General features: G+C 66.7%; 52 protein-coding genes and 1 pseudogene (1 of these 53 cut by a window edge). 25 read left to right on the forward strand and 28 right to left on the reverse strand.

The genetic code is table 11. The features are described 5' to 3' along the window. Positions 1–5,102, forward strand: partial view of a DUF11 domain-containing protein gene (locus tag C8C99_RS17220; RefSeq protein ID WP_158274176.1) — the 3' portion only. The gene continues 1,477 nt to the left of window position 1, outside the view; the window shows 5,102 of its 6,579 coding nt (coding positions 1,478–6,579); its start codon lies beyond the left edge, outside the window; it ends in the stop codon at positions 5,100–5,102. Between the two features lie 76 nt (positions 5,103–5,178). Here C8C99_RS17220 and argE read toward each other — a convergent pair whose 3' ends face one another. Beyond that, entirely contained in the window at positions 5,179–6,336 is a 1,158-nt protein-coding gene (gene argE / locus C8C99_RS17225) for an acetylornithine deacetylase (RefSeq protein WP_108626404.1), read from the reverse strand. Positions 6,337–6,412: 76 nt separating this feature from the next. On the opposite strand from argE, the gene C8C99_RS17230 reads away from it, so the two are divergent. The 4 genes from C8C99_RS17230 (at position 6,413) to C8C99_RS17245 (ending at position 11,860) form a co-directional block, all read left to right on the forward strand. Further along, entirely contained in the window at positions 6,413–7,624 is a 1,212-nt protein-coding gene (locus C8C99_RS17230) for a M20 aminoacylase family protein (protein ID WP_108626405.1), read from the forward strand. Between the two features lie 89 nt (positions 7,625–7,713). Next, on the forward strand, positions 7,714–8,811 hold the full coding sequence (locus tag C8C99_RS17235; RefSeq protein WP_108626406.1) for a M14 family metallopeptidase: 1,098 nt from the start codon (positions 7,714–7,716) through the stop codon (positions 8,809–8,811). Between the two features lie 201 nt (positions 8,812–9,012). Continuing rightward, positions 9,013–10,038, forward strand: coding sequence for a LuxR C-terminal-related transcriptional regulator (locus C8C99_RS17240; RefSeq protein ID WP_108626407.1), 1,026 nt, complete (start codon positions 9,013–9,015; stop codon positions 10,036–10,038). A gap of 187 nt (positions 10,039–10,225) precedes the next feature. Next, positions 10,226–11,860 (forward strand): tannase/feruloyl esterase family alpha/beta hydrolase, encoded by a 1,635-nt coding sequence (locus C8C99_RS17245; protein ID WP_233247253.1) that lies wholly within the window; start codon positions 10,226–10,228, stop codon positions 11,858–11,860. 63 nt (positions 11,861–11,923) lie between these two features. Here the strand turns inward: C8C99_RS17245 and C8C99_RS17250 are convergent, their stop codons facing one another. From C8C99_RS17250 to C8C99_RS17265, 4 genes are all read right to left on the reverse strand, one after another. Then, a complete protein-coding gene (locus C8C99_RS17250; protein ID WP_056647565.1) occupies positions 11,924–13,090 on the reverse strand; it encodes a mandelate racemase/muconate lactonizing enzyme family protein in 1,167 nt (388 codons plus the stop codon). Between the two features lie 52 nt (positions 13,091–13,142). Beyond that, positions 13,143–13,841, reverse strand: a complete 699-nt coding sequence (locus C8C99_RS17255) for an SDR family NAD(P)-dependent oxidoreductase (protein ID WP_108626408.1) — start codon at positions 13,839–13,841, stop codon at positions 13,143–13,145. Continuing rightward, positions 13,831–14,793, reverse strand: a complete 963-nt coding sequence (locus C8C99_RS17260; RefSeq protein WP_108626409.1) for a tripartite tricarboxylate transporter substrate binding protein — start codon at positions 14,791–14,793, stop codon at positions 13,831–13,833. Before C8C99_RS17260 ends, C8C99_RS17255 begins: the two co-directional genes overlap by 11 nt. 80 nt (positions 14,794–14,873) lie before the next feature. Next, entirely contained in the window at positions 14,874–15,812 is a 939-nt protein-coding gene (locus tag C8C99_RS17265) for a dihydrodipicolinate synthase family protein (RefSeq protein WP_108626410.1), read from the reverse strand. A 119-nt stretch (positions 15,813–15,931) separates the two neighbouring features. On the opposite strand from C8C99_RS17265, the gene C8C99_RS17270 reads away from it, so the two are divergent. Further along, complete coding sequence (locus C8C99_RS17270) at positions 15,932–16,879, forward strand: LysR family transcriptional regulator (protein ID WP_108626411.1); 948 nt, start codon at positions 15,932–15,934, stop codon at positions 16,877–16,879. 33 nt (positions 16,880–16,912) lie between these two features. Here C8C99_RS17270 and C8C99_RS17275 read toward each other — a convergent pair whose 3' ends face one another. After that, positions 16,913–17,380: a nuclear transport factor 2 family protein gene (locus tag C8C99_RS17275; RefSeq protein WP_108626412.1), complete on the reverse strand. Its 468-nt coding sequence runs from the start codon at positions 17,378–17,380 to the stop codon at positions 16,913–16,915. A gap of 89 nt (positions 17,381–17,469) precedes the next feature. On the opposite strand from C8C99_RS17275, the gene C8C99_RS17280 reads away from it, so the two are divergent. Continuing rightward, positions 17,470–18,078: a TetR/AcrR family transcriptional regulator gene (locus C8C99_RS17280; RefSeq protein ID WP_056647545.1), complete on the forward strand. Its 609-nt coding sequence runs from the start codon at positions 17,470–17,472 to the stop codon at positions 18,076–18,078. Between the two features lie 27 nt (positions 18,079–18,105). Here C8C99_RS17280 and C8C99_RS17285 read toward each other — a convergent pair whose 3' ends face one another. Together C8C99_RS17285 and C8C99_RS17290 are read right to left on the reverse strand one after the other, a co-directional pair. Next, a complete protein-coding gene (locus tag C8C99_RS17285) occupies positions 18,106–18,639 on the reverse strand; it encodes a DUF922 domain-containing Zn-dependent protease (protein WP_233247254.1) in 534 nt (177 codons plus the stop codon). 56 nt (positions 18,640–18,695) lie between these two features. Next, positions 18,696–20,330: a wax ester/triacylglycerol synthase family O-acyltransferase gene (locus C8C99_RS17290; protein ID WP_108626414.1), complete on the reverse strand. Its 1,635-nt coding sequence runs from the start codon at positions 20,328–20,330 to the stop codon at positions 18,696–18,698. Between the two features lie 149 nt (positions 20,331–20,479). Between C8C99_RS17290 and C8C99_RS17295 the strand changes: the two genes are divergently transcribed. Beyond that, positions 20,480–20,734 (forward strand): acyl-CoA-binding protein, encoded by a 255-nt coding sequence (locus C8C99_RS17295; RefSeq protein WP_055397012.1) that lies wholly within the window; start codon positions 20,480–20,482, stop codon positions 20,732–20,734. 65 nt (positions 20,735–20,799) lie between these two features. On the opposite strand, the gene C8C99_RS17300 is transcribed toward C8C99_RS17295, so the two are convergent. Continuing rightward, complete coding sequence (locus C8C99_RS17300) at positions 20,800–21,720, reverse strand: hydroxymethylglutaryl-CoA lyase (RefSeq protein ID WP_108626415.1); 921 nt, start codon at positions 21,718–21,720, stop codon at positions 20,800–20,802. A gap of 201 nt (positions 21,721–21,921) precedes the next feature. On the opposite strand from C8C99_RS17300, the gene C8C99_RS17305 reads away from it, so the two are divergent. Continuing rightward, a complete protein-coding gene (locus C8C99_RS17305; protein WP_108626416.1) occupies positions 21,922–22,986 on the forward strand; it encodes an ornithine cyclodeaminase in 1,065 nt (354 codons plus the stop codon). 20 nt (positions 22,987–23,006) lie between these two features. Here C8C99_RS17305 and C8C99_RS17310 read toward each other — a convergent pair whose 3' ends face one another. The 3 genes from C8C99_RS17310 to C8C99_RS17320 are packed head-to-tail and all read right to left on the reverse strand — an operon-like array spanning position 23,007 to position 25,302. Further along, a complete protein-coding gene (locus tag C8C99_RS17310; protein WP_108626417.1) occupies positions 23,007–23,711 on the reverse strand; it encodes a nitroreductase in 705 nt (234 codons plus the stop codon). 17 nt (positions 23,712–23,728) lie between these two features. Continuing rightward, positions 23,729–24,136 carry a polyhydroxyalkanoic acid system family protein gene (locus tag C8C99_RS17315; protein WP_108626418.1) on the reverse strand — a complete coding sequence of 136 codons (408 nt, stop codon included), beginning with the start codon at positions 24,134–24,136 and terminating at the stop codon, positions 23,729–23,731. Positions 24,137–24,147: 11 nt separating this feature from the next. After that, positions 24,148–25,302, reverse strand: coding sequence for an aminopeptidase (locus tag C8C99_RS17320; protein ID WP_108626419.1), 1,155 nt, complete (start codon positions 25,300–25,302; stop codon positions 24,148–24,150). A gap of 82 nt (positions 25,303–25,384) precedes the next feature. On the opposite strand from C8C99_RS17320, the gene C8C99_RS17325 reads away from it, so the two are divergent. After that, complete coding sequence (locus C8C99_RS17325) at positions 25,385–26,059, forward strand: DNA-3-methyladenine glycosylase I (RefSeq protein WP_108626420.1); 675 nt, start codon at positions 25,385–25,387, stop codon at positions 26,057–26,059. 4 nt (positions 26,060–26,063) lie between these two features. Here C8C99_RS17325 and C8C99_RS17330 read toward each other — a convergent pair whose 3' ends face one another. From C8C99_RS17330 to phnF, 5 genes are read right to left on the reverse strand one after another with little or no spacing between them, the layout of a single operon-like run. Further along, the gene (locus C8C99_RS17330) at positions 26,064–27,263 is read right to left on the reverse strand and encodes an MFS transporter (RefSeq protein ID WP_108626421.1); all 1,200 of its coding nucleotides are present in this window, start codon (positions 27,261–27,263) and stop codon (positions 26,064–26,066) included. 39 nt (positions 27,264–27,302) lie between these two features. Beyond that, the gene (arsC, locus tag C8C99_RS17335) at positions 27,303–27,725 is read right to left on the reverse strand and encodes an arsenate reductase (glutaredoxin) (RefSeq protein WP_056647522.1); all 423 of its coding nucleotides are present in this window, start codon (positions 27,723–27,725) and stop codon (positions 27,303–27,305) included. After that, positions 27,722–28,336 (reverse strand): phosphonate metabolism protein/1,5-bisphosphokinase (PRPP-forming) PhnN, encoded by a 615-nt coding sequence (gene phnN / locus C8C99_RS17340; protein WP_108626422.1) that lies wholly within the window; start codon positions 28,334–28,336, stop codon positions 27,722–27,724. The genes arsC and phnN overlap by 4 nt, the downstream gene beginning before the upstream one ends. Continuing rightward, positions 28,333–29,061, reverse strand: a complete 729-nt coding sequence (locus C8C99_RS17345) for a DUF1045 domain-containing protein (RefSeq protein ID WP_056647517.1) — start codon at positions 29,059–29,061, stop codon at positions 28,333–28,335. Before C8C99_RS17345 ends, phnN begins: the two co-directional genes overlap by 4 nt. Next, positions 29,048–29,827, reverse strand: coding sequence for a phosphonate metabolism transcriptional regulator PhnF (phnF, locus tag C8C99_RS17350; RefSeq protein WP_056647514.1), 780 nt, complete (start codon positions 29,825–29,827; stop codon positions 29,048–29,050). Before phnF ends, C8C99_RS17345 begins: the two co-directional genes overlap by 14 nt. Before the next feature lie 75 nt (positions 29,828–29,902). Between phnF and phnG the strand changes: the two genes are divergently transcribed. The 12 genes from phnG to C8C99_RS17410 all read left to right on the forward strand — a co-directional run bounded on the left by phnG (position 29,903) and on the right by C8C99_RS17410 (position 39,751). After that, entirely contained in the window at positions 29,903–30,415 is a 513-nt protein-coding gene (gene phnG / locus C8C99_RS17355) for a phosphonate C-P lyase system protein PhnG (RefSeq protein ID WP_056647511.1), read from the forward strand. Next, a complete protein-coding gene (gene phnH / locus C8C99_RS17360; RefSeq protein WP_233247255.1) occupies positions 30,412–31,071 on the forward strand; it encodes a phosphonate C-P lyase system protein PhnH in 660 nt (219 codons plus the stop codon). The genes phnG and phnH overlap by 4 nt, the downstream gene beginning before the upstream one ends. Positions 31,072–31,073: 2 nt before the next feature. Then, positions 31,074–32,186 (forward strand): carbon-phosphorus lyase complex subunit PhnI, encoded by a 1,113-nt coding sequence (locus tag C8C99_RS17365; RefSeq protein ID WP_056647505.1) that lies wholly within the window; start codon positions 31,074–31,076, stop codon positions 32,184–32,186. Next, the gene (locus C8C99_RS17370; RefSeq protein WP_056647502.1) at positions 32,183–33,103 is read left to right on the forward strand and encodes an alpha-D-ribose 1-methylphosphonate 5-phosphate C-P-lyase PhnJ; all 921 of its coding nucleotides are present in this window, start codon (positions 32,183–32,185) and stop codon (positions 33,101–33,103) included. Before C8C99_RS17365 ends, C8C99_RS17370 begins: the two co-directional genes overlap by 4 nt. Then, on the forward strand, positions 33,100–33,561 hold the full coding sequence (locus C8C99_RS17375; protein WP_056647498.1) for a GNAT family N-acetyltransferase: 462 nt from the start codon (positions 33,100–33,102) through the stop codon (positions 33,559–33,561). Before C8C99_RS17370 ends, C8C99_RS17375 begins: the two co-directional genes overlap by 4 nt. Continuing rightward, positions 33,558–34,346, forward strand: coding sequence for a phosphonate C-P lyase system protein PhnK (gene phnK / locus C8C99_RS17380; RefSeq protein WP_108626423.1), 789 nt, complete (start codon positions 33,558–33,560; stop codon positions 34,344–34,346). The genes C8C99_RS17375 and phnK overlap by 4 nt, the downstream gene beginning before the upstream one ends. Further along, positions 34,343–35,074 (forward strand): phosphonate C-P lyase system protein PhnL, encoded by a 732-nt coding sequence (phnL, locus tag C8C99_RS17385; RefSeq protein WP_108626424.1) that lies wholly within the window; start codon positions 34,343–34,345, stop codon positions 35,072–35,074. The genes phnK and phnL overlap by 4 nt, the downstream gene beginning before the upstream one ends. After that, positions 35,071–36,225: an alpha-D-ribose 1-methylphosphonate 5-triphosphate diphosphatase gene (locus C8C99_RS17390; protein WP_108626425.1), complete on the forward strand. Its 1,155-nt coding sequence runs from the start codon at positions 35,071–35,073 to the stop codon at positions 36,223–36,225. The genes phnL and C8C99_RS17390 overlap by 4 nt, the downstream gene beginning before the upstream one ends. A 111-nt stretch (positions 36,226–36,336) precedes the next feature. Then, positions 36,337–37,197: a phosphonate ABC transporter ATP-binding protein gene (gene phnC, locus C8C99_RS17395; protein WP_056647485.1), complete on the forward strand. Its 861-nt coding sequence runs from the start codon at positions 36,337–36,339 to the stop codon at positions 37,195–37,197. Between the two features lie 45 nt (positions 37,198–37,242). Then, positions 37,243–38,190: a phosphonate ABC transporter substrate-binding protein gene (gene phnD, locus C8C99_RS17400; RefSeq protein ID WP_056647482.1), complete on the forward strand. Its 948-nt coding sequence runs from the start codon at positions 37,243–37,245 to the stop codon at positions 38,188–38,190. 37 nt (positions 38,191–38,227) lie between these two features. Further along, the gene (gene phnE / locus C8C99_RS17405; RefSeq protein WP_056647480.1) at positions 38,228–39,034 is read left to right on the forward strand and encodes a phosphonate ABC transporter, permease protein PhnE; all 807 of its coding nucleotides are present in this window, start codon (positions 38,228–38,230) and stop codon (positions 39,032–39,034) included. Between the two features lie 132 nt (positions 39,035–39,166). Continuing rightward, positions 39,167–39,751, forward strand: coding sequence for a phosphonate degradation HD-domain oxygenase (locus tag C8C99_RS17410; RefSeq protein WP_108626426.1), 585 nt, complete (start codon positions 39,167–39,169; stop codon positions 39,749–39,751). Between the two features lie 36 nt (positions 39,752–39,787). Here the strand turns inward: C8C99_RS17410 and C8C99_RS17415 are convergent, their stop codons facing one another. Beyond that, the gene (locus tag C8C99_RS17415) at positions 39,788–40,249 is read right to left on the reverse strand and encodes an Lrp/AsnC family transcriptional regulator (RefSeq protein ID WP_056647474.1); all 462 of its coding nucleotides are present in this window, start codon (positions 40,247–40,249) and stop codon (positions 39,788–39,790) included. Between the two features lie 97 nt (positions 40,250–40,346). On the opposite strand from C8C99_RS17415, the gene C8C99_RS17420 reads away from it, so the two are divergent. Then, positions 40,347–41,315: an EamA family transporter gene (locus tag C8C99_RS17420; RefSeq protein WP_056647472.1), complete on the forward strand. Its 969-nt coding sequence runs from the start codon at positions 40,347–40,349 to the stop codon at positions 41,313–41,315. On the opposite strand, the gene C8C99_RS17425 is transcribed toward C8C99_RS17420, so the two are convergent. From C8C99_RS17425 to C8C99_RS17450, 6 genes are read right to left on the reverse strand one after another with little or no spacing between them, the layout of a single operon-like run. Next, positions 41,260–41,658, reverse strand: coding sequence for a RidA family protein (locus C8C99_RS17425; protein WP_015012337.1), 399 nt, complete (start codon positions 41,656–41,658; stop codon positions 41,260–41,262). The two genes, C8C99_RS17420 and C8C99_RS17425, sit on opposite strands and share 56 nt — an antisense overlap. Before the next feature lie 2 nt (positions 41,659–41,660). After that, complete coding sequence (locus tag C8C99_RS17430) at positions 41,661–43,331, reverse strand: AMP-binding protein (protein ID WP_056647468.1); 1,671 nt, start codon at positions 43,329–43,331, stop codon at positions 41,661–41,663. Positions 43,332–43,335: 4 nt separating this feature from the next. Next, positions 43,336–44,532, reverse strand: a complete 1,197-nt coding sequence (locus tag C8C99_RS17435; protein ID WP_056647465.1) for an acyl-CoA dehydrogenase family protein — start codon at positions 44,530–44,532, stop codon at positions 43,336–43,338. A gap of 4 nt (positions 44,533–44,536) precedes the next feature. Further along, positions 44,537–45,391, reverse strand: a complete 855-nt coding sequence (locus C8C99_RS17440) for an enoyl-CoA hydratase family protein (protein WP_056647462.1) — start codon at positions 45,389–45,391, stop codon at positions 44,537–44,539. After that, a complete protein-coding gene (locus tag C8C99_RS17445; protein WP_056647459.1) occupies positions 45,388–45,879 on the reverse strand; it encodes a MarR family winged helix-turn-helix transcriptional regulator in 492 nt (163 codons plus the stop codon). The genes C8C99_RS17440 and C8C99_RS17445 overlap by 4 nt, the downstream gene beginning before the upstream one ends. 6 nt (positions 45,880–45,885) lie before the next feature. Next, positions 45,886–48,237, reverse strand: a complete 2,352-nt coding sequence (locus C8C99_RS17450; protein WP_108626427.1) for a bifunctional salicylyl-CoA 5-hydroxylase/oxidoreductase — start codon at positions 48,235–48,237, stop codon at positions 45,886–45,888. 139 nt (positions 48,238–48,376) lie between these two features. Here C8C99_RS17450 and C8C99_RS17455 point away from each other — a divergent pair. Both C8C99_RS17455 and C8C99_RS24235 read left to right on the forward strand, forming a co-directional pair. Continuing rightward, positions 48,377–49,712, forward strand: a pseudogene (locus C8C99_RS17455) (class I SAM-dependent methyltransferase). A gap of 2 nt (positions 49,713–49,714) precedes the next feature. Continuing rightward, a complete protein-coding gene (locus C8C99_RS24235) occupies positions 49,715–49,987 on the forward strand; it encodes a DUF1840 family protein (protein ID WP_233247390.1) in 273 nt (90 codons plus the stop codon). Between the two features lie 135 nt (positions 49,988–50,122). On the opposite strand, the gene C8C99_RS17460 is transcribed toward C8C99_RS24235, so the two are convergent. From C8C99_RS17460 to C8C99_RS17475, 4 genes are all read right to left on the reverse strand, one after another. After that, complete coding sequence (locus C8C99_RS17460) at positions 50,123–51,118, reverse strand: tripartite tricarboxylate transporter substrate binding protein (RefSeq protein ID WP_199226529.1); 996 nt, start codon at positions 51,116–51,118, stop codon at positions 50,123–50,125. Positions 51,119–51,466: 348 nt separating this feature from the next. Continuing rightward, positions 51,467–52,450: a tripartite tricarboxylate transporter substrate-binding protein gene (locus C8C99_RS17465; RefSeq protein ID WP_056647447.1), complete on the reverse strand. Its 984-nt coding sequence runs from the start codon at positions 52,448–52,450 to the stop codon at positions 51,467–51,469. A gap of 365 nt (positions 52,451–52,815) precedes the next feature. Next, complete coding sequence (locus C8C99_RS17470) at positions 52,816–54,063, reverse strand: phenylacetate--CoA ligase family protein (protein ID WP_056647444.1); 1,248 nt, start codon at positions 54,061–54,063, stop codon at positions 52,816–52,818. A gap of 223 nt (positions 54,064–54,286) precedes the next feature. Then, positions 54,287–55,099, reverse strand: coding sequence for an ABC transporter ATP-binding protein (locus C8C99_RS17475; RefSeq protein ID WP_015012347.1), 813 nt, complete (start codon positions 55,097–55,099; stop codon positions 54,287–54,289). Positions 55,100–55,223: the final 124 nt, after the last annotated feature.

The following is a 55,223-nucleotide window of genomic DNA, read 5'->3' on the forward strand; positions in this document are numbered from 1 at the left end:
ACCAGTCCACGGCCACGTTCACCAACGGTGGGACGACGGTGACGGGCTATGCCGCGCCGGCGGTCAATGCCACGGGCACGGTGTCTTGGGTTCCGGCGGCCCCGCTCACGGTGGCGCCCAACACGGCCGTGGTCTTGAGCTTCGTGGCCCAGGCCGGGGCGGTGGCGGGCAACTACAACAACACGGCCAGCGCCGCCACCAGCTACGGTAGCCTGACCAGCAACCCGGTGGCCTTGCAAGTGGATGCCGCCCGCCTGTCCATTACCAAGACGCCCAGCCAGTACAGCATCAACCCCGACGGCAGCACCCAGCTGACCTACACGCTGCGCTATTCCAACGATTCGGCCGTCGCGGTGACAGGTGCCACGTTGAGCGACCCACTGCCTGCCGGGGTGACCTATGTGGGTTGCAGCGGAGGCACGGCTTGCAGCAACGTGGGCGGCACGGTGGGCTGGACGCTGGGGGCGTTGGCAGGCGGGGCTTCCGGCACGGCAACCGTTGCGGTGACGGTCAACACCAGCTACGCCAGCAGCGCGCTGCTCAACAACGCCACGGTGGCAGCCACAGCACCAGATGGCTCCACAGTTTCGGCCAGCGGTTCGACCACGGTGGCGGTCAACGTGCCGACGCCTGCGTTCACCCTTAGCAAGACGGCCAACAATGTGCGCGTTGCGCCGGGCGGCTCCATCGTCTGGACGCTGAGCTATCGCAACTACGGGACCGGCCAAGCCACGGGCGTGGTGATCAGCGACACGCTTCCGGCGGGCGCCACCTTCACGTCCTGTACCGGTGGCTGCGCCCAATCTGGCGGCGCTGTGACGTGGAATCTTGGCACGGTGGCTGCAGGTGCCACGGCCTCGGTCACGCTGACCACAGGAGTGGCTTCGGCGACCCCGTTCACCTTCCCCAACCCCTTGTCTAACACCGCCCGGCTGACTTGGACGGGCAACGCCACCGGCGTGACGGCCACGGCGGATGTGGGGGTGACCGGGGCCTCTTGCAGCGCGGTGTACTACTTCCATGGGCCCACGACCAGCCGCACGGCTACCTTGATTTCACCCGCCGCAGGCGATGTCGCCATCAACGAACAGCCGGGAACCACCACCTTGGTGTTTCCGGGCGTGGCCCCCGCCGGCGGCATCAATGCCGCCGGGAAGACGCTCACCATCAGCTTCTATATGGCGTCCAGTAACGGCAACGCGACCTTCCAAGTCACGCTGTTCAACGTGACGCGCAACCAGACCATTGCCAGCAGTAGCGCCCAAGGGGTCAGCAACAGCCAGGGCGCAGCAATACTGCAGAACTTCACCACTACAGTGGGGGCGGGGGTCACTATCAACGCGGGCGACCAGCTGGAGTGGCGGTTCACGCTGGGCGGATCGGGACAGTCGCCGACCTTTTGGTACAACAGCACGACCTACAACTCGCGTTCGTCCTTCTGCGATCCAGCCGCCCCCGCCAACCTCACGCTGACCAAGACAGTGAACCAGGCCCAGGTGAACAGCGTGCCGGCCAATTTGCAGTACACCCTGACGTTCAGCAACACGGGCGGTGCCGATGCCGCCAGCGTGACGCTGCAGGACACGTTGCCCGCCAATGTGACCATGACGAGCGCCACACTGAACGGCAATGCGGTGAACCTGGGGGCGACGCCCTATGCCAACCCCTACACATTCGCCGTGAACTCGACCGGTGGTGGAGCGGGCGTGGTGCGAGCCGGTGAATCCGGCACCTTGGTCATCCAGACCACGGCGAATGCCTCGGCCAGTGGCACGCTGACCAACAACGCCTCGCTGGCTGTGGCGGGTACGCCCGTGACTACCGCCTCCGTGGCCACCACGGTGGGCAGTCTCGCGGGAGGGGGGGCGCCGGCGCTCACCATCAGCAAGTCGGCCGACCGCAATACGCTGTCGGCTGGCGGCGCCGTGGTGTACACGCTCACGGTGGTCAACACTGGCCAGGCCAGTGCCTCCAGTGTGGTGGTGCGCGACGTTCTGCCGGTGCAGGGATATTTCAGCTATGGCGCGTGCGGCGCATCCGCAGGCTCTTGCGCGCAGGCCTCAGGCACGCTGACTTGGACCATTGGCACGCTCGCCAGCGGCGCCTCCGCCACCGCCACTGTGACGATGAATGCCTCGGCGTCGAGCGTGCCTGTGGGCGTGACCCTGCTGGACAACACGGCGACCGTGGCAGATTCCAGCTTCTGCACGGGGGGCTCGCCCCCGGCCAGTTGCACCAGCAACACGGTGACCGTGGCCCTGAGCGGCAATCCGAACCTGACGCTGTCCAAGGCCGCCACCCCGCTCACGGCCCAACCGGGCGACACCGTGACCTACACACTGACCGTGGGCAACACGGGCTCGTCGCCTGCCACCGCAGTGGTCGTGAGCGACCCCATTCCATCGGGCGTGCGTTACGCCGGCAGCTACAGCTACAGCGCCAGCGTGGGCACGGGCAGCTTTGATGCCCTCAACAACCGCATGGTGTTCCAGGTGGGCACCTTGGCCTCGGGCGCCACGGCGGCGCTTAGCTTCCAGACCACGGTGCAGGCGCTGGCTGCGGGCAGCACGCCCATCGTGAACACGGCCAGCGCCTCAGCTCAGAACGCACCTGCACGCACAGCATCCGCTACCGTAACGGCATCGGCCCAGCCACAGCTCACGTTGAGCAAGCAGGCGCCCGCCCAAGTCGGCTACCCTGCAGCCACGCTCACCCAGTCAGCCTCCAACACCACGCAGCTGCGGGTGAACGACAGCAGCCAGATTGCGCTCGATCAGTACGTGGCAGTGGGGGGCTCGGTGGCGCGCGTGGTCGCGCTGTCGCCCACTACGCTCACCCTGGCGTCGCCCGTGACGGCGGCCACGGGCAGCTTGGTCCAGGCAGCCATCACCTATACGCTGACTTACCAGAACACCGGCACCGCCACGGCCGCTGGCGTGACGTTGACCGACACCTTGCCGGCTGGCATGGCGTGGGTTGCGTCCGAGCCGAGTGCCTCTGTCACAGGCAACACGGTGACCTGGAGTCTGGGCAGTCTGGAGCCCCAGGCAGGGGGCTCCGTGCGTCTGGTGACTTTGCCATCGGCAGCAGGCACGTACCTCAATCAAGCCAGCGTCCAGTGCGGCACCTGCGGGCCGGCGGTGCAGGCGAGTGCGTCCACCTCGGTGGGCGGGCTGGTGGTTGCCAAACGCACCAACACACCTACCGTGGCAGCGGGCGGGCTGGCGGACTATGTGATTGAGGTGCGCAACACCGCCAGCACGGCCATCGCCAACGTGTCCGTGACGGACGTGCTGCCGTCCGGCTTCCAGTATGAATCGACCACGGAAGTGAGCAACAACGGCGCACCCGTCACGCCGGGCTCGGCGCCTGCACCGGGGAGCACGGAATTGGCCTGGGGAACGTTCACCGTGCAGCCTGGTCAGGTGATTGCCGTGCGATTTGCGGCCCGGGTGTCGGCCAATGCGGGCACCGCCACCTACCAGAATGACGCCGGGGCCACGCCGCAGAACCGCACGGTGGCGTACGATTTTCTGGCCTCCACCACGGAAGACGTGGTGGTGCTGGGCGCAGACGCAGGCCTGATCTCGGGCGTGGTGTTCCACGATACCGACAACAGCGGCAGCTATGACGCAGCGCAGGACTTACCCTTGTCCGGCGTGTCCGTGCAGTTCTTTGACGCCGGCAACACCCTGGTCTATGAAGAAGTCACGGACGCGGGTGGGCGCTACGCACGCGTGGTACCACTGGGTACTTGGTCGGTGCGAGCAGTCGCCACCGGCATCCCCGCAGGGCTTACGCTGGGATCAGGCTTCAACAACCCGGCATCGGTCAATGTTGCGTCAGCGCAGAGCGTGCAAACCGACATGGGCTTCGTCAACCCGACTGCCTTGCCCGACCTCTCCATCGCCAAGTCGCACTCCGGCAACTTCGCCCAAGGGCAGGTGGGGGCACAGTACCAACTGGTTGTGACGAACAGGGGCACCGGACCTTCGAGCGGTACCGTCACGGTGACGGACACTCTGCCGGCAGGCCTCACGGCCACGAACATCGGCGGCGCCGGATGGTCTTCTTGCACGTTGGCGACCTTGGCCTGCACGCGCAGCGATCCTCTGGCGGCTGGCGCGTCATACCCTGCGATCACCCTCACGGTGAATGTGGCCGCCAATGCCGCTCCGCTGATCACCAATCAGGCTGCGGTCAGTGGCGGTGGCGAGACAAACACCAGCAACAACACCGCCACCGATGCCACCACCGTCACTTCCACGGCCCTGGCGCCGGACCTGACGCTGGCTAAAACCCATGCGGGCAATTTCAGCCAGGGCCAGGTGGGCGCGGTTTACACGCTGACAGTTCGCAACACCGGCGCAGGCCCCACATCAGGTACCGTGACTGTCGTGGATACGCTGCCTTCTGGCCTCACCGCCACGGCCCTCGGAGGGAGTGGTTGGAGCTGTGTGCTCCCCGCCTTGAGCTGCACGCGCAGCGACACGCTTGCTGCCGGGGCCTCCTGGCCGGCTATCACGGTGACGGTTGCGGTGAGCGTCAATGCCGCCGCGTCGTTAACGAACACGGCCACCGTGTCGGGAGGGGGAGACTCCACACCGGGCAACAACACCGCCAGCGACGTAACCACGATTGCCGCCTGTAATTGCACGCTCACGGGGCATGTGTTCCAGGATCTGAACCGCAACGGCGTCAAGGACGCGGGCGAGCCGCCTTTTGCGAACGTGCAGATCACGTTGCAACAAGTGACGCAAGGCACGTCCTCCGCGCTGCAATTGCGCAGTGCGATGCAGGTCAAGGCGGGCACCTGGGCAGCGGTCACCGACATCAATGGGAACTTCAGTGTTCAGCTTCCGGGTGTAACCACGGTGCAGCTGTTTGTGACGCCGCCCACAGGCTATGCCGAAACCACAGGCACCAGCGGACAGACAGTGACGGTGGGCCAGGTGCTGGCCGCGGCGTTGCCCGTGGGCCTTGTGCCTGCCGCGCCCACCTCCGCAACTGCCATTCCGATGTGGAGCCCCTGGATGTGGGCTTTGATGTCGCTGTTGTTGGGCGGCCTCGGGTGGCGCGCCCAGCGCGGTCGCCAGCGTTGAATCGCGGCGCCTTGCGGGGCGCCTCCCGTATTGGCGGATGAGCGCCGTGCGAAAAGGGCCTGCAGTCCGGCGCCGCTCAGCCGAATGCGTTGGTGGCAGCCAGCCCCTGCATGAACGCCTCGCAGCGTCCCAGCTGCTCCAGACTCACGTACTCGTCGGGCTGGTGGGCCTGCTGGATGCTGCCAGGGCCACACACGACGGTGGAGATGCCCGCGTTTTTGAACAGGCCCGCCTCGGTGCCAAAGGCCACCAGGGTGGTGCCTTTTTCGCCCGACAGTTCCTGCGCCAGGCGCGTCACCGGGTCGTCCTTGCTGCCCAGAAAGCTCGGGATCTCGCAGATGGTTTCGAACTCGAAGCCCGCTGCGGGCGCCACTTTCTTCATGCCCGGCTCCAGCGATTGGGCGTAGGCCACCACTTCAGACTGCATCTGCGCGGCGTTGGCCGTGGGCAGGTCGCGGAACTCGTAGCGGAACTCGGCGTCGCGCGGCACCACGTTGTCGGCAATGCCGCCGTGGAACTGGCCCACGCTGCTGGTGGAGAACGGCACGTCAAAGCCCTCGAAACGGAGCTCATTCTTTTCAAAGTCTTCCGCCATGTCGCGCACCCGGCCCACCACGCGGGCGGCCATCTCGATGGCGTTGACCGAATGGGGGGTGAGGGATGAATGCGCCTCCTTGCCGCGCACGCAGCACTTGTAGCGGTACACACCCTTGTGCGCGATGGCGGGGATCATGCTGGTGGGCTCGCCCACGATGCAGGCCAGGGGCTTGATGTTGGCATCGCGCAGGTCAGCGATGAGTTCCTTCACGCCAAAGCAGCCAACCTCTTCCTCGTAGCTGAACGCGTAGTGGAGGGCGAACGGCGCATCGCTGTTCAAAAACTGCTCGGCCTGCGACACGGCCACGCCGATGAAGGCCTTCATGTCGGCACTGCCGCGCCCGTACAGATTGCCGTCCTTGACCAGCGCGCTCAGCGGGTCCATGGTCCAGTCCTGCCCGTCCCACGGCACCGTGTCGGTGTGGCCCGAGAGGATGATGCCCGCGGGCTTGCCTTCGCCCAGCGTGGCGAACAGGTTGGCCTTGGTCTTGTCCTCGTTGAAGGTCAGGCGGCTTTTTACGCCCAGCTTGGCCAGGTGGTCGCGGATGAAATGGATCAGCTCCAGATTGGAGTTGTGGCTGACGGTGTTCATGCGCACCAGGGTTTGCGCAAGTTCGAGGGCGTGGGCAGAAATCATGGGTGGCTAGCGAATAACCCGGGTTGGCACGTGTGTTGCTCCCGGGCTAGACTGTGAGATCGTAAGGACACATATCATGAACGTTATTGACTCCATCGTCACCCAGGCGGCCAGTATTGCAGCGGTGCGCCGGGACATTCACGCCCACCCCGAGCTGTGCTTCGAAGAAGTGCGCACCGCCGACGTGGTGGCGCAAAAGCTCACCGAGTGGGGCATTCCCATCCACCGGGGCCTGGGCAAGACGGGCGTGGTGGGCATCGTCAAGGGGCGTGACGGCGGCGCCAACGGCCGTGCGATTGGCCTGCGCGCCGACATGGATGCCCTGCCCATGCAGGAGTTCAACACCTTCGCCCACGCCAGCAAACACCAGGGCAAGATGCACGCGTGCGGCCACGACGGCCACGTGGCCATGCTGCTGGCAGCGGCGCAGCACTTTGCCAAGCACCGCAACTTTGACGGCACCGTGTACCTGATCTTCCAGCCCGCGGAAGAGGGCGGCGGTGGTGCCCGCGTAATGATCGAGGACGGCCTGTTCGAGCAGTTTCCCATGGAGGCCGTGTACGGCATGCACAACTGGCCCGGCATGCCTGTGGGCACCTTTGCGGTGAGCCCCGGCCCGGTGATGGCATCGACCAGCGAATTCAAGATCACCATCCGGGGCAAGGGCGGCCATGCGGCGCTGCCGCACACCGGCATCGACCCGGTACCGATTGCCTGCGGCATGGTGCAGACCTTCCAGACCATCATCAGCCGCAACAAGAAGCCGGTGGACGCGGGCGTGATCTCGGTCACCATGATCCACGCGGGCGAGGCCACCAACGTGGTGCCCGACAGCGTCGAGCTGCAGGGCACGGTGCGCACCTTCACCACCGAAGTTACGGACCTCATCGAAAAGCGCATGCGCCAGATCGCCGAGAACCATTGCGCTGCGCACGACGCCACCTGTGAGTTCGAGTTCGTGCGCAACTACCCGCCCACCGTCAACTCCCCCGCCGAGGCCGAATTTGCCCGCAAGGTCATGACCGGCATCGTGGGCGAAGAGCGGGTGGTGGTCCAGGAGCCCACCATGGGCGCCGAAGACTTTGCCTACATGCTGCAGGCCAAGCCCGGTGCGTACTGCTTCATCGCCAACGGCGACGGCGCCCACCGCGAGATGGGCCACGGCGGCGGCCCCTGCATGCTGCACAACCCGAGCTACGACTTCAACGACGACCTGATCCCGCTGGGCGCGACCTACTGGGTCAAGCTGGCCGAGGAATGGCTGGCCCAGCCTGCCAAAGCGGCCTGAGGCGGCGCTACCCCAACCACCCGGGCGCGCGCAGCGCGCGTGCCCGGGTTTTCTTTTTGTCTCCCCACTGACTCCTGAAAGCCCTGCCCATGACCGGAATCGTTGAAGCCTTCTCGCCCAGCTATGCCCAGGCGCGCACAAAGTTTCTGGAGGCCGCCGCAGCCGCCGGCCTGCCCATCGAATCGCACGCCCACCCGCTCAAGGGCCGCGACGGCGAAGACCTGGCCATGGACGTGGTGCGCGACGGTCCGGCCGATGCGAAGAAGCTGCTCATCGTGAGCAGCGCCTGCCACGGCGTCGAGGGCTACTGCGGCAGCGGCGTGCAGGTGTTTGCGCTGCACGACGCCGAATGGCGCGCCAAGGCGCGCGATGCCGGTGTGGCCACGCTCTACATCCATGCGCTCAACCCGTATGGCTTCTCGCACGTGCGCCGCTTCACGCACGAGAACGTGGACCTGAACCGCAACTTCCAGGACTTCAGCAAGCCCCTGCCGGTGAATACTGCCTACCGCGAGGTGCAGCCCCTGCTTCTGCCTGAGCAATGGCCTCCTGGCCCCGAGAACCTGGCCGCCGTGCAGCAGTACATCGCCACCAAGGGCGAGGCCGCATGGCAGGCCGCCATCTCGCAGGGCCAGCACGAGTTTCCGCAGGGTGTGTTCTTTGGGGGCACCGAGCCCACCTGGAGCAACCGCACGCTGCGCCAGGTGCTGCGCCAGCACGGTGCTGCTGCATCCAAGATCGCCTGGATTGACCTGCACACGGGCCTGGGCCCCGGCGGCCATGGCGAACGCATTTATGCAGGCAACGACGATGCTGTGGCCGTAGCCCGCGCGCGCGCCTGGTGGGACGGCGACGGCGCCACGCCGGTCACGTCGATCTACGACGGCTCGTCCACCTCCGCTTTCCTCACCGGCCTGATGTGGACATCGATCTACGACGAGTGCCCCCATGCGGAGTACACCGGTATTGCCATGGAGTACGGCACGGTGCCCGTGCTCGACGTGATGAACGCCATCCGTGCCGAGCAATGGCTTAACCTGCACCCTGAGACCCCCGCTGACAAAGCCGCGCAGATCAAGGCGCAAATGCTGGCAGCCTTCTACACCGACACGGACACGTGGAAGGGCCAGATCATCAGCCAGGCACGGCAGTCGATGTTCCAGGCAGTGAACGGGTTGGCAGCCTGATTTTATGCCCCAGCGACCCCAGGCGCTAGTGCCATATGCCTGAGTTGCTATCAATATAGTAGCTTCCGCGCCGAGTCGACGCGGGTGATCCGGGTTTACGGGGGGTGGGGGTGCCACCGTGTGGCGGCTACCATCGCCCCAAAAACCAGGAGACACCATGGCCTCTGACCCTGTGCGCGATGCGGGGCGACGCGCATGCCGATGAGCCCGCCTTCTGCCCGGCAGGCAGGGCCGGCATGGCAGCCCTTCGTTCCGCCGACCGACCCGCTGCGCGCGTTGAGCCGCAGCCTGCTCCAGCTGTCCGAGCATGCCCAGCAGGTGGCCCCACAGGACTTGTTGCACCAGGCCATGCAGACCTTGCAAAGCCTGGTGCCTTTTGACTCCGCCTGGTGGGGCGAGGTCTCGGCGGGCGACGTGCAGGTGGCGCCGCGCAACTGGCTGCACGGCAGCATGGGCCTGAGCCGCAGCTTTGCCGAGGAGTGGAATGCGCTGGCGGCCGTCGATGAGTTTGGGTTGCAGTCCATGCGCCAGCTCGGGGTGGTGATCCGCGAGCGCGATGTGATCGGCGAGGCTCCAGAGCACCCGCAGGTGCTGGCCTTCAGCCAGCGCCACGGCCTGCACCACTGCATGGCCCTCACGGCCGAACTGCCTGACAGCGGACTGATGTTTTTTGTCTCCATCTACCGCCCGCCGACGCGGCCTGAGTTTTCGGACGGCGAGACCGTGCTGTTCGGCGAATTCGTTCTGCACCTGTTGCAGCAGTGGCACCACCGGCTGCAGCGTCTGCAGAGCGACACCCCCGGCCGTCCATGGGACCGCTTTGCCCTGGCCCGGCCGTCGGGCGAGCTGCTGTTTGCCGGGCTGCGCATCAGCCGGGCGCTGGGGGAGGCCAGCCCCGGCTGGAACGGCACCCACCTGCCTCCGGCGGTGGCACAGGCGCTGGCGGGCGCGCCCTGCACCCTGTCAGTGGGCAAGGCCTGCCGCCTGCGGCTGGAGCCCTGCGGGCCCCTGGTGGCAGTGAGCCTGGCGTCGCGCCAGCACAAGCAGGCGCTGGCGCCGCGCGAGCTGAGTGCCGCCATGCTCTACGCCCAGGGCCGCTCGCACAAAGACATTGCGGCCACGCTGGGCCTCACCCCCGCGACGGTGCGCACGTACCTTCGCACGGCCTATGCCGCGCTGGGCGTGAGCAACAAGCTGGAGCTGGTGGCCGCGCTGCGCCACCAGTAGCGAGCGGTTACGGGGTGCCGCAGGTAGACCCTGCGGTGCTCGGTAGTTTCCCGCTCCCTCTGCATTTGCAGAGGCTGCAACCTCGCCGCCTTTTCCTATCGTCCGCACCGGAGTCCAGACACCGGTGCGGGCCACACCGTCGCCCGGCCTGGGCTCCTGAAGAACCGTCATAACAGGAGACCCTCGCATGTTCCCACATCCCCACTCCCTCTCTGCGGCGCCTCGGCGCCACGCCCTGGCACGCGCAGGGCGATGGACCGCCGCCTGCACCCTGGGCGCCGTGGCCACGTTGGCCCTGACCGCCTGCGGCGGCGGCAGCGACGCCACCCCCCCACTGGCCAGCAAACCCCTGGCCGAAGCCTGCGCCGCGTACACCTCTGCCGCGCTCCCCCACGGCGCCAAGGTCACCCGCACCGAGCTGCGCAAGGCCGACGCCACCCTGCCCGATGCCTGCATCGTGCGTGGGCAGATCGTCTCCTCGCCCGAGTCCACCATCAACTGGGCGGTGGAGCTGCCCACGCTGGCGCAGTGGAACGGCAAGACGCTGACCATTCGCGGTGGCGGCTTCGACGGCTTCATCCCCACCGACGATCCCTGGTACCAGCAGCTGGTGGGCCCCTCGGCCAACCCGTACGTGAAGATCAGCTCCGACTCCGGCCACCAGGTGCGCGGCTTTGCCTGGGGCCAAAGCGACGTGGCGCTGCGCAACCACGCGTTTGACGCCAACCACTTCGTGCTGGAGGTGGGCACCGCCATCGCCACCGAGTTCTACGGCAAACGCCCCGTGCGGCGCTACCACATGGGTCACTCCAACGGTGGGCGCTCGGGGCTCATCTCCACGCAGAAGTACCCCAAGGACTATGACGGTGTGGTGGCCATGGAACCCGCCATCGCCCAGCAGGCGCACCAGGTCAACCTGGGCCCCACGGTGCTGCGCCACATCTTCAAAAGCCGCGACAACTGGATGAGCCCCGCCAAGATTGCGCTCTACGCCAAAGCCGAAACCGCGGCATGCGATGGCCTGGACGGCCTCAAGGACGGCATCATCGGCAACATCGAGGCTTGCCACTACGTGCCCACCGACCTGCTGTGCCAGGGCGCGGACAACGACAGCTGCCTCACGGCCGGCCAGATCGAGTCCATCCGCCTCATCTACAGCGACCACAAGACGCCCGTGACCCTGTCGCGCGGCGCAGTGGGCTACCCGCGCTATGGCCGGGGCGGAGCGTCCACATCGGACTGGCAGTCGTACATGTTCGGCACCAGCTTTGACACGCCCGATTCGTTCAACCACATGGCCGTGACGGAAGCCGCGCGCCTGGTGGAGGGCAACCCCAACGCCAACATCCTGACCCACGATCCCACGCAGTACCAGGCCCAGTACAGCCGGCTGGCCGAGATGATCGACGGCACGGACCCGGACCTCTCCGCCTTTGCCGACAACGGCGGCAAGCTGCTGATCTGGTACGGTCTGGGCGACACCTGCGTGTCGCTGTACCGCACGGCGGAATACTTCGACACGGTGAAGCAGCGCCTGGGCGCCAGCAAGGTGCAGACCTTTGCACGCATGGTCACCTCGCCCTCCAACGGACATGACCTGGACGGCGTGGGCACTGAGCCGCGCTCTATCGACCTGCTCGCCGCCATGGATACCTGGGTGGAGAAGGGCACGGCACCTGACAAGCTGGTGGCCGCCAAGTTCGTGCCTGGCACCACCACGCCGGTGGCGCAGCGCCCGGTGTGCGAGTACCCCAAGTTCCCGCGCTACAACGGCATGGGCGATCCGGCCAAGGCCGAGAGCTTCAGCTGCTCTGCGACCTGAGCGCTGCGTTGGATGGAAAAAGGCACGCCCAGGGGCGTGCCTTTTTTTGCGTCCAGTCGTCCGTCAGGATGCCAGCGCGCGCATCTCGGCGATCAGGTCCGACTTGCCTTCAAAGCCGATGCCCGGCAGCGGCGGCAGCGTGACATAGCCGTTGTCCACCTTCACGCCATCGGGGAAGCCGCCGTAAGGCTGGAACAGGTCGGGGTAGCTCTCGTTGCCGCCCAGGCCCAGGCCGGCGGCAATCGCCAGCGACATCTGGTGGCCGCCGTGCGGGATGCAGCGGCTGGGGGACCAGCCGTACTCCTTGAGCATGTCGAGCGTGCGCAGGTACTCCACCAGGCCGTAGCTCAGTGCGCAGTCAAACTGCAAATAGTCGCGGTCCTTGTGCATGCCGCCGTGGCGAATCAGGTTGCGCGCGTCCTGCATCGAGAACAGGTTCTCGCCCGTGGCCATGGGGCCTTGGTAGACCTCGCCCAGCTTTGCCTGCAGCTCATAGTCCAGCGGGTCGCCGGCTTCTTCGTACCAGAACAGCGGGTACTGCGAAAGGGCCTTGCCGTACTCGATGGCGGTCTTCAGATCGAAGCGGCCATTGGCGTCCACCGCCAGTTGCTGGCCGGGGCCCAGGATCTTGAGCACGGACTCGATGCGCTCGCAGTCTTCGGCCAGCGTGGCGCCGCCGATCTTCATCTTGACCACCGAGTAGCCGCGCGCCAGGTAGCTCTCCATTTCCTTCTTGAGGCCGTCCAAGCCCTTGCCGGGGTAGTAGTAGCCGCCAGCGGCGTAGACGAACACGCGCGGGTTGGGCGTGCCGTTGCCGTAGCGTTCGGCCAACAATTGGTACAGCGGCTTGCCCGCGATCTTGGCCGTGGCATCCCACACGGCCATGTCAATGGTGCCCACGGCCACCGAGCGCTCGCCGTGGCCGCCGGGCTTCTCGTTGATCATCATGCGGGCCCAGACCTTGTGCGGGTCCAGGTTCTCGCCGGTTTCGTCGAGCAGGCTGCCGGGCTCGGCCTCCAGCACGCGCGGGATGAAGCGGTCACGCATCAGCGCGCCCTGGCCGTAACGGCCGTTGGAGTTGAAGCCGTAGCCGATCACCGGCTTGCCGTCGCGGATCACGTCGGTGACCACGGCCACGAGGCTCAGCGTCATCTTCGAGAAGTCGATGTAGGCGTTGCGGATGTCCGACTTGATGGGGCGAGTCGATTCGAGGATGTTGACGATCTTCATGGTGGTCGCGTTCGTTGGCAAAGAGGAAAGAGGGCGGAATAAAGAGGACGGATCAGCGGGCGAGCGAGGAGCCGCCGCAGATCGCGATGTCCTGCCCCGTGATGGCGGCGGCAGGGACGGACAGAAGAAAGCCCACCAGCGCGGCGATCTCGGCCGGCTCGATCAGGCGGCCGATGGGCGGCAGGCGCGGTGCGCTGCCCTGGCGCGCGGGGTCGATCAGCATGCCGGTGGCGGTGGCTGCGGGGGACACCACATTCACCGTCACGCCCTGGGCAGCCACCTCGGCCGCCCAACTGCGCGCCAGCGCGATGAGTGCGGCCTTGGTTGCGGCGTATTGCCCGCGCCCGGCCATGCCCTGGGCCACGCGGCTGCCGATGAACACCACGCGCCCCTGGCCACGCCGGGCCATGCCGGGCACGATGGCGTCGGCCAAGCGGGTGGCGGCGTCGACATGCAGCCGCCACATCAGCTCGCCGCCCGCATGGTCGAGCTGGCCCAGCGGACCGACGCGCAGCACACCCGCCGCGTGGACCAGTGCATCCACGTTGGGCAGGGCTGCGGCCACGTGGGCGATGTCGGCGCCGTCGGCAAGATTGACCGGCACGTGGATGAACGATGGATGGACGATGGATGGCTGGGCAACGTCCAGGCCGCTCACGCTCCAGCCGTCCGCGAGCAGCGATTCGGCAATGCTGCGGCCGATGCCGCTGCTGGCACCCGTGACGACCGCGTGGCGGGCACTACTCGACACGGATGTTCCCCTCGGTCACGATCTTCTGGGACCGTTCCATGTCGCTGCGCTGGAACTTGGCGAAGTCCTCCACGCTGCCCGGCGTGGTCAGCAGCCCTTGTTCCTTGAGCTTGGGCGTCATCTCGGCCAGGGCCTTGTTCACCTCGGTGTTCAGCCGCTGCGTGATGTCCGCAGGCAGTTTGGCCGGGCCCCACAGGCCATACCAGCTGTAGAACTCATAGCCTGGAATCGTCTCGCCCACCGTGGGCACGTCGGGCAGGCTGGCCGCGCGCTGGGCGGAGGTGACAGCCACTACGCGGAGCATGCCGCTCTTGTGGTACTGCAGCGACCCGAGGATGGGGTCGATGAAGCCGTCGATCTGCCCGCCGATCAGGTCCTGGAAAGCGGGCGCCGTGCCCTTGTACGGCACGATCAGGTAGTCAAGGTTGCCCGCGCGCTTGAGCAGTTCGGTCGAGAGGTGTCCAGCCGAGCCGATGGAGCCCACGGCAAAGGTCATCTTGCCGGGGTGGGCCTTGGCGTAGGCCATCAGCGACTTGATGTCGGTGACCGGCAGGTTCTTGTTGATGGCCACCGACAGAGGCGCCTTGGCCACCAGCGCCACGGGCGTGAAGTCCTTGACCACGCCATAGGGCACGGACTTCATGGTCATGGGCGCGGTGGTGAAGGTGGATGCGTTGAACAGCAGCGTGTAGCCGTCGGCCTGGGCCTTGGCCACCACATCGCCGCCGATCACACCATTACCGCCAGGCTTGTTCTCGACGATGAAGTTCTGGCCCATCTGCTCGCCCAGCTTTTGCGCGAGCTGGCGTCCCACGGTGTCGAGCGTGCCGCCCGGCGGAAAGGGGATGACCATCCGGATGGGCTTGGTGGGGTAGGCCTGCGCAAAGCTGCTGGCCGCCATCGCGAGGGTGACCGCACCGAGGGCGGCGCGAAGGAAATGTGTGCGTTGCATGGTGTCTTGTCTCCTGTCGGTGTTCTTGTGTGCCATCCAGGCGCGGGGGACTCAAAACCCCCGCGCTTTGCAGGGGCTGCTCAGCGCTTGAGCAAGCCGGCCTGCTTCACCGCAGCGCGCAGGGCTTCGACTTCCTTGGCATTCGGCGCCTCGGTCGGCGGGCGCACCGTGGCGTCGTCGATCACGCCCGCCAGGTACATGCCACCCTTCATGCGGGCGTGTGCCTCGCCCGTGGGCTCGCCACCGCCGTACACAGCGTCCTTCAGCGGTGTGATGACGGCCTGCACGGCCATGGCCTTTTTCAGGTCGCCGGCCTTCACCGCATTCCACAAATCGATGATGAGCTGCGGGATGAAGGTGGCGAAACCCACCAGTGCGCCGTCCACGCCCTGCACCATCGAGGCCAGCAGGTATTCGTCGTGGCAGGTCAGGATGGCCTTGGAGGCATCGGCCTCGCGGATCGCCTGGATGTCGCGGGCGTACTTGTTCATGTCGCGCTGGCCTACCTTGAAGGCCTGCAGGTAGGGCAGCCGGGCCAGGTCGGCCAGCAGTTGCGACGAGTACGAGGCGCGCGTCCAGGCGGGGTAGACGTGGCAGACGAGGTCGGCGTTGGGCGCGGCCTGGTGGATGGCCTCGAAGTACTGCAGCGCATGGTCCGGCGTGAAGCCAAAGCGCAGCCAGTGGTGTGGGGGCATCACGTCGAGCGCCACGGCGCCCGCTTCGACGGCAGCGCGGGCATGGTCGGCCGCGTCCTTCAGGCCTTCGCAGACGATGGACGAGATCACCGGGCAGCGGCCCTTGAGCTCGTCGGCCACGATGCGGGTGACCTCGGCGCGCTCGGCCGGCGTCAGCGAGAAAACCTCGCCGGTGTGGCCGTTGGTCATGATGGCCACCACACCCTCGTGGCCCGCCAGCCAGGACGCGAGCTTGCGCAGCGCGGGCTCGTCGATGCGGTGGTCGGGGGTGAAGGGGCACGAGATGGCGGGGATGATCCCGCGATAATTCGAGATGGCAGGCATGCTTTCTTGTCTCCGTTGGGAAAAGCTGGTGAACAACGGGGTGGATCATTTCCCACCCGGTGCTGGCGGTCCAATACTCGAATCGCATACAACTATCTATCGATCCATCGCGGAGACACATGGGACCCGGCAACCGACCCCTGGACCTGGAATGGCTGGAGGATTTCCTCGCCCTGGCTGAGACGGGAAATTTCTCACGCGCGGCGGAGGCCCGTGCCATTGCCCAGCCCGCCTTCAGCCGCCATATCCGCGCCCTGGAAGACTGGGTGGGCGTGGAGCTGTTCGACCGCAGTGCCCACCCTGCGGCGCTCACGGCGGCAGGTCAGCGCTTTTTGCCGCTGCTCGAAACCATCCTGGCGAATCTGGAGGCTGCCCGCATCAAGGCTCGCGCCGCGCACGATCTGGCCGCCGCCAGCCTGCGCTTTGCGGCCACGCATGTACTTTCGCTCACGTTCTTTCCGCGCTGGCTGGTGGGCATGGAGGCACGACTGCGCCTGGGGCCCATCCAGACCATGTCGGACAGCTCGCAGGCCTGCGAAGACCTGATGCTGCAGCGCCGTGTGCAGTTTGTGCTGTGCCATGGCCATGAGGGGGTGCCGGGACGCCTGGACGAAGCGCAGTACCCCATGTGCCGCTTGGCGGACGACCGGTTGCTGCCCGTCAGTGCGCCCCAGCCGGGGGGCGCTGCAGGCCAGCCGCTGCACGCGCTGGGCCAGTCGGCCCCGGTGCCCGTGCTGGCCTACAGCGAGGCGTCGGGTTTGGGCCGCATCATGCGGGCCCGCATGCGCGGGGTGTTTGCCGAAGGCACTGACGGCCCGGTGGCGGTGGTGTTCACCGCGCACCACGCGGTGTTGCTCAAGACCCTGGCCCAGGAAGGGCGGGGTGTGGCCTGGCTGCCCGAAAGCCTCATTACCGACGAGCTGCGCACCGGCGCGCTGGTGGCCGCCGGGGGCGCCGACTGGAACGTGCCGGTGCAGATCCGCCTGTACCGCCAGCGTGCCGAGATGTCGCCGGTGGCGGAGTCGTTGTGGGAACTGGCATTGGCGCAGGTGGCGTCGCCGCCCTGAGCGATTGCCGTTCCCCTGGCGGGCCGCCGATCCTCAAAGGCCCAGGTCGCTCAGCCCCGGATGGTCGTCCGGCCGGCGCCCCAGGGGCCAGAAGAACAACCGGTCTGCGGCCTGGATGGGACGGTCGTTGATGCTCGCGTGGCGCACGGCCATCAGACCGTCGTCGTTGAACTCCCAGTTCTCGTTGCCGTAGCTGCGGTACCACTGGCCTGCATCGTCATGCCATTCGTAGGCAAACCGCACGGCGATGCGGTGGCCGCTGAACGCCCACAGCTCCTTGATGAGGCGGTAGTCCAGTTCGCGCGCCCACTTGCGCTCCAGCAGTTGCCGGGCGGCGTCGCGGCCCACGGGGAACTCGGCGCGGTTGCGCCAGCGTGTGTCTTCGGTGTAGGCCTGGGCCACGCGGGCAGGGTCGCGCGAGTTCCAGCCGTCTTCGGCCAGGCGCACCTTCTGGACGGCGGTGTGTTGTGTAAAGGGGGGCAAGGGCGGGCGTGTTTCCATGGGGACCTCGAAGGTGAAGGGTTGATGTAGACAGGTCTGTCTACGCGTCATCATAAAGCTATGTAGACAGGTTTGTCTACAATGAGCGAATGACCTTTGACCCACTCCCCCCTGGCTGGCAAGACCTACCCGCCCGAGACCGCCTGCTGCACACGGCCCATGCGCTGTTCTACCGGGATGGCATCCGTGCCACGGGCATCGACCGCGTGATCGCGGAGTCCGGCGTGACGAAGGTGACCTTCTACCGGCATTTCCCGAGCAAGAACGACCTGATCTGCGCGTACCTGGAGTACCGGCACACGGGCTGGATGGCCTGGTTTGCCGATGCGCTGCAGCGCCATGCGCACGCGCTGCCTGCAAGCACCGACCGCACGCGGGCCTTGGCGCCTGCCCTGGCGGAGTGGTTGGGCAGCGAGCACTTTCGGGGCTGCGCCTTCATCAACAGCGTGAGCGAACTGGGAGACACCGTGCCTGAGGTGTTGGAGATTGCACAGCGCCACAAGCGCGACATGACGGCGCTGCTGGCGGGCTTGCTGCCTGCGTCTGCCCACCGTGCGCAGGATGCGCAGGCACTCACCCTGGTGGTGGAGGGCGCCATCGTGCGTGTGCAGATGGGCGAGCCCGTGGCGGAGGTGGTGGCCGCGGTGTCCCGCTTGACGGATGGGCTGGTGGCAGCGCCTCTACAACGCAAGCGCTAAGACCTTTACTGGCCTCAGCCTGTGTGATCAGTCCAGCCGCGCGCCTTGTGTGGCTCCGTGGCGGGTGCGCAGGTCGTATTGCTTTTCGCGTGCCACATGGTCCTGAAGCAGCCGGTGTCCCAGGGCATTGGCCTCGCGCTCCAACGTGGCGCAATCGGGCGCTGCAGACATCTGCCGGATGCCCTGGTCGATGGCCAGCGCGGCATCGCGGCCGATCTGCACATGGCCCTGCTCGTGGCCGGACAGGGCCCGCAGGTACCGGTCAAAAGCCGCTTGTTGCTCGGGGCTCGCGGCTTGCAGTTCGGGCAGTTGCACCTCGGTGTGCAACCGGGTGGTGACCTCGGTGATCGCGCAGAGGCCCGAGGCTTCGCGCCACCAGCGGAAGGTCCAGCGCACGTTCCAGCGGGTATAGCCATGAAAGCGCTGCCCAACCACCGCAATGGGGGTGGCTGCGTGCAAGGCCGCGCGCAGGCTCTCACCGGGCTGGGCGCGTACCACGTAGGGCCGCTGGGTGTTTTCTTCCTGCACCTCCGCGTGCACGCCGCAGGTGCCCAGCAGCAACGCGATTGCACACGCCCGGTGTGCCCAGGCGCGGAGCGGAAGTGGTGCCGAGCCTGTCATTCGCCCCACGGCAGCATCAGCGTGAGCAGCGACAACTGGTCAAACTCGGGTGCAAACGCGTCGATGATCTGCTGCGGCTCGGGGCACAAGGTGGTGTCGGTGATCACGCCAAACTGCACGCCACCGCCGTAGCTGAGGATGGAGACCCCCAGGCCAATGTCGCCCGACTGCGGCACCCAGAACATGCACTGCGTGACGCGCGATCCGCACAGTGTGAGCTGCTCCTTAGGTCCGGGCACGTTGGTCATCACGGCCGTGGTCTTGCGGCCAAACAGGTTGAGCAGCGCGTCCTGCGCGGGCTTGATCATCAGCCCCGCCACCGCCAGCATGGCAAACGCCAGGATGGGTTGGGTGCTGCCCTTGAGCGCGTTCATGCGCTTGCGTACTTCGTACACGCGCTCGATGGGGTTGGCCACGCCAATCGGCAGCACCAGGGGCACCAGGCCAAAGCGGTTGCCCAGCTTCCAGGCCTCTTCCATGGGGCGCAGGTTCACGGGGATCATGGCGCGGATTTCCTGGCCCGTGGGGTCGTCGCCCTGGCTGCGCAGGTAGCCGCCGATGGCGCCCGCCACACACGACAGCAGCACGTCGTTGATGGAGCAGTTCAGCGCCTTACCGATGGCCTTGACCTCTTCGAGCGGAATCGGCGGGCACCAGGCCACGCGCTTGGCGCTGCCGGGCTGGCCTTTGAGACGGGTGGGTGAGTCGTCGGGCATAAGCGCCAAGGCAGCGGCATCGCTGACAAGCTGGTAGGCCACGCGGGCCATGTCGGCCGTGCCCGAGAGTCCATGCTGCATGGCCTTTTCCGGGTCACCCAGCATCTGCAACGACTTGGCCGCGCTGTCGCCCGCCAGGTCCAGGGCCTTCACGGTGAGGCCGGTGAAGGGCTTGATCAGCGTGTCAGCAATCCAGTCTTCGGCGGTGGCAGCTTCCTTGTCGGCCCGCGCCTTGCGCTTGGGGGGCTCCGAGCCGCCATCGACCAGAGACATGGTCACCGAGATGAGGGCGATGCCGTCGGCAATGCAGTGGTGGATGCGCACGATGAGTGCGCTGCCTTTCGCGCCGTCGTCGCCCACAAAGTCTTCGATCAGGTGCATCTGCCACAGCGGGCGGCGGGTATCGAGCGGCTGCATGGCGAGTTCGCCCACGCGGTCCTGCAGTGCGCGCTGCATGCTGTGGCCTTTGCGGTGGGGCAGCTTCTCGCGCAGCACATGGGCGGCGATGTCGAAGCCCTTGTCCTCCACCCAGGTAGCGCCCGCCGCGTCTTCCACCACCCGCTGGCGAAAGCGTGGGTACTGCAGCAGACGCTGCTGCACGCGTTCGCACAGCGCCTCCCAGGTGATGCCAGGCGAGAGGGTCCACACGCCGTTGATCATCATCAGGTTGCTGCTCGAATCCATGCGCAGCCAGGCGGTATCCACCTTGCTCATGCGTTCGCCCGACAGGCCCAACATGCCGGTTGCCGCGCGGCGCACGTTCTTCTGGACCACGGTGGCGGCTTTGCGGGCTGCGGGGGGCAAGGCCTGGGCGGCCTTGCGTGCCACCTCGGGGGCCTGGTCGTGCACCTTGCGCAAGGGATTCTGGCCATTGCCGGGCGCGGCTTTGCTGGGGGCTGGAATGCGGGTCACCATCAGATGTACACCTATTGTTTGATTTTTGGGGGCTTGCCTCTATGGATTGAGCGGCCCCGGGCCATGCTCAGCCCGTAAGATACAACGCAGCAAACCCTTGCCGACACCGTTTTTTCCCTCCCCCCAAACATTCCCAGGAGCACACTGACATGGCCGACCTCAACGCCACCTTCGAAGCCGCTGTGGCCAATTCCAAGAACCTGAGCGAGCGTCCCGACAACGCCACGCTGCTCAAGATCTATGCGCTGTACAAGCAAGCCACCGCCGGCGACAACACCGAGAAGAAGCCCAGCTTCTCCGACATGGTGGGCCGCGCCAAGTGGGACGCCTGGGAAAAGCTCAAGGGCACGGGCGCCGATGAAGCCAAGCAGCAGTATGTGGACCTGATCACCTCGCTGAGCTGATACGGCGGGTCTCTCCAAAGAAAAAGGCGACCAAGGTCGCCTTTTTCTTTGGAGGCAACGGCGGTCTAACGCTGAACCCACCCCTTGGGCAGCCCTGCTTCCGGCGTCATGCCGTAGACCGGCTCGCCCGGCAGCCCCGCCTGCAGCGGCGCGCGTGCGGCCATCAGGCGCTCCAGGTCCACTCCTGTGGTGATGTCCATGGCCTCGAACATGAACACCAGGTCTTCGGTCACCACGTTGCCGGACGCGCCCGGCGCATAGGGGCAGCCACCCAGACCGCCCAGCGACGCATCAAAGGTGCGGACTCCCACGTCGTAGGCCGCCAGGCAGTTGGCCAGGCCCAGGCCCCGGGTGTTGTGCATGTGGGCCGCTCCGGCATTGGCACCCAGCTCGGCGCGCAGGCGCGTGAACAGGCGGCGCACCTGGGCCGGGTTGGCCATGCCGGTGGTGTCCGACAAGCCCACCTCGTCGGCACCCGCCTCGGCACACAGGCCGGCGAGCCAGATCACATCGTCCTCGGGCACCACGCCCTGCAGCGTGCAGCCAAAGGCGGTGGACAGCCCCACCTCCACCAGCACGCCGGGCGCCTGCGCGTCGCGCAGCTGCGCCACGGCACGCACCTCTTCGACCATGGCCTCGCGTGTCTTGCGCACATTGGCCAGCGAATGGGCGGCGCTGGCCGATACCGGCAGGGTGACCTTGTGCACCCCTGCCGCCAGCGCGGCCTCGGCGCCGCGCAGGTTGGGCGCCAGCGCCATCACGGTGACGTCGGGGTGGGTGAGGGCGTGTCGCACCACCTCGGCCACATCGGCCATCTGGGGCAGCAGGCGGGCGGGCACGAACGAGCCGACTTCGATCTCGCGCAGGCCCGCAGCCACCAGCGCGTCGATCCAGCGCAGCTTGTGGGCGGTGGGCATGGTGGCCTGTACGGACTGCAGGCCGTCCCGTGGGCCGACTTCGCTGATGAGGATTTCTGGGGGCGTCATGGTGCGGGGCGAATCAAGCCGCAGAGGATAGCGCTTGGACGGCGCCGGGAGCTGCCTTGGTGCTTTTGAGCAAAGTGGCAATTTCGGCTGTCATACCGGCAAACAGCACTGCAATAAGCGGCAGTTTGGGCGATTCCTATTGTTTTGGTGCTTCGGGACACTGCCTGGAGACACATTCAGTCGTATCTGGAGACAAACACCATGGCTACCCCCCCGCACTTTTCCACCCTGTACCTCAGCGCCCCCGATGTGATCGCTTTGGTGCAGCACAAGGGCGTCGAGCCCTGCCTGCGCGGTATCGCCGACTACATCCAGGCTGACTTCCTGCGGTGGGGCATGTTCGACAAATCGGCACGGGTGGCGAGCCACTCGCGCGACGGTGTGATCGAACTCATGCCGATTGCAGACGACCAGACCTATGCGTTCAAGTACGTCAACGGCCACCCCAAGAACACGCGCTGGGGGTTGTCCACGGTGATGGCGTTTGGCGTGCTGGCCGATGTGGCCACGGGCGCGCCGCTGCTGCTGAGCGAACTCACCCTCACCACCGCGCTGCGCACCGCTGCAATGTCGGCCGTGGCCGCACGGGCCTTGGCCCGCCCCGGTGCCCGCACCATGGCGCTGATTGGCAACGGTGCACAGAGCGAGTTCCAGGCGCTGGCGTTTCACCACCTGCTGGGCATAACCACCCTGCGGCTTTTTGACACGGACCCGGCCGCGACAGCCAAGCTGCAGGCCAACCTGCAAGGCATGACGGGCCTGCGCACCGTGGCCTGCACCAGCACGGCCGAGGCCGTGCGTGGCGCCGACATCGTGACCACGGTGACGGCTGACAAAACCAACGCCACCATCCTTACGCCCGACATGCTCGCCCCCGGCATGCACATCAACGCGGTGGGCGGCGACTGCCCCGGCAAGACCGAGCTGCATGCCGACGTGTTGCGTCGGGCCCAGGTGTTTGTGGAATACGCGCCGCAGACGCGCATCGAAGGCGACATCCAGCAGCTGCCGCCTGACTTTGCGGTGACAGAGCTGTGGGAGGTGCTGGCGGGCCAGCACGGCGGGCGCGCGAGCGATGCCGCAGTGACGGTGTTCGACTCCGTGGGCTTTGCGCTGGAGGACTTTTCTGCGCTGCGCTTCTTGCGCGACACGGCGGCCGAGCTGGGCATGGGCCAGCCCATCGAACTCATCCCCCAGCTGTCCGACCCCAAGAACCTGTTTGGGTTGCTGCGCGAGCGTCAACCCTTGCTGCGCGCTGCGGCCTGACGCCGCTCGGTCAAACCTTCTCAATCACGCCACACCACGCTGCTGGCCGGGTCGGCGCGCGTGGTACGGAAATGGTTGGCCGCGTGGGCGGGGTCTGCCACGCCGAATGAAATGCCACAGACGATGCTGCGGTCGTCGCCAATGCCCAGCTCCTCGCGCAGCACGCCCGGGTAGGACGCAAGCGCGGCCTGTGCGATGGAGCCCACGCCCAGGCTGTGCGCGGCCAGCATGAAGCTGCTCACATACGCGCCGCAGTCCACCGCTCCGTACACGCCCAGGGCCTCGTCGCTGGTGACGATGGCCACATGTGGTGCGCCAAACATAGTGAAGTTCTGCGCCGCCTGGCGCGCCGAAGCTTCGCGGTCGCCCTTGGCAATGCCCAGGGCTTCGTACAGGCCCCAGCCACATTCGCGCCGCCGCTCCTGGTACACGCCCTGGTACTCGCGCGGCCAGGGCAGGTCGGGCTGGGGCGCTGCGGCGAGCATGTGGGACTGCAGGGCGCTGCGCAGACGCTCCAGCGTGGCGCCGCTGGCGATGATGAGTTGCCAGGGTTGCGCGTTGCACCACGAGGCCGTGCGCTGTGCGGTGGCCAGGACGGCTTCGATGGTGCTGCGCGGCAGCGGCTCGGGCAGAAAGGCGCGGCAGCTGTAGCGGGTGTGGAGCAGCGTAGAGAGGGTGTCAAACGCCGGGCTGTGGGCGGTGGCCTCGTTCGCAGGGGATGTCATGGCGGTGGCCCTGGTGGCTAGGCCTTCTTGGCCTTCGCGGCGGGTTTCGCCGCGGCCTTGGGGGCGGGCTTGCCGGTATCTGCATCTGACGCGTGTTTCTTCTTGTCGGCGGCGGGCTTCTTGGTGCCGGGGTGTGGCGCATTGAGCAGTGCGTCCAGCTGTTCGCCAATCTCGGCCTCGATGCGGTCCTTGAACGCGCCCAGCAAAAAGCCCAGCTGTGCCTTCATCTCGAACTGGTGGGCATCCACCAGCAGCGTGCCTTTGACGCCCGTGCGGGTAAAGGTCAGCAGGTCTTCGGTGTCGCCTTCTTCATAGGTGCATTCCATGTCGAATTTCTCTTCGGCCTTCTCGGCCCAGGAGAACGCGACCTTGCGGGCTTCGGCAAAGCCCAGATGGTGGTCGCGGTGGATGTGGATGTCGGGCATGGAGTGTCTCCTTAGGGCGTTTGGGGGGCGGGCAGCAGGGCGCGCAAGGCCGCGCGGCGTTGCGGCTGGGGCTGCTGCGTCAGCTGTCGTACGGCATCATAAAACCGGGGCCAGTCGCGGCCCTCACGTTCAAACAAGGCCTCGAATGCGGGCACCAGTTCATCGTAGGCGGCCTGGGCCGCAAAACTGGCGTTGTTGGCCTGGGCCACCCAGCGGTCGTAGCCCGCCACCTGGGCGGTGGAGGCCTGGGGCGCACCACCGCCAGTTGGGCTGAGCCAGCGCTCGCGCAGCGCTGCGTAGTCTGCGCGGAAACGCTGCATTGCTTCTGTTTTGATAGCTAAAAGGGCTTGCTCATCGAGCGCAGAGGCCTCTTTTTGCTCATATATGGCGGCCAGTTGGGCGCGTGTGGCGCGGGTGAGCGCGCGGAAGGCGCCGCGCCGCGCTTCGCTGGTGGCATAGGCCTCGCGCACGGCGGGGGTGGACTGCGTGGCCAGCCACTGCGCCACGCCGACGCGCTCCACCGCCGTGGCGAAGGATTCGTTGAACAAGGTGTCGTCTTTGGCATAGACCACCTGGTGCGCCAGCTCGTGGAACAGCAGGCGCACAAAGTCGCCCTCGGGCCAGGCGATGAAGGTGGACAGCAGCGGGTCGCCGCCCGCCCAGTTCATGTAGCCCAAGGTGGAGTACGCGGGCACGCCGTACACCTCCACCTCCAGGCCCTGCGCGGCCAGCTCGGCGGCCTCGGCCTGCGCTGCGGCCTCGGTGAAGTAGCCCCGGTAGCCGATGCAGCCCGTGACCGGAAAGCACCAGGTGTGCAGCGTCAGCGAAAAGGGGGGTGCGGCGACCACGTTCCACACGGCGGCGGGGCGTTTGAGGTCGGCATAGCGGCGGTAGCTGGCGTTGTCGGGCAGGCCGAGTTCTGTGACCGCAAAGGCCCGCGCACGTTGCGCGAGCTGCAGCCGCTCGCGCAGTGCGGGAGAGATGTCTTTGCGCGCCACCCAGTCGTCAATGGGTTCTGCGGCATGCATGATCTTCATGTGCCCGCGCAGCGACTGCCAGTAATAGCCCCACGCGTTGGAAGGGCCGGTGGTGCTGGCGCAGCCGGCCAGCACCAGGCACAACATCAGGCTGAAAGTGATCCGCAGTCGGGAAAGTGGCTGGCGCATGCAGCGCAGTTTATGGGCAGATCGGCCCCTCTGCGTTCGCCCTGTCAGCAGCCTGGCTGTGGTGGTTTCTAGAATGCCGCGCATGACCCCTCCGACCGCTCCCGATCCTGCTCGCCCACCTGCACTGGCCGACGGCCTGTTTGCTGACGAAGCCGGTTGCCCACGTTGCACCTGGTGCCAGGCCACGCCGCTGTACCGCCACTACCACGACACCGAGTGGGGCTTCCCGGTGGCGGACGACCGCCGGCTGTTCGAGAAGATCTGCCTGGAGGGTTTTCAGTCGGGCCTGAGCTGGCTCACCATCCTGAACAAGCGCGAGGGCTTTCGCGCAGCGTTCGCGAACTTCGATGCGGAGCAGGTCGCGGCCTTCGGCCCGGCCGAGGTTGAGCGCCTGGTGCAGGACGCGGCCATCGTGCGCCACCGGGGCAAGATCGAATCCACCATCAACAACGCGCGCCGTGTGCTGGAGTTGCGGCGCGAGTTCGGCTCGCTGGCGCACTACGCCTGGCGCTACGAGCCCGCCGCCACCGACCGGCCAGAGCGCATCACGCGCGAAGTGGCGCGCACCCTGTCCACTTCGGCCGCATCCATCGCCATGTCCAAGGACCTGAAAAAGCGCGGCTGGAGTTTTGTGGGCCCCACCACGGTGTACGCCTTCATGCAGGCCATGGGGCTAGTGAACGACCACCTGGAAGGCTGCCATTCGCGCCCCGCAGCGCTGGCGGCGCGCAAGGCGTTTGTGGTGCCGCGCGGCTGATCGTTCAGGCCCGCGCCACAGGCCGCAGCAACCACAGCGCGGCCAGTGCGGCCAGGCCCAGCAGTGTGGTGAGCCACAGGGCGGCGGCGCCAGTGCGGTCCAGCGCCATGCCAAACAACACCGGCGCAAACGCCTGCGCCACACGGGCGGGCACCATCATCAGGCCCTGGCGCGCGCCGTAGCCTGCAGGGCCAAACAGCACCAGCGGCAGCGTGCCCTTGGCAATGGTCAGGATGCCGTTGCCCGCGCCGTGCAGCAGGGCAAACACCGCTGCCGCAGGCCCGCCTAGCACCATCAGCAGGCCCGCGCCAACGGGGTGTGCGGCGGCGGCCAGCTGGGCAGACAGCAGCGGGTGCAGGCGTCGCAGCAAGCCAAACTCCAGCAGGCGCGCTGCCACCTGGGCCGGGCCCACCAGCGCGGCCAGGGCCACAGCTGCCTGCAGCGATGTGCCGCTGGCTTGCAGCAGGCGCGGCAGGTGGGCCGCCATGGCGGTGCTGGTGAACCAGGTGACGGCAAACACAAAGGACAGCAGCACGGTGGTGCGCAGCGGGTGGGCGGCAGTGGGCGGGGAGGGTGCCGCCGGTTCCGAGGTGGCCGCCACAGGTTCATCCGCCGAAGGTGGGGGCGGTTTCTTTGCAGTGTCGGCGCGCGGCAGCCAGCCGTTGAGCGGCACGCCCACCAGCAAGTGCAGTGCCGCCCAGCTCGCACACGCGCCGCGCCAGCCCCACTGCGTCTCCATCCAGGCCGACAGCGGCCAGCCCACGGTGCTGGCAAACCCGGCAATCAGCGTGATGCCGGTGATCGCGCCGCGTGCGCCCTGGCCGTACAGGCGTACCAGCGTGGCAAACGCGGCCTCGTACAGGCCCGACCCCATGGCCACGCCCATCAGCACCCAGGCAGCAAACAGGCCCACTGGGCCTCGCGCCAGCGCCATGCCCGCCAGGCTGGCGGCAAACAACAGGTTGGTGCCCACCAGCACCGGGCGGCCACCATGGCGGTCGATGGCGCGGCCTGCGAAGGGCCCGAGCAGCGCCGACACGATGAGCGCCACCGAAAATGCCGCGAACACCGTGGGCGTGGCCACGCCCAGGTCGCGCGCCATGGGCGCGGCCAGCATGGCGGGCAGGTAATAGGACGAGGCCCAGGCCAGCGTCTGGGCCGTGCCCAGGCGCGCTACGGTCCAGCGTTGCGAGGCGGCGTTCATGCCGCGCGGTGCGCTACGGCCTGGGGGTGTGGGGTGGCCTCAAGCACGCTGGCCCTGCGCGTTGATGACGACCTCGCCATCTTCCTTGGTGAACCCGCCTTGCTGCGGCGCGGGCAGGATGTCCAGCACCTTCTCGGACGGGCGGCATAGCCGAGTGCCCAGGGGCGTGACCACGATGGGGCGGTTGATGAGGATGGGATGCTGCAGCATCGCGTCGATGAGCTGCGCGTCGGTGACGCCTGGTGCGTCCAGCTGCAGCTCAGTGAAGATCGCTTCCTTGGTGCGCACGGCGTTGATCACGGGCTCGCCCGTGGCGGCAATCAGCGCCACCAGCGTGGCGCGGTCGGGTGGGGTTTTCAGGTATTCAATGACCTCGGGTTCAACGCCGCTGTTGCGGATCATGGCGAGGGTGTTGCGGGACGTGCCGCACTTCGGGTTGTGATAAATCGTGATGGTGGTCATGGCGTGCTGGAAAGGATGGGAGCGATGGGCGAAAGTTTGCCACTGCGCCGGGGCCAGCCCGGCAAATTTTCCAGCGCGTTCAGCAGCCGCTGGCCTGCGTCGCCCAGAGCGCCGTCGTTGTGCACCTCCAGGCTGGCAGCTCCCGGGGGCGGCGTGTAGGCCAGCGCGCGCTGAACCCGTGCCTCCACCTCTTCGCGGGTCTCGCGGCCGCGCGACAGCAGGCGCTCGCGCAGCACCTGCGGGCTGGCCGTGATGTGCACGGCCACCAGGTCCGGGAACCGCGCCAGGGCCTCAGTCAGGTAGGCGCGCGAGCCATTGAGCAGCACCCAGTGGCCCCGCGCCAGCGGCGCCAGTTGCGCATGTCTTACGCCGTAACCCAGGCCGTTGGCCTGCCAGTGCAGGGCAAACGCGTGTTCGCTGCACAGGGCTGAAAACGCTGCGGGCGAAACGCTGTCATGGGCTTCGCCACCGGACGTGGCGGCACGGCTGATGGTGCGCTGCGCCCAGTGCGCGGGGCAGGGCTGGGGCAGGTGGGCGCGCAGCCAGTCCAGCAGGCTGTCCTTGCCCGCTCCCGAGGGGCCCATGCAGTAGACCAGCCGACCGGTGGTCATGCGCCCATCTCCAGGTGGTCCAGCAACACAAAGTCCGCGCCGGGCGTGGGCTCCGCAAACAAAGCCAGGCTGTTGAACTTGAGGATGGGCAGGTCAGAGAAAAATTCCTGCGCGGCCTCGAAAACCAGCGACTGTGTGGGTGCGTCCACCTGTGCCAGGCTGCTGGTGAGCGACATGTGAAAGCGGAACTCGTCCAGCACAAACGGGTAGCCCCATTGCTGCAGCAAAGCATCTTGCCGTGCGGTAAGCCCCGCTGCGCGGCGCCGGGCCAGGTCGGCGTCGGACAAGGGTGCGGCCAAGGGCTGCAGTGCCGTCACGCAGGTGGCGGCGGTCTCCTGGATCTGCGCATTGGCGGGGTGCAACGCCGGGGGCACCAGCGCCAGAAAGTCGTCGATGCGTTGCACCTGCAGCGGCGGCAGCACAAAGGGTTGCAGCCCGCGTGCCACTTCCTGCACGGCCTGGTGCAACGTGATCCAGTCGGTGCCGGGGGCCAGCGCAAACGGCGCCTTGAGCGTGGCGTGCCAGCCGTAGCGGCGGGGCGCCGCCGTCAGGCGGTGCAGTGTGTCGGCCGCCACGCCGTCGATGGCTAGCTGCTGCAGCGGTTGCAGCAGCGCAGCGCAGCGCCCCAGCCAGTGGCTGCCCGCCAGCCAGCCCAGGCTGCCCGGGTTGGGTGCGAAATAGACCGCATAGCGGTGGTGGGTGGGTGGCATGTCAGGTGTGTTCATTGTGGTCAATGGTCAGTTTCACGCGGTCGCCGGCAAACCAGGCGCGCGCCCATTCGATGGGCGTGCCTTCCAGGTCCACGTTCAGGCTCTCTACCTGCAGCACGGGGCGTGACGTGGGCTGGCGCAGCTGGGCGGCCACTTCGGCGTTGGGCAGCTCGGCGGTGATGCGGCTTTCGCGGCGGGTGTAGTCGGCCACGCCATGGGCGGTGAAGCCTGCGGTGATGGAGCCCGTCTCGCGCACCACGGCCGCCAGATTTTCGAAGCGCGGCAGGGGAAAGTAGCGCTCGCTGATGTGCAGGGGCTGGCCCTCGGCGTCGCCCCGCACGCGCAGCGCCAGCAGTGGGCTGCGCGCGGGCACCTGCAGCGCCTTGGCCAGCGCCGCTGTGGCGCGTGTGGTCTGGGCCTGCAGCACCACCAGGCTGCCACGCAGCCCTGCCTGCGCCAGGCCCTGCTGGTGGCGCGTGCGCTTGCCCAGCACCAGGTCCACTGCAAAGTCTTCCACATAGGTGCCGCTGCCCTGCGTGATGCGCACCAGGCCCTGGCTGCACAGGCTGGCGAGCGAGCGGCGGATGGTGTGGCGGTTCACGCCAAACTGCTCGGCCAACGCGTGTTCCGAGGGCAAGCGCTGGCCCGGCGGATAGACGCCGCTGCCGATGGCCTCGGCCAGCTCGGCGGCGATGCGTGTCCAGAAGCTGTCGCGTGTGGAGCGCAGTGGTGCTTGCGGGGCCTGTAACGAGGTCGTGAGAGAGGTGGTGCTGGCTGTCATGAAACCTACATGCGCGCTCTTTAAGCTGGCGCCAGTTGTTCAATTTGTCTATACAACTTTCAGGGTACCACTTCCATGTTTCAAGCCTTTGACAACCCGGGACCGGACCGCCCCCTGGGCCGCGCGCAGTGGATGGCGCTGCTGGCCCGGGCGCCGCTGGGGCTGCTCGAATCTGCCTTGCACGAGCATGCCACGCGCCCCGCGCGCTGGCTGCGTGCGCCCGAGACCGGCCTGATGATGGTGCAGGGCCGCGCTGGTGGCACGGGCGAGCGCTTCAACCTGGGTGAGGTCACCGTCACCCGCTGCGCGCTGCGCGTGGCCGATACATCGGACGCTACCGAGGCCACAGTGGGCGTGGCCTACGTGCTGGGCCGGTCGCACCGCCAGGTGCAGCTGGCCGCGCTGGCCGATGCGCTGCTGCAAGACCCTGCACAACAACCGGTGCTGGACGCCCAGCTGCTGGAACCCATCCGCGCCCACCTGCGCACCACCCAGGCCGAGCGCCAGGCGCGTGCTGCCAGCACCAAGGTGGACTTCTTTACCGTGGCCCGAGAGAGCGGCGCCGACAACGACGAGGACACCGAATGAGCGCGGCCCCGATGACCCCAGTGACCCCTTTGGCATCCCTGGGTGCCGGATTCTCGAACGAAGCCTTCGGCAGCCAGGCGGTGTTCCGCGCCGTGCTGCAGGCGCTGTCGCACCCCGGTCGCACGGTGGCCGTGGAACACGACGCGCAGACGCCCGCCGTGGGGCATGCCGCATCGGCGGCCGTGCTGCTTGCGCTGCTCGACAGCGACTGCATGCTGTGGCTCTCGCCAAGGCTTGCGGCCAGTGATGCAGGTGCCTGGCTGCGCTTTCACACGGGGTGCACGTTGGTGGCTGATGCCGCGCAGGCCCGCTTTGTGTGGGTGGCTCAGGGCGACGTAGTACCGCCCCTGGACAGTCTCGCTCTGGGTACTGACATCTACCCCGACCAATCCGCGACCTGCGTGATCGATGTATCGCGTGCCGCCGCCACTACGGAGGACGTGAGTGATGCATGGCACTTGCGCGGCCCCGGTATCCAGGACGTGGCGGCTTTGCAGGTGGATGGTTTGCCCGAGGACTTCGAGACTCACTGGGCAGCCAACCACGCAGTGTTTCCACGCGGTGTGGATCTGCTGCTGGCCACTCCAGACCACATCGTGGGCCTGCCACGTACCACGCGGGCAGCGCGCGGTGCCACTGCACTTCAGGAGGCCTGAGCATGTACGTAGCCGTCAAAGGCGGAGAAGCCGCCATTCTCAACAGCTACCAGCTGCTGGCCCGCCAGCGTCGGGGCGATGCCGCGCAGCCCGAACTCTCGGTGGCGCAGATCCGCCAGCAGCTCAAACTGGCCGTGGACCGGGTCATGACCGAGGGCTCGGTGTATGACCCCGAACTCGCCGCGCTCGCCATCAAGCAGGCAGCGGGCGACCTGGTGGAAGCGATCTTCTTGCTGCGCGCCTACCGCGCCACGCTGCCGCGCCTGGGCACCACCTGCCCGCTGGACACCAGCCGCATGGCGCTGGACCGGCGCATCTCCGCCACCTTCAAGGACCTGCCCGGTGGCCAGGTGCTGGGCCCTACCTACGACTACACGCAGCGCCTACTGGACTTCAAGCTGCTGGCCGAAGGCCCGCTGGCGCCGTCTGCGGTTGCGGCAGCTGCGGCCGCTGCGGTGCCACCCGGCCCCACGCCGCGTGTGGTGGACCTGCTCAACCAGGAAGGGCTGATCGAAACCCGCCCCGTGCCCCCGGGCGACCCGGTCCCCACGGACCTGACCCGCGAGCCGCTGCGCTTCCCCGCCAACCGGGCCACGCGCCTGCAAAACCTGGCGCGCGGCGACGAAGGGTTCCTGCTCGCCATGGCGTATTCCACGCAACGTGGCTACTCGCACTCGCACCCTTTTGTGGGCGAGGTGCGCCTGGGCTCGGTGGCGGTGGAGATCGTGCCAGAAGAGCTGGGCTTTGCCATCGACATCGGCGACATCGAGATCACCGAGTGCGAGATGGTGAACCAGTTTGCCGGCAGCAAGAGCCAGCCGCCGCAGTTCACGCGCGGCTACGGCCTGGCATTCGGCCACAGCGAGCGCAAGGCCATGGCCATGAGCCTGGTGGACCGCGCCCTGCGTGCCGATGAACTGGGCGAGCCGGTGGAATCGCCCGCGCAGATGCAGGAATTTGTGCTGGGCCACAGCGACAGCCTGGAGGCCTCGGGCTTCGTGCAGCACTTGAAGCTGCCGCACTACGTGGACTTTCAGTCCGAACTGGAGCTGGTGCGCAAGATGCGCGCCGCTGCCGCCCACCCCACCACCCCCGCCGAGGAGGACGCCGCATGAACGCGCCCATGGAACCCGCCGTGATGGGCCTGCCCGCCGACGCCGCACCGGTAGACGGCCACTTCAACTTTGCGTACCTGGACGAGCGCACCAAGCGCATGATCCGCCGCGCTATCCTCAAGGCGGTGGCGATCCCTGGCTACCAGGTACCCTTTGGCTCGCGCGAAATGCCACTGCCCTATGGCTGGGGCACGGGCGGCATCCAGGTCACCGCGTCCATCATCGGCCCAGAGGACTGCCTCAAGGTCATCGACCAGGGATCGGACGACACGGTCAACGCCGTCAACATCCGCCGCTTCTTCGAACGCACCACGGCTGTGGCCACCACTACCCGCACGCGCGAGGCCACGCTGATCCAGACGCGCCACCGCATCCCCGAAACGCCACTGGCCGAAGGCCAGGTCATCGTCTACCAGGTGCCGGTGCCCGAGCCCATGCAGCGCCTGGAGCCGCGCGAGACCGAAACGCGCACCCTGCATGGCCTGGCCGAGTACGGGCTCATGCACGTCAAGCTTTACGAAGACATCGCGCGCTACGGCCACATTGCCACCACCTACGACTATCCCGTGCTGGTCAACGGCCGCTATGTGATGGCACCGTCGCCCATCCCCAAGTTCGACAACCCCAAGATGCACATGAACCCCGCGCTGCAGCTGTTTGGCGCGGGCCGCGAAAAGCGCATCTACGCCGTGCCGCCCTACACGCCGGTGGAGAGCCTGGGCTTTGAGGACCACCCGTTCGAGGTGCAACGCTGGGACGCCGCCTGTGCTTTGTGCGGCGCCACCGACAGCTTTTTGGACGAGGTCATCACCGACGACCAGGGTGGGCGCATGCATGTGTGTTCTGACTCGGACTACTGCCAGGAACGTCAGGCACGGCAAGCCGAAACCGTGCAGGTGGAAGGCGGTTCTGCATGAGCACCGTGCACATCCGCGAAGCCCGGCAGGCAGACCTGGAGAGCGTGCTGGCGCTGTATGCCGCCATTGAAGACAGCCCTGCCGATGTGCTGACGCTGGAAGACGCCCAGACCGTGTGGGCCCAGTTTGCGCGCTACCCCAGCTACCGCCTGTGGGTGGCCTGCGACCCCGCGCAGCACGGCGCGGTGGTGGGCACCTATGCACTGCTCGTCATGCACAACCTGGCGCACCGGGGGACGCCCTCGGCCATCGTGGAAGACGTGGTGGTGGCGCAGGACCAGCAGGGCCGTGGCATTGGCCGCCAGATGATGGCCCACGCCATGCAGCAGGCGCGCGAGGCGGGCTGCTACAAGCTAGCGCTCTCGTCCAACGCCCGCCGCAAGGGCGCGCATGCGTTTTATGAATCCCTGGGCTTTGCACAGCATGGCCTGAGCTTTGTCGTCGAGAACCTCCCATGAACCACACCGAACCCGCTGCGCCGCTGCTGAGCGTGCGCAACGTCAGCAAGCGCTATGGCGACCGCGTGGCGCTGCAAGGCGCGTCCTTTGACCTGTGGCCCGGCGAGGTGCTGGCCGTGGTGGGCGAGTCGGGCTCCGGCAAATCCACGCTGCTCAACGCCATCGCGGCGCGCAGCGCCCCGGACGAAGGCACCGTGCAGTTCCGCCAGCGCAGCGGCGAGCTGCAGGACATCTACGCCATGACCGAAGCCCAGCAGCGCCTGCTGGCCCGCACCGACTGGGGCTTTGTGCACCAGAACGCGGCGGACGGCCTGCGCATAGATGTGTCCGCCGGTGCCAACGTGGGCGAGCGCCTGATGGGGCTGGGCGAGCGCCACTACGGCCGCCTGCGCGCCACGGCCACGGAATGGCTGCAGCGCGTGGAGATTGATGCCGCACGCATCGACGATGCACCGCGCACGTTTTCGGGCGGCATGCGCCAGCGCCTGCAAATCGCCCGCAACCTGGTCACCCAGCCTCGCCTGGTGTTCATGGACGAGCCCACCTCGGGCCTCGATGTATCGGTGCAGGCGCGCCTGTTGGACCTGCTGCGCCAGCTCACGCGGCAGATGCAGTTGGCCGCCATTGTGGTCACACACGACCTGGCCGTGGCACGCCTGCTGGCGCACCGCATGGTGGTCATGCAGCGCGGCCGTGTGGTCGAGGCGGGCCTGACCGATCAGGTGCTCGACGACCCACAACACCCTTACACCCAGCTCCTCGTTTCTTCGGTACTGCAGCCATGAATCCCTCTTCCATTGCGCCCATCCTCCAGATGCAAGGGGTGGCCAAGCGCTTCACCCTGCACCACCAGAACGGCATCGAACTGCCCGTGCTTGCCCACGTGGACCTGGTCGTGCAGCCGGGCGAGTGTGTGGTGCTTGACGGCCCTTCGGGCATGGGCAAGAGCACGCTGCTCAAGATGATCTATGCCAACTACCGCGCCAATGCGGGCCGCATCACCGTGCGCTCGGCCGATGGCACCATGGTGGACGTGACGCAGGCCGCGCCGCGTGCGCTGGTGCAGCTGCGGCGCGACACCGTGGGCTACGTGAGCCAATTCCTGCGGGTCATTCCACGCGTGTCGGCGCTGGATGTGGTGGCAGAGCCGCTGGCCGAAGACGCGGGCGACGACCCTGCGGGCATCGAGGCCGCACGCGAGGCCGCCCGCCAGTGGCTGACCCGCCTGCGCATCCCCGAACGGCTGTGGCACCTGCCGCCCGCCACGTTCTCGGGCGGGGAGCAGCAGCGCATCAACATCGCCCGCAACATGATCAAGCCCAAGCCGCTGTTGCTGCTGGACGAGCCCACCGCGTCGCTCGACGTGGCCAACACCGAGACCGTGATCACCCTGATCCGCGAAGCCGTGGCGCGCGGCGCGGCCCTGGTGGGCATTTTTCACGACGCGCAGGTGGGGACCGCCGTGGCCACGCGCCGCGTGAACGTCGGCGATTTTCGGGGAGCATCGGCATGACCGCAACCGTGTTCAAGAACGCCCGCATGGTGCTGCCGGGCGAAGTGGTGTTGGGCAGCCTGCAGGTGGAGGGCGGGCGCATTGCGTCGCTGGACAGCGGCGCCACCGCGGCCCTGCAGGGCATCGACCTGGGGGGCGACTACCTGCTGCCCGGGCTGGTCGAAATCCACACCGACAATTTCGAGCGCCACCTCATGCCACGCCCCAAGGTGCAATGGGCCGAGATGCCTGCCCTGCTGGCGCACGACGCCGAGATTGCCGCCGCAGGCATCACGACGGTGCTGGATGCGCTGGGTGTGGGCGAGGCCGATGTGGACAGCCTGCGCGGCAGCGCCTGGAACCGCGTGCTCGACACCATCGACACCTGTACGGAACGCAACCTGCTGCGCGCCGACCACCACCTGCATGTGCGCTGCGAGCTGCCGGCACCCAACACCATCGACTTGTTCGAGCCGTTTCACGGCCATCCACGCCTGTCGCTGATCTCGTTGATGGACCACACCCCGGGCCAGCGCCAGTGGGAGAACATCGAGCAGGCGCGTACCTACTACACCGGCAAGAAGGGCTGGAGCGCCGAGAAGTTCGAGCGCCAGGTGGCGCACGCCGCCACGCTGCAGGCGCAGTATGCCGAGCCGCACCGTGCGTACTTCGTGGACTACTGCCGCACGCACGGCATCTCGCTGGCCAGCCACGACGACACCACGGTGGCGCATGTGGAGCAGGCCCATGCCGAAGGGGCCGCGATGTCGGAGTTCCCGACCACGCTGGCTGCAGCGCAGGCTGCACATGAGCGTGGTTTGCTCACCGTGATGGGGGGGCCCAATGTGGTGCGTGGTGGCTCCCACTCGGGCAACGTGGCGGCGGCCGATCTGGCACGCCGGGGCTTGCTGGACATCCTTTCGTCGGACTACGTGCCCGGCAGCCTGCTGAGCGCGGTGATGCGGCTGGTGCAGGACGACATCCTGCCCCTGCCGCAGGCCGTGGCCACCGTCACCCGCAACCCGGCCCGGGCTGCGGGCATGGCGGACCGGGGTGCACTCGCGCCCGGCCTGCGCGCGGACCTGGTGCAGGTGCACATGGCCGAGCTGCCCGATGGCGGCCGCCAAGCCGTGGTGCGTGGGGTGTGGCGCGAAGGGCAGCGGGTGCTGTAGAGCGCGTGCAGGTCTTTCCTGACATCCAAACTTCTCCCAACTGTCAAAGCACTGTCACGCCCAGCAACCACACTCCGGTTGTCTAGACGACTTAACCCCCAGGAGGCTGCCATGACTGCCGCACTGCACATCCACCAACTGAACAAGCATTTCGCCAACGGAAAACACGCCCTGCGCGACATCAACCTCACCGTGCAGCGCGGCGAGATGGTGGCGCTGATTGGTGCCTCGGGCTCGGGCAAGTCCACCCTGCTGCGCCATGTGGCGGGCCTGGTGGTGGCCGATGCGGCCAGCGATTCGCTGATCGAGGTGGATGGCCGCTGCGTGCAGCAGGCGGGGCGCATCCACAGCGACATCCGCAAGGTGCGTTCGCAGGTGGGCTTTGTGTTTCAGCAGTTCAACCTGGTGGACCGTTTGCCCGTGCTGTTGAACGTGCTGGTAGGTCTGCTGCACCGCACGCCCTGGTGGCGCGGCTGGCTGCGCATGTTCAAACCGCACGAGCGTGCGCTGGCGCTCGAAGCGCTGCACCGCGTGGGCATTGCCGAGTGCCATGCGCAGCGCGCGTCCACCCTGTCGGGCGGGCAGCAGCAGCGCGCGGCCATTGCCCGCACGCTGGTGCAGGGCGCCAAGGTGGTGCTGGCCGATGAGCCCATTGCCTCGCTCGACCCCGAATCCTCCCGCAAGGTCATGGACATCCTGGCCCGCATCAACCGCGAAGACCGTTGCACCGTCATCGTGTCGCTGCACCAGGTGGATGTGGCCATCAAATATTGCCCGCGCGTGGTGGCATTGCACCATGGGCAGGTGGTATACGACGGCCCTTCGGCCGCCCTCACGCCTGCATTGCTGCGGGGCCTGTATGGCGTGCAGGCCGACGAAATCCTCTCGGATGCATCCAGCGCCCACCCTGCAACGGCGCATGCACCCATGCCTGCGCCGCAGTGGTCGCCCGCCATGGTGCAGGCCGCCTGAACGGTCATTCGGTTCTCTTCATTTCCTTTCTCTGGAGCTTTCAACATGTTCAAGAAACTGTGTGCTGCCCTGACACTCGGGCTGGGATTGACCACGGGCGCGTTGGCCCAGGACATCAACTTCGGCATGATCTCGACCGAGGCCTCTCAAAACCTCAAGGCCGACTGGCAGCCGCTGTTGGACGACATGGCCAAGCAGACGGGCCTGAAGATCAACGCCTTTTTTGCGTCCGACTACGCGGGCCTGATCGAGGCCATGCGCTTCAACAAGATGCAGGTGGCCTGGCTGGGCAACAAGTCGGCCATGGAAGCCGTGGACCGCGCCAACGGCGAAGTCTTCGCGCAGATGGTCAATGCCGACGGCACCCAGGGTTACTACTCGCACCTCATCGTGCACAAGGACAGCCCCCTGGCCAGCCTGGACGACGTGCTCAAGAACGGCAAGTCGCTGAGCTTTGGCAATGGTGACCCCAACTCCACCTCGGGCTTCCTGGTGCCGGGCTACTACGCTTTTGCACAGAACAAGATCGACGCGAAGACGCACTTCAAGATCACGCGCAGTGCCAACCACGAGACCAATGCGCTGGCCGTGGCCAACAAGCAGGTGGATGTGGCCACCAACAACAGCGAGAACCTGGAGAAGATCAAGGAACGCCAGCCCGAGAAGTTCAAGGACATCAAGATCGTCTGGACCTCGCCGCTGATCGCCCTGGACCCCCTGGTCATGCGCAAGGACCTGCCCGAGGCCACCAAGACCAAGATCCGCGACTTCTTCTACAACTACGCCAAGACCGATGCGCGTGAGAAGGAGATCGTGATGAAGATCTCCAAGCTGTCGGGCTTCAAGCCCTCGACCAACGCCCAGCTCACGCCCATCCGCCAGCTGGACCTGTTCGGCAAGCGCAACAAGATCGAGGCTGACGCCAACTTGGCCGATGCCGACAAGAAGACCCGCCTGGCCGAGATCGACCAGCAGCTGGCGTCCCTGAAGTAAGCCGGCAGCCAAGCAGCGCGTCCAGCCAGCCACCACCATGTCTTCTGCACTGACCCCATCGCTCGCAAACCTGGCGAGCACTGCCGCGCCCAAGCGCAGTCTCGCCTGGTACCTCTCCTGGGGCATCCTGCTCGTGGTGCTGGCCGCTTCGTGGAAGGGCGCCGACATGCGCCCGCTCGATCTCGTCCGCGACTCGGGCAACATGGCCCAGTACGCGGCCGAGTTCTTTCCGCCCAATTTCTCGCAGTGGCCGATCTACGTGCAGGAGATGCTGGTGACGCTGCAGATCGCCCTGTGGGGCACGGCGCTTGCGGTGGTCACGGCCGTGCCGTTGGCGCTGCTGGCCTCGTCCAACATTGCGCCTTGGTGGGTGAACCAGCCGGTGCGCCGCGTGCTCGATGCATGTCGCGCCATCAACGAGATGGTGTTCGCCATGCTCTTCGTGGTGGCCGTAGGTCTGGGCCCTTTTGCCGGCGTGCTGGCACTGTGGATCCACACCACCGGCACGCTGGCCAAGCTGTTCTCTGAAGCCGTGGAGGCCATCGACCCGCAGCCCGTGGAGGGCATCCGCTCCACCGGCGCGAGCGCGCTGCACGAGATCATCTATGGCGTGATCCCACAGGTGATGCCGCTGTGGATCTCGTACACGCTGTACCGCTTTGAAGCCAACGTGCGTTCGGCCTCGGTCGTGGGCATGGTGGGCGCTGGTGGCATTGGCGTGGTGCTGTGGGAAATCATTCGCGGCTTTCAATACGCCGAAACCTGTGCGGTGATGCTCATCATCGTGGTCACGGTGAGCGTGATCGACCTGGTGTCCGCCCGCATCCGCAAGGCCTTGGTCTGAGAGCGGCGAACAAAACTCTTCTGGCGTTGTTGTCGCGTCTTGTCGTACTACTCGTACTGCCCGCGACGCAGCACCTAGCCAGAACCTCTTCGCTGAGTGTTGTGAGCCGCTCTAAGTTTTTAGGAAAATTCCATGGCATTGAGCCTTGAAGACATCACCCACCTGCTCGCCACCCGGGGCGTGAACCAGTACGGCCGCGAGGCGGTCAGCCAGCTGGAGCACGCGCTCCAGTGCGCGCAGTGGGCCGAAAAGTCGGGCGAAACCCCCGCGACGGTCGCAGCGGCTTTGCTGCACGACCTGGGCCACCTGCTGGCGCCCGGGGGCGACATGGCCGAGCAGGACGATCTGCACCAGTACATGGCCATTCCGTTCCTGCGGGGCCTGCTGTCCGACGCGGTGCTGGAGCCCATCCGCCTGCATGTGGATGCCAAGCGCTACCTGTGCACCATGGAGCCGGGGTATTGGGAAACTCTCTCGCCCGCATCGCAGCACAGTCTGGTGCTGCAGGGCGGGCCCTTCACGCCCAAAGAGGCGATGCAGTTTGCGGCCCAGCCCTTTGCGCAAGAGGCCATCCGCCTGCGTCGCTATGACGACCATGCCAAGGTGCCGGGGCTGGTCACTCCACCGCTGGGCTACTACATGGCGCTGGTGCAGCGCCTGGTGCAGGCCCCGGCAGCTGTTGCCGGCGCGGCTGATCTTGTCCCAGTGGCGGCGTAAAAAGCCGCGCGGCGGGGCTGGAGCGGTCGCCTCGCGTCAGCCGCCCTTGTCGCCGTTCACCCAGCCCAGGTCCAGCGGGCGGTCCTCGAACTCGGTGTTCAGCACCACCGTGCTGGTGGTGCGGGCCACGCCCGCGATGGCCTTGATCTCGTAGATCACGTCTTCCAGCGCGCGGGCATGTGTGGTGCGGATCTTGGCCAGAAAGTCGTATTCGCCCGCCACGCTGTGCAGTTCTTCGACCTGGGGCATGGCGCGCAGGCGGGGCGCCACGTCGCGGCAGTGGATGCCACCGTCGTTGCGGATCGCCACAAACGCGGTGAAGTTCAGTCCCACACGCTCTGGGTCCACGCTGATCGAAAACCGGCGGATCACGCCCTTGTCCAGCAGCTTCTTCACGCGCTCGTGTACAGCGGCGGTGGACAGCCCCACTTCAGCCCCCACGTCGGCGTACGAACGTCGGCCATCAGCGCCCAGTGCCGAAATAATTCTGGCGTCCATGTCATCTGTCTGAATATTTGCTTGCATAACCGCTCGTTTTTGGTAAAAATTCCGAAAACCTCGCGGTTTCCATAAATTATTCGGTCAGGTGAAGAATATGCCGGCAATTTTCAATGCGCAAGTGCGCGCACAGCGCAAAGGGGCGGTGGCCATGGCACTGCTGTTGGTCTACATCGTCTGGGGTACTACCTATTTCGCCATTGGTATTGCGCTGCAGAGCATGCCGCCACTGCTGATGAATGCGATCCGTTTTCTGTGTGCCGGGGGGGTGATGCTGCTGATTGCGCTGTGGCAAGGCCATGCATTGCCTACGTGGGTGCAATGGCGCAACTCGGCGGTGGTGGGCGGCTGCATGGTGTTTCTGGCCATGAATCTGATGGGTTTTGCGCAAAAGCTCGGCATTGGCTCGGGCCTGATGGCTACGGTGGTCACCACCATGCCCATGTGGCTGGCGTTGTGGTCGCGCTGGGGCGGCGAGCGTGTGCCGTTCACCAGCTGGATCGGCCTGGCTCTGGGCGTGGTGGGCGCACTGCTGCTGGCGCTGGAAGGTGACTTCTCCGCCACCTGGCTGGGCGCGCTGCTGGCCTTTGGTGCGCCGCTGGCCTGGAGCGTCGGTTCGTATGCCTCGCGCAAGCTTTCGCTGCCCGCGCCCGCCATGGCATCGGCCGCGCAGTGGTTTGCGGGGGGCGCCATGGGGCTGGTGGTGGCGTTGTGGTTCGAGCCTTTGAGCGCCCTGGGCCAGGTCACCGCCAAGTCGTGGGCGGCGTGGGTCTACCTGCTGGTGTTTGGCACGCTGGTAGCGCTCAATGCGTACCTGTGGCTGCTGCAGAACACCTCCGCAGCGCTGGCAGGCAGCTATTCGTTTGTGAACCCTGCGGTTGCTTTGCTAGTGGGCGTGGCGCTGGGGGGCGAATTGTTGACGGGCTGGGTGTTTGCCGCGCTGCCGTTGATTGGAGCGGCGCTGGCGTTCATTTTGTACGGGCAAGCGCTGCAGCGGTGGCTGGAAAGGCTCAGTCCGGGATTACAGCGGTTGCTTCAATCTCGATCTTCGCGCGCTCTTCCATGAGCCCCGCCACTTGCACACAGGCCATGGCCGGAAAGTTCTTGCCCAGCACCTCGCGGTAGACCGCGCCCAGCTCCTTCAAGCGGCTGTTGTATTCGTTGCGGTCGGTCACGTACCAGGTCAGCCGCACCAGATGCTCGGGGCCTGCGCCACCGGCTTCCAGAACCGCGCGCACGTTCAGCAGCGTTTGCTTGGTCTGGGCGATGAAGTCGTCACTCTCGAACTGCTGCTGCGCGTTCCAGCCGATCTGGCCGCCAGTAAAGACCATCGTGCCGCGTGCGGCCACGCCGTTGGCGTAGCCCTTGGGGGTGACCCAGCCTTCGGGCTGCAAAAGGGTGTTTTTCATCGTCATGTCGTTGTTTTTGTGGAGGAGGGCGATGGCGAGGTGCCCGCACCCTGGCGCAGCTTGAAGCGCTGCAGCTTGCCGGTTTCGGTGCGGGGCAGTGCGGTCACAAACTCCACCACGCGTGGGTATTTGAACGGGGCGATGGTGGCCTTCACGTGGTCCTGCAGGGTCTTGACCATGGCGGCGTCGCCAGTGTGCCCGGGCTTCAAGACGCAGATGGCCTTGACCACCATGCCGCGCTCCTCGTCGGGTACGCCGATCACGCCGCACTCGGCCACGGCCGGATGGCGCAGCAGGGCGTCTTCCACCTCGGGGCCGCCCACGTTGTACCCGGCGGTGATGATCATGTCGTCGTCGCGCGCTTGGTAGAAGAAGTAGCCGTCGGCGTCTTGCGTGAACGCATCGCCGGGGTAGTTCCAGCCGTCCTTCACGTACTTGGCTTGGCGGGGGTCGTCGAGGTACTTGCAGCCCGTGGGGCCGATCACCGCGAGCTTGCCCACGGTGCCGCGCGGCAGCTCGTTGCCGTTGTCGTCCACCACCTTCGCGGTGTAGCCGGGCACCACCTTGCCGATGGCGCCGCGCCGGCTCTCACCGCCGGGCGAGGAGATGAAGATGTGGAACATCTCGGTGGCGCCAATGCCGTCCGTCATGTCCAGGCCGGTCGCCTCCTTCCACAGCTGGCGTGTGGCGTCCGGCAGGCCTTCGCCCGCGCTCACGCTGGTGCGCAGCTGGGGCAGACCGATCTGCTTGGCAAAAGGCGCCATCTGCCGGTAGAACGTGGGCGCGGTGTAGCAGATGGTCACGCCCGCTTCGCGCATCAGCCGCACCATGGTTTCCGGGGTGTAGGGCTGGTCCGGAAAGTACACGCTGGCCCCGGCCCACATCGGAAACACGAGCAACCCCCCCAGGCCAAACGTGAACGCCAGCGGCGGCGAGCCCGCCACGATGTCGTCGGGCGTGGCGCGCAGCACATGGCGCGGCCAGGCCTCGCAGCCCGCCAGCACATCGCGGTGCGTGTGCACGGCCGCCTTGGGGGCGCCTGTGGTGCCCGAAGTGAACGCCATCAGCGCGATGTCGTCCGCCGCCGTCGGGCAGGGTCGCGCGGTGCCGGGCTTGGCCTGTGCGCGCTGGAGCAGGTCGGCCGCATCGGGCGCGGTGTGAAAGGGCACGATGGTGGTCAGCACCGGGTGCTGGGTTTGTGCCGTTTGCAGCTCCGCCAGCAGGCGGCCATCGCACAGCGCCAGCGTGGGCTGTGCGCGCTCGATGATGCTGCCCAGCTCCACTGCGCGCAGCAGGGGCATGGTGGCCACCGCAATCAGACCGGCGTAGACCGTGCCCAGCCAGGCCAGCGCCATCTCCACCGTGTTGCCACCGCGCAGCAGCACGCGGTTGCCGGGCACCAGGCCATGGTCTTGCGTCAGCACCTCGGCAATGCGCGCGGCCTCGGTGCGCGCGTCGCGGTAGGTGTACGTGCGATGCGGGCCGCGCAGCAAGGGGCGGTCGATGTGGCCAGCGCGCTCCGCCTGGTCGAACAGCGCCTGCACCAGGTTGGCCTGGTTGGCGATCTGTAGCTCCGGCAGGTCGTAGCGCAGCGTGGGCCAGGCCTCGGGTGTCGGCAGGCGGTCGTGCACAAAGTGGTCGGGCTGGGCGGAAGGTTTGAAAGAGGCTTTCATGGCATCACTCCTGCAGAACGGCCTTGCCGATGATGAGTTGTTGCACCTCGGTAGCGCCTTCGTAGATGCGCAGCGAGCGGATGTCGCGGTACAGTGACTCGACCTTGCTGCCTACCTCCACGCCGCGCCCGCCGTGCAGTTGCAGCGCCATGTCGATCACGCGTTGGGCATTTTCGGTGGCGGTCATCTTGGCCATGGCTGCTTCTGCGGTGACGCGGGCCTGGCCGGTGTCGCGCAGCCAGGCCGCGCGGTAGGTGAGCAGCGCGGCGCTGTCTACCAGCGCGGCCATCTCGCCGATCTTGGCCTGCGTGAGCTGGAAGTCCGCCAGCGTCTGACCGAACATGCGGCGCTGGCGCGCGTGGTGCACCGCCTCGGCCAGCGCGCGGCGCGCCATGCCCAGCGCGGCGGCGGCGACCGATGCGCGGAAGATGTCGAGCGTGCGCATGGCCAGCTTGAAGCCGCCGTTTTCTTCACCCAGCAGCGTCGCGGCAGGCACGTTGCAGTTGGTGAACTGCAGCGTCGCCAGCGGGTGCGGCGCCATCACATGGATGTGGCGCGAGGTGTCCAGGCCCGGCGCGTTCGCATCGACGATGAAGGCGCTGATGCCGCGCGTGCCACCGCTGGGGTTGGTCTTGGCGAACACGCAGTAAAAGTCGGCAATGCCGCCGTTGCTGATCCAGGTTTTGGTGCCGTTCAAGCAATAAGTGCCTGTGGTGCTAGTCGAATCTGTGCCGACAGCTATGGTTTGCATAGCGCCCACATCCGAGCCCGCCTCGGGCTCGCTCAGCGCAAACGCCGCAATCAGCTCGCCGCGCGCCACACCTTGCAGGTAGTGCGCCTGCTGCGCGGGGCTGCCCGCCAGCGTGATCGCGCCGCTGCCCAGGCCCTGCATCGCAAACGCAAAGTCGGCCAGCGGCGAGTGGTAGGCCAGCGTTTCGCGCAGCAGCACCAGCGCGCGCGAGTCGAGCGCGGGCAGCGCGCCGCCGTGCGCTGCCGGCACGCAGTAGCGCAGCCAGCCGCCCGCGCCCAGGCGCTTCACCCAGTCGCGGCAGGCGGCGCGGTCGTCGGTTTCATCGACCTCCTGCGCGGCCGCCCAGGGCACCAGGCCCTCGGCCAGTGCGCGGTGGGCGTTGTCAAAAAAGGGCAGGGCCAGGTGCGCCGTGGAGGGTGGGCAAGGGGCGGGGGGCGTGGCGACGTGCATGGGTTCAATCTCCTTGGAACACGGGCTTTTGCTTGGCGGCGAAGGCTTCGTAGGCGCGGCGGAAGTCTTCGGTCTGCATGCAGATGGCCTGGGCCTGGGCCTCGGCCTCGATGGCCTGTTCGATGGTCATGCTCCACTCCTGACTGAGCATGGTCTTGGTCATGCCGTGGGCAAAGGTGGGGCCGTCGGCCAGCGCGCGCGCCGTGGCCTGCACGTTGGCCAGCAGGTCGGCGCTTTCGTACAGGTCGTTGAAGAAGCCCCAGGCCAGGCCTTCGTGTGCGGTCATCGCGCGGCCGGTGAACAGCAGTTCGCTGGCGCGGCCCTGGCCGATCATGCGGGGCAGCAGCGCGCAAGCGCCCATGTCGGCGCCTGCCAAGCCCACGCGGGTGAACAGAAACGCAGTCTTGGTGGCCTCGGTGCCGTAGCGCATGTCGCAGGCCAGCGCCATCATCGCGCCCGCACCGGCGCAGATGCCGTCGATGGCGCCCAGCACCGGCTGCGGGCAGGCGCGCATGGCCTTCACCAGATCACCGGTCATGCGCGTGAACTCCAGCAGCTCGGGCATGGTCATGGTGGTCAGCGGGCCGATGATCTCGTGCACGTCGCCGCCCGAGCAGAAGTTGCCACCCGCGCCTGTGACCACGATGGCCTTCACGTCGGTGGCGAACCGCAGCGCGTAGAAGAAGTCGCGCAGCTCCGAATAGCTCTGGAAGGTGAGCGGGTTCTTGCGGTCCGGCCGGTTCAGCGTGACGGTGCCCACGCCCTCGGCAAAGCTCCATGCGAAGTGCTCGGCCACGTAGCTGGCCTGCGGGTTGAACTGCTCGCGCATGGGGTTGCTCGCCCCGATGTAGTGCTTCATTCGGCTGTCTCCAAAGAGTTGTTTTGTGTGTGTTCTTTGACCTTGCCCAGCAGGCGGTACAAGGTGGCGATGTCGCGCTCGCCCAGCGTGGCGAAGGCCTCGACGATCCATTGCTCGTGCTGGCGGGCCATGGTGTTGAACTGCTCGCGGCCTTGGGGCGTGAGTCGCACCAGGTACGCACGGCGGTCGCCCTCCACGTCCATGCGCTCGACCAGGCCTTCGGCGACGAGCTGGTCGGTGATGCCGGTGATGTTGCCGCTCGTCACCATCATGCGGCGCGAGAGTTCTTTCATCTTCATGCCATCGGGCGCGCGCTCCAGCTGCGCCATCAGGTCAAAGCGTGGCAAGGTGGTGTCGAATTGCGCGCGCAAGTGGCTGCGCACCTGCTTTTCGATGAGCTGGGTGCAGGTGAGCAGGCGCAGCCACAGGCGCAGGGCCTCGGGGTGTTCGCTGGGGGCGGTGCCGTGCAGGCGGGCTTCGAGGTCCATGGTGGTTTACTCGATGGCTGCGGGTTTGCTGGATTCTTGCGCCGGTGCGGCCGGCGCGGCCATCTGCTTTTGCTTGGCAATCTCGCGCAGCATCTGGTCGCGGCCGCTGTGATATTGCACCGGCCAGTCGGTGTGCGCTGCGGCCACGGGGCTCAGTTGCGCGGCGGCATGTAGCGTCCAGGCTGGGTCGGCCAGGTGGGGGCGGGCGATGGCGCACAGGTCCGCGCGCCCGGCCGCGACGATGCTGTTGGCGTGGTCGGCCTCGGTGATCGCGCCCACGGCCATGGTGGCAATGCCCACTTCGTTGCGGATGCGGTCGGCAAACGGCGTCTGGTACATGCGGCCATAGATCGGGCGCGATTCGCGCGTGGTCTGGCCGGAGGAGACGTCGATCAGGTCCACGCCTGCGGCCTTGAACAAGCGCGCGATGGCGATCGCGTCGTCGGCGGTGTTGCCATCTGGGAGCCAGTCGTGTGCCGAGATGCGCACACTCAGCGGCTTGTCGGCCGGCCATACGGCGCGCAGCGCGGTCAACACTTCGAGCGGGTAGCGGCAGCGGTTGTCCAGGCTGCCGCCGTATTCGTCCGTGCGCTGGTTGGTGGCGGGACTCAAAAAGCTGGCCAGCAGGTAGCCGTGCGCGCAGTGCAACTCCAGCCAGTCAAAGCCGCAGGCCACGGCCCGGCGAGCGCTGTCCACAAACGCGGCGGTCACGCGGTCCATGTCGGCGCGGGTCATGGCGGCAGGCGTCTGGTTCTGTGGGCCGTACGCGATGGGGCTGGCGGCCAGCAGGGGCCAGTTGCCGGTCTCCAGCGGCTCGTCCGTGCCTTCCCAGCCCACGCGCGTGGAGCCCTTGGGGCCGCTATGGCCTAGCTGCAGGCCGATCTTGGCCGTGCTGCTGCCGTGCACAAAGTTGACGATGCGCGCGAAGGCGGCTTGCTGCGCATCGTTCCACAGGCCGGGGCAGGCGGGCGTGATGCGGCCCTCGGGCGTGGGGCTGGTCATCTCCACCATCACCAGCGCGGCGCCGCCCAGGGCGCGGGCGCCGAGGTGCACGAGGTGGAAGTCCTGCGGCACGCCCTCGACCGCGCTGTAAGTCGCCATGGGGGAGACAACGATGCGGTTCTTGAGCGAGAGGTCTTTCAGGGTGAAAGGCGTGAGCATGGGCGGAATCGCCGCCTTGCCGCCTGCGAGCCAGGCCTCATAGCCCTCGAGCCAAGCCGCATCGCGCAGCCGCAGGTTTTCGTGGCTGATGCGCTGGCTGCGCGTGAGCAGTGAATACGTGAACTGCTCGATGGGCATGCCGGTGTAGCGCGCCACGTTTTCAAACCACTCGGTGCTGTTGCGCGCAGCGTTCTGGATCTTGAGCACCTCCACACTGCGGCGTGCCTCGTAGTGCTGCAGCACCTCATCGATGGGCAGGCCGGTGGCGAACTCGTTGGCGAGGTCGATGGCGTCTTCGAGCGCCAGTTTGGTGCCGCTGCCGATGGAGAAGTGCGCCGTGTGCGCCGCATCACCCATCAGCACGATGGGCACCTGCTTGCCGCCGATGGCTTCGCGGTGCACCCAGGTGTTGCAGATCACGCGCGGAAAACGGATCCAGTTGGCCGAGCCGCGCAGGTGGGTGGCATTGCTGATGAGCGCGTTACCGTCCAGGTACTTCGCGAAGAGCTTTTCGCAAAATGCAATCGCCTCAGGCTGCTCCATGGCGTCCAGGCCATGGGCCTTCCACACGGCCTCGGGCGTCTCGATGATGAAGGTGGATGTGTCGGCGTCGAACTGGTAGGCGTGCGCCTGGAACCAGCCATGCTCCGTTTGCTCGAAGGCAAACGTAAATGCGTCGAGCTTTTTGTGCGTGCCCAGCCAGACAAAACGGCATTCGCGCAGGTCGATGTCCGGCTGGTAAACGCGGGCGTATCGGGTGCGGATGCGGCTGTTGAGGCCATCGCTGGCTATCACCAGGTCGGCGTTGTACTGGGCGGCGAGCGCCTGGTCGTCGGCCACGTCGATCTCGAACACCAGCTCCACGCCCAGCTCCAGACAACGGTCCTGCAGGATGTTGAGCAACCGCTTGCGCCCGATGCCGCAAAAGCCGTGGCCCGTGGAGCGCACGCTGCGGCCCTTGAAGAACACCTCGATGTCGTCCCAGTGGTTGAACGCATCGCCGATGAGCGCCGCCGTGGGGGCGTCGGCTGCCTGCAGGTTGGCCAGCGTCTGGTCCGACAGCACCACGCCCCAGCCGAAGGTGTCGAACGGCCGGTTGCGCTCGACCACGGTCACGCGGTGCGCGGGGTTCTGCTGCTTCATGAGCAGAGCGAAATAGAGACCGGCGGGCCCGCCGCCAATGCAGAGGATGTTCATGCCAAAATAGTTTAGGCCTAAACAAATTGCTGTCAATGGGGTTCCCCCCTGCTGCTAAAGCGTGCTGCCTCTGTAGGACAGCTTCTAAAAAGCCGGGCGGCGTATTGACGCGTTGCAGCATCACTTCAAGAATCCTGGCATGAAGCACTTGCTGCACACCCTGGAGGGGCGGCTGGCAACCTTGCCAGTGCCCATGGCGGTCCAGCTACCGGCGGGCCAGCAACTGGGCGCGTCCGACCCGGCGGTGACCCTGCGCTTTCGTGACCGCATGGCCCTGGTGGCGCTGGCTACGGGCGAGATCGGCAACGTGGGCGCAGCCATCGTTGAGGGGCGAATAGCGCTCGAAGGCGGCATGCGCGACCTGATGGCCGCCGCCGCGGGCCTGCTCACGCGCGACCCGGCCCGGGACGAGCACCATGGCTGGTGGCCGCGGGTGCTCGCGAGAGCGCGGTCTATGGCAGCGCACACGTTGGTGCATGACGCCCGGCAGGTGCAGTTCCATTACGACCTGTCGGACGACTTCTACGCGCTGTGGCTGGACCCTCGCCGCGTTTATTCGTGTGCCTACTACCGGTCACCCGGCCTGACGCTGGCCCAGGCGCAGGAGGCCAAACTCGACCTCATCTGCCGCAAGCTGCTGCTGGCGCCCGGCGAGCGATTTCTGGACATCGGCGCGGGCTGGGGCGGTCTGCTGTTGTGGGCTGCCGAGCACTATGGCGTGGATGCCACGGGCATCACGCTGTCGCGCAACCAGCACGCGCATGTGCAGCGGCTGATTGACGAGCGCGGCCTTCAAGGCCGCGTGCGCGTACAGCTGGTGGACTACCGCGAGCTGCGGGTGGATCAACCTTTCGACAAGATCGCCTCGGTGGGCATGTTCGAGCACGTGGGCCGTGCGCAGATGGGTCGTTATTTCGACACCGTGGCGCGCTTGCTGCGGCCGGGGGGGCTGGTACTGAACCACGGCATCACGGCCGGGGGGGTGGACAACGCGCAGCTGGGTGCAGGCATGGGCGACTTCATCGAGCAGTACATCTTCCCGGGCGGAGAGCTGCTGCATGTGAGCGCCGTGCAGCACGACATGGCGCTTGCAGGCCTGGAGATGGTGGACACCGAGAATCTGCGCCCCCACTACGCGCGCACGCTGTGGGCGTGGTCCGACGGCCTGGAAGCCCAATTGCCTGCAGCCCGTGAGGTGCTGGCCGCACAAGGCGGTGCCGAGCGGGGTGATAAGGTCCTGCGTGCGTACCGCCTGTACCTGGCGGGCAGCGCCCTGGGGTTTGAACGTGGCTGGATGGCGCTGCACCAGATGCTGGCGATCAAGCCGGACGGCAACACGGCCCGGGGGCCCTTGCCCGGCGCACAATCGAGCTATCCGTTCGCCCGCGACTACATGTATGCGGACCCCGAAACACCTTCCGTGAAGCCTTTCACCATGCTCTACAAGTTCAAATCCCGCGCCACTGCCGACCTGATCATGCTCGAGCCCCAGGGGCGCCAGATCGTGACCATCATCGGCAAGACACCCGGTACCAGCGGCATCGTGACCGCAGCGCAGATCCCGGCCGCCATTGCCGCACTGGAGGCAGCCGTGCTTGCGGACGACACCCAGCCCGAAGCCCAGGAAAACGATGAGGCTGCGACCGAGGAGCGCAATGATGTCGTACGCCTGCACCAGCGCGCAGCGCCGTTCATCGAGATGCTCCGGCGCAGTGCTGCGGCCGATGTGGATGTGGTGTGGGGTGTGTGAGCGGATGACCTGAGCGCATGCACTCGGGGCACGAGGAGGTTCTTGGCACCGTCCCGCAGCGGCCGCGGAGCCTTCTCACAAGCCCGGCCCCCCGGTCGACAACGGATGCGCTGGTGGCCGGGCATCCCGGAGCCATCAATCCACCTTCGCCCCCGACGTTTTCACCACCTGCGCCCACTTCTTGTGCTCGTTGTCGATGTGCTTGGCAAATTCGGCCGGGGTATTGCCGCCAGGGATGGCACCCTGGGCCAGCAGCCGCTCCTTCATGGCGGGTGTGGCCAGTGACTTGGCGACTTCTTGCTGGATGCGGTTGACGATGTCGGCAGGCGTGCCTGCAGGTGCCAGCAGGCCGAACCAGGAACTGGCCTCGTAGCCTTTGAGCGTGGGGCCTCCCGCTTGCTCGACCGTGGGCACATCGGGCAGAGCGCCCGAGCGCTCGGAGCTCGTCACGGCCAGTGCGGTGAGTTTGCCGGCTTTGATCTGCGCCATGGACGAGGGCAGGTTGTCGAACATCACGTCCGCGTTGCCCGCCACCATGTCCATCAGTGCTGGGCCGGAGCCGCGGTAGGGCAGGTGCAGCATGAAGGTGCCGGTCATGCTCTTGAACAGCTCGCCGGCCAGATGGATCGATGTGCCGTTGCCGCTGGAGGCCATGTTCATCTTGCCGGGGTTGGCCTTGGCCACGCGGATGAAATCCTGCACGTTGTGAATGCCCTGGGCCTTGGCCTTGTCGGCGTTCATCACCATCACATTGGGCACGGCCGCCACCATGGTGATGGGCACAAAGTCCTTGATGGGATCGTAGGGCAGCTTGGCGTACAGCGCGCGGTTGATGCCGTGGGTGCCCACGGTGCCCATCAGCAGGGTGTAGCCGTCGCCGGGTGACTTGGCCACGATCTCGGCACCCACGTTGCCACCCGCGCCTGCGCGGTTGTCCACAATGAACTGCTGGCCGAAGGCCTTGGACAGCTCGGGCGCCATGGCGCGGGCCAGGATGTCGGTCGTGCCGCCGGGCGCAAAGGGCACCACGATGCGCACGGGCTTGGTGGGCCATGCCCCCTGGGCGCGCGCCATGGTGGGCAGCAGCGCCGCCGCGCAGGCCAGCGCAACGGCGCTGGCGGCCAGGACCATCACCTGGCGACGACGCGCGCGGAGTGGGTGCGCAGCGGCTGCGGCATCCGATGAGCGGGGTGAGCGAGTGGGGGCGTGGAGGGGAGTGCGTGCCATGGGGATCGGTCCTTGATGTCGGGGAGAAGAGAAAGGTCTGCTGGGGTTCTACGCGCGTTGTCGCAGTGGGGGCAGATGGATAACCCCAATCCTGGTGGCGCAGGACATCTGCGGCGTGCAATCTCGCGCGCACAGTCCGATCAACAGACCACTACACGCCCATGAAAAAAGCCGCAACGCGTCGTGCGACGCGGCGGCTTTGGAGAGGGGGCTGGCAGGGCTGCGTTCAGGCCCCTGCCGGTTGCGGGAGGATCAGTCCGCGTAGGTGCCTGCGGCCTTGATGACGGCGCCCCACTTGTCGATCTCGGCGGCCACAAACTTCTTGTGTTCGGGGCCTTCGATGCGCTTGTCGGTGATGACCACGGCGCCCAGGGCTTCCTGCTTCTTGATGAACTCAGGGTCCTTCAGCGCGACCTTGAGGGCGTCGTTGATCTTCTTTTGTACGTCGGCTGGCGTGCCCTTGGGGGCATACAGGCCATGCCAGATGCTCACATTGAAGTCCTTCAGACCCGATTCGGCCAGGGTGGGCAGGTCCTTGAGCGCAGGGGTCGTAAGGCGCTTGGCGGTGGTCACCGCGTAGGCCTTGACCTTCTTGCCTTCGATCTGGCTGGTGGTGTTGGTGGTCTGGTCGCACAGCAGGTCGATCTGGCCACCGATCAGGTCGGTGATGGCAGGGGCCGTGCCCTTGTAAGGCACATCCGTCATATCGGTGTGCAGCGCAGACTTGAACATCAGGCCGCACAGGTGCGACGCCGCGCCCAGCCCGGCGTTGCCCAGGTTGATTTTGCCCTTGTTCTGCTGGATCCAGGCGGTCAACTCCTTGAAGTTGTTGGCAGGCATGCTGGGGCGAGCGATCAGCGTCATGGGCACTTCGTTGACCATGCCCAGGTATTCAAAGTCGTTCGGTACGCTGAACGACAGCTTGCGGTACAGCGCGGGCATGGTGGACATGCCGATGTGGTTGAGCAGCAGCGTGTAGCCGTCCGGGTTGGCGCGGGCCACGCGGGCGGCACCGATGGAGCTGCCTGCACCGGCGGTGTTGTCCACCACCACGGTGCCCAGCGGCTTGCGCAGCGCTTCGGCCAGGTCGCGGGCCACGCGATCAGTAGGACCGCCAGCCGCAAAGGGCACCACGAGTGTGATCGTCTTGTCCTTGGCGGGGAAGTCCTGCGCGTGGGCGCCAAAGGCGGCCACTGCAGCGGCAGCGACGAGGGCGAGTTTCAGCGTTGTTTTCATGGGTGCTCCTGTAAATGACGGGCCATGATAGCGAGGGGCATTTTCAGGAGCATTGCGGATAGTACGTAGCACACGGTCAGCATGGTCTTTAAGAAAAAGAGCCTTGTAGCGCCCATGATTATTGGTTGTATTGCTATCAATAAAGTAGCTTTACTAGGGTAAACACTGCGACGGGCGCGGTGACCAAACCTGCATTTCTTGCGCTGCCGCAAACCTCGGTGCACCACTGCATCGAATGTTGTGTGCGCACCTCTTTGGGGTGTGTTGCACGCAGGGCCCATCACCGCGCGGACCCGTGCCGCACCGTGGTGGGCCCTGAGAACGTGTTCACGATCCGAGATCGCAAACACGTTCCAAGAGGCTGCTTACTTGTAGCTGCGTGCGTCTTCGATGACCTTGCCATCGTTGGGCAGGGCGCCCGGGGGCAGCATCTGCACCTCGCCGCGCAGCTTGGTCACTTCGCGGATGGCATCGCTGAGCTGGTGGGCCAAGCCTGCGGCAGTCTCGGTGGTCTCGACCTGCAGCACCATCTGGTCGTTGGCCATCTCGCCGCTGACCACCAGGCGTGCGCGCAGCACCTGCGGAAAGCGCCGCGCAATGGCGGCCACCTGGCCGGGGTGCACGAACATGCCGCGCACCTTGGTGGTCTGGTCGGCCCGGCCCATCCAGCCCTTGATGCGGGTGTTGGTGCGGCCGGTGGGGCACTGGCCGGGCAGCACGGCGGACAGGTCGCCGGTGCCAAAGCGGACCAGCGGGTAGTCGGGGTTGAGCGTGGTGATGACCAGCTCGCCCACCTCGCCCTCGGGCACCGGGTCACCGGTGCCGGGGCGCACGATCTCGACGATCACGCCTTCGTCCAGTACCAGGCCCTCGCGCGCCGAGGTTTCGTAGGCGATCAGGCCCAGGTCAGCGGTGGCATAGCACTGGTAGCCCGCGATGCCTCGCTCGGCGAACCAGTCGCGCAGCGACGGCGGAAAGGCCTCGGCCGAGAGCAGCGCCTTGGTCACGGTGGGCAGCGCCACGCCCATCTCGGCCGCTTTCTCGACGATGATCTTGAGGAAACTGGGCGTGCCGATGTAGCCCGCAGGTTGCAGCTCCGCCATAGCCTGCACCTGCTGCTCGGTCTGCCCCGTGCCGCCGGGGAACACGGTGCAGCCCAGCGCGTGCGCGCCGGTTTCCATCATCGAGCCTGCGGGTACGAAGTGGTAGCTGAAGCTGTTGTGGATCAGCTCTCCGCTGCGAAAGCCAGCCGCGTGGATCGCACGCGCCATGCGCCAGTAGTCGCGCCGCGTGCCCTCGGGCTCGTAGATGGTGCCGGGGCTGGCAAACACGCGCGTCATGCCGGGCCCAAAGCCCAGCGCGCTGAAGCCGCCAAACACGTTGCTGGCGCGGCCCGCCTGCTGGCGCTCCAGCAACTCGTACTTGCGCGTGACCGGCAGCTGCGCCAGCGCCGCGCGGCTGGTGACGGTCGATGCGTCCACGCCCGCCAGGATGCTGGCAAAGGCCGGCGACGCCTTCTGGGCATGGGCGATCTGCTGCGGCAGCGCGGCCATCAGGGCCGCTTCGCGCTCTGCGGGGCTGCGGGTTTCCAGGGCGTCATAGAACGTGCTCATGCCTGGGTTTCCTTGTGAGGTTGTTTGAGTGAAATATGCCTTTAGCGCTTTTCCATCAAGCGTAAGCAGCTATGAAATTGAGAGTGATTTCTTTGGAGATCTGAAAAAGAACACGGCCTTGGTCGCCCGCGCTACCCCACCAGCGCACCCGTGGAACTGGCTTTGCCAGGCCACCGGGTGCGTCCCCCTGAGGGGGAAGGCGCGCAGCGCCACAGGGGGCATGTCAGGCCAACCAGCGCTTGCGCCGCTTGTAGCTTTTGACATCCTTGAAGCTCTTGCGCTCGCCGCCGCCCACGCCCAGGTAGAACTCCTTGACGTCCTCGTTGTTGGCCAGGTCGCTGGCAGCGCCGTCCATCACCACGCGGCCGCTTTCCATGATGTAGCCGTAGTCCGAATACTTCAGGGCCATGTTGGTGTTCTGCTCGGCCAGCAAGAAGGTCACCTTCTCCTTGGTGTTCAGGTCCTTCACGATGTTGAACACTTCTTCCACGATCTGTGGCGCCAGGCCCATGGAGGGTTCGTCCAGCAGCACCATGCTCGGGTTGGCCATGAGTGCGCGGCCGATGGCGCACATCTGCTGCTCGCCGCCCGATGTGTAGGCCGCCTGTGAGGTGCGGCGGGTCTTGAGGCGTGGAAAGTAGTTGTAGACCTTCTCCAGGTTGGCCGCGATCTCGGCCTTGCTGGTGCGGGTGTAGCTGCCCGTCATCAGGTTCTCTTCGATGGTCAGGTGGGCAAAGCAGTGCCGCCCCTCCATCACCTGCACCACACCGCGCTGCACCAAGTCGGCGGGCGAGAGGTTTTCGATGCGTTCGCCGCGCAGCTCGATGCTGCCCTTGGTCACCTCGCCCCGCTCGCCCTGCAGCAGGTTGGAGATAGCGCGCAAGGTTGTCGTCTTGCCCGCCCCGTTCCCCCCCAGGATGGCCACGATAGAGCCCTCGCGCACCTGCAGCGAGACGCCCTTGAGCACGAGGATCACGTGGTTGTAGATGACTTCGATGCCGTTGACGTTGAGAACGATGTTGCTGTTGGAGTCCATGGTCTTGCCTTCCTGTACCAATCCAAAAGGCTGTGGGTCAACCCTTTGGATTGGCGGCTGCTCCCGAGAGCGCAACCGCGAATCACTGGCCGTTGAAACGGTCGCAGCCTGAAATACCAGTGCC

This window comes from Acidovorax sp. 107 (assembly GCF_003058055.1).
Classification (GTDB): Bacteria; Pseudomonadota; Gammaproteobacteria; order Burkholderiales; family Burkholderiaceae_C; genus Acidovorax.

Excerpts from the sequence above, each read along its gene's own strand:
- argE (WP_108626404.1), bottom strand. The coding sequence starts at position 6,336 with ATGATTTCTGCCCACGCCCTCGAACTTGCGCAAACCCTGGTGCGCATG.
- C8C99_RS17250 (WP_056647565.1), bottom strand. The coding sequence starts at position 13,090 with ATGAAGATCGTCAACATCCTCGAATCGACTCGCCCCATCAAGTCGGAC.
- C8C99_RS17465 (WP_056647447.1), bottom strand. The coding sequence starts at position 52,450 with ATGAAAACAACGCTGAAACTCGCCCTCGTCGCTGCCGCTGCAGTGGCC.
- C8C99_RS17315 (WP_108626418.1), bottom strand. The coding sequence starts at position 24,136 with ATGCCCGACATCCACATCCACCGCGACCACCATCTGGGCTTTGCCGAA.
- phnE (WP_056647480.1), top strand. The coding sequence starts at position 38,228 with ATGTCTTCTGCACTGACCCCATCGCTCGCAAACCTGGCGAGCACTGCC.
- phnH (WP_233247255.1), top strand. The coding sequence starts at position 30,412 with ATGAGCGCGGCCCCGATGACCCCAGTGACCCCTTTGGCATCCCTGGGT.
- C8C99_RS17420 (WP_056647472.1), top strand. The coding sequence starts at position 40,347 with ATGCCGGCAATTTTCAATGCGCAAGTGCGCGCACAGCGCAAAGGGGCG.
- C8C99_RS17475 (WP_015012347.1), bottom strand. The coding sequence starts at position 55,099 with ATGGACTCCAACAGCAACATCGTTCTCAACGTCAACGGCATCGAAGTC.
- C8C99_RS17460 (WP_199226529.1), bottom strand. The coding sequence starts at position 51,118 with ATGGTCCTGGCCGCCAGCGCCGTTGCGCTGGCCTGCGCGGCGGCGCTG.
- phnF (WP_056647514.1), bottom strand. The coding sequence starts at position 29,827 with ATGACAGCCAGCACCACCTCTCTCACGACCTCGTTACAGGCCCCGCAA.
- C8C99_RS17450 (WP_108626427.1), bottom strand. The coding sequence starts at position 48,237 with ATGAACATCCTCTGCATTGGCGGCGGGCCCGCCGGTCTCTATTTCGCT.
- C8C99_RS17310 (WP_108626417.1), bottom strand. The coding sequence starts at position 23,711 with ATGACATCCCCTGCGAACGAGGCCACCGCCCACAGCCCGGCGTTTGAC.
- C8C99_RS17375 (WP_056647498.1), top strand. The coding sequence starts at position 33,100 with ATGAGCACCGTGCACATCCGCGAAGCCCGGCAGGCAGACCTGGAGAGC.
- C8C99_RS17435 (WP_056647465.1), bottom strand. The coding sequence starts at position 44,532 with ATGCACGTCGCCACGCCCCCCGCCCCTTGCCCACCCTCCACGGCGCAC.
- C8C99_RS17280 (WP_056647545.1), top strand. The coding sequence starts at position 17,470 with ATGACCTTTGACCCACTCCCCCCTGGCTGGCAAGACCTACCCGCCCGA.
- C8C99_RS17270 (WP_108626411.1), top strand. The coding sequence starts at position 15,932 with ATGGGACCCGGCAACCGACCCCTGGACCTGGAATGGCTGGAGGATTTC.
- C8C99_RS17470 (WP_056647444.1), bottom strand. The coding sequence starts at position 54,063 with ATGAGCACGTTCTATGACGCCCTGGAAACCCGCAGCCCCGCAGAGCGC.
- phnC (WP_056647485.1), top strand. The coding sequence starts at position 36,337 with ATGACTGCCGCACTGCACATCCACCAACTGAACAAGCATTTCGCCAAC.
- C8C99_RS17440 (WP_056647462.1), bottom strand. The coding sequence starts at position 45,391 with ATGAAGCACTACATCGGGGCGAGCAACCCCATGCGCGAGCAGTTCAAC.
- C8C99_RS17290 (WP_108626414.1), bottom strand. The coding sequence starts at position 20,330 with ATGGTGACCCGCATTCCAGCCCCCAGCAAAGCCGCGCCCGGCAATGGC.
- C8C99_RS17260 (WP_108626409.1), bottom strand. The coding sequence starts at position 14,793 with ATGCAACGCACACATTTCCTTCGCGCCGCCCTCGGTGCGGTCACCCTC.
- C8C99_RS17320 (WP_108626419.1), bottom strand. The coding sequence starts at position 25,302 with ATGCGCCAGCCACTTTCCCGACTGCGGATCACTTTCAGCCTGATGTTG.
- phnL (WP_108626424.1), top strand. The coding sequence starts at position 34,343 with ATGAATCCCTCTTCCATTGCGCCCATCCTCCAGATGCAAGGGGTGGCC.
- C8C99_RS17230 (WP_108626405.1), top strand. The coding sequence starts at position 6,413 with ATGAACGTTATTGACTCCATCGTCACCCAGGCGGCCAGTATTGCAGCG.
- C8C99_RS17430 (WP_056647468.1), bottom strand. The coding sequence starts at position 43,331 with ATGAAAGCCTCTTTCAAACCTTCCGCCCAGCCCGACCACTTTGTGCAC.
- C8C99_RS17300 (WP_108626415.1), bottom strand. The coding sequence starts at position 21,720 with ATGACGCCCCCAGAAATCCTCATCAGCGAAGTCGGCCCACGGGACGGC.
- C8C99_RS17445 (WP_056647459.1), bottom strand. The coding sequence starts at position 45,879 with ATGGACCTCGAAGCCCGCCTGCACGGCACCGCCCCCAGCGAACACCCC.
- C8C99_RS17295 (WP_055397012.1), top strand. The coding sequence starts at position 20,480 with ATGGCCGACCTCAACGCCACCTTCGAAGCCGCTGTGGCCAATTCCAAG.
- arsC (WP_056647522.1), bottom strand. The coding sequence starts at position 27,725 with ATGACCACCATCACGATTTATCACAACCCGAAGTGCGGCACGTCCCGC.
- C8C99_RS17425 (WP_015012337.1), bottom strand. The coding sequence starts at position 41,658 with ATGAAAAACACCCTTTTGCAGCCCGAAGGCTGGGTCACCCCCAAGGGC.
- C8C99_RS17245 (WP_233247253.1), top strand. The coding sequence starts at position 10,226 with ATGTTCCCACATCCCCACTCCCTCTCTGCGGCGCCTCGGCGCCACGCC.
- C8C99_RS24235 (WP_233247390.1), top strand. The coding sequence starts at position 49,715 with ATGCTCGAGCCCCAGGGGCGCCAGATCGTGACCATCATCGGCAAGACA.
- C8C99_RS17235 (WP_108626406.1), top strand. The coding sequence starts at position 7,714 with ATGACCGGAATCGTTGAAGCCTTCTCGCCCAGCTATGCCCAGGCGCGC.
- C8C99_RS17345 (WP_056647517.1), bottom strand. The coding sequence starts at position 29,061 with ATGAACACACCTGACATGCCACCCACCCACCACCGCTATGCGGTCTAT.
- C8C99_RS17325 (WP_108626420.1), top strand. The coding sequence starts at position 25,385 with ATGACCCCTCCGACCGCTCCCGATCCTGCTCGCCCACCTGCACTGGCC.
- C8C99_RS17415 (WP_056647474.1), bottom strand. The coding sequence starts at position 40,249 with ATGGACGCCAGAATTATTTCGGCACTGGGCGCTGATGGCCGACGTTCG.
- C8C99_RS17240 (WP_108626407.1), top strand. The coding sequence starts at position 9,013 with ATGAGCCCGCCTTCTGCCCGGCAGGCAGGGCCGGCATGGCAGCCCTTC.
- phnN (WP_108626422.1), bottom strand. The coding sequence starts at position 28,336 with ATGACCACCGGTCGGCTGGTCTACTGCATGGGCCCCTCGGGAGCGGGC.
- C8C99_RS17390 (WP_108626425.1), top strand. The coding sequence starts at position 35,071 with ATGACCGCAACCGTGTTCAAGAACGCCCGCATGGTGCTGCCGGGCGAA.
- C8C99_RS17305 (WP_108626416.1), top strand. The coding sequence starts at position 21,922 with ATGGCTACCCCCCCGCACTTTTCCACCCTGTACCTCAGCGCCCCCGAT.
- C8C99_RS17370 (WP_056647502.1), top strand. The coding sequence starts at position 32,183 with ATGAACGCGCCCATGGAACCCGCCGTGATGGGCCTGCCCGCCGACGCC.
- phnG (WP_056647511.1), top strand. The coding sequence starts at position 29,903 with ATGTTTCAAGCCTTTGACAACCCGGGACCGGACCGCCCCCTGGGCCGC.
- C8C99_RS17410 (WP_108626426.1), top strand. The coding sequence starts at position 39,167 with ATGGCATTGAGCCTTGAAGACATCACCCACCTGCTCGCCACCCGGGGC.
- C8C99_RS17330 (WP_108626421.1), bottom strand. The coding sequence starts at position 27,263 with ATGAACGCCGCCTCGCAACGCTGGACCGTAGCGCGCCTGGGCACGGCC.
- C8C99_RS17275 (WP_108626412.1), bottom strand. The coding sequence starts at position 17,380 with ATGGAAACACGCCCGCCCTTGCCCCCCTTTACACAACACACCGCCGTC.
- C8C99_RS17265 (WP_108626410.1), bottom strand. The coding sequence starts at position 15,812 with ATGCCTGCCATCTCGAATTATCGCGGGATCATCCCCGCCATCTCGTGC.
- C8C99_RS17365 (WP_056647505.1), top strand. The coding sequence starts at position 31,074 with ATGTACGTAGCCGTCAAAGGCGGAGAAGCCGCCATTCTCAACAGCTAC.
- phnK (WP_108626423.1), top strand. The coding sequence starts at position 33,558 with ATGAACCACACCGAACCCGCTGCGCCGCTGCTGAGCGTGCGCAACGTC.
- phnD (WP_056647482.1), top strand. The coding sequence starts at position 37,243 with ATGTTCAAGAAACTGTGTGCTGCCCTGACACTCGGGCTGGGATTGACC.